Source organism: Rudaea sp. (assembly GCF_057139185.1).
On record NZ_DBNHDN010000038.1, the window covers coordinates 1 to 57,671 of the forward strand.

The 57,671-nt window shown below is 63.8% G+C and carries 49 protein-coding genes and 2 tRNA genes; 36 read left to right on the top strand and 15 right to left on the bottom strand.

The features are described from left to right. Positions 1–589 precede the first annotated feature (589 nt). From AC16HO_RS12640 to alr, 3 genes are all read left to right on the top strand, one after another. Positions 590–2,446: a serine hydrolase gene (locus AC16HO_RS12640; protein WP_395643662.1), complete on the top strand. Its 1,857-nt coding sequence runs from the start codon at positions 590–592 to the stop codon at positions 2,444–2,446. A 79-nt stretch (positions 2,447–2,525) separates the two neighbouring features. Then, a complete protein-coding gene (locus AC16HO_RS12645) occupies positions 2,526–5,399 on the top strand; it encodes a TonB-dependent receptor plug domain-containing protein (protein WP_395643663.1) in 2,874 nt (957 codons plus the stop codon). Positions 5,400–5,473: 74 nt separating this feature from the next. Further along, on the top strand, positions 5,474–6,757 hold the full coding sequence (gene alr / locus AC16HO_RS12650; protein ID WP_395643664.1) for an alanine racemase: 1,284 nt from the start codon (positions 5,474–5,476) through the stop codon (positions 6,755–6,757). 54 nt (positions 6,758–6,811) lie between these two features. Here alr and AC16HO_RS12655 read toward each other — a convergent pair whose 3' ends face one another. Continuing rightward, positions 6,812–7,714 carry a LysR family transcriptional regulator gene (locus AC16HO_RS12655; RefSeq protein WP_395643665.1) on the bottom strand — a complete coding sequence of 301 codons (903 nt, stop codon included), beginning with the start codon at positions 7,712–7,714 and terminating at the stop codon, positions 6,812–6,814. 219 nt (positions 7,715–7,933) lie between these two features. On the opposite strand from AC16HO_RS12655, the gene dgcN reads away from it, so the two are divergent. Genes dgcN through bhcC form a run of 6 tightly spaced genes read left to right on the top strand, consistent with a single transcriptional unit; the run spans position 7,934 to position 15,079 of the window. Further along, positions 7,934–8,977 carry an N-acetyltransferase DgcN gene (gene dgcN / locus AC16HO_RS12660; RefSeq protein ID WP_395643666.1) on the top strand — a complete coding sequence of 348 codons (1,044 nt, stop codon included), beginning with the start codon at positions 7,934–7,936 and terminating at the stop codon, positions 8,975–8,977. Then, a complete protein-coding gene (dgcA, locus tag AC16HO_RS12665; RefSeq protein WP_395643667.1) occupies positions 8,962–10,008 on the top strand; it encodes an N-acetyl-D-Glu racemase DgcA in 1,047 nt (348 codons plus the stop codon). The genes dgcN and dgcA overlap by 16 nt, the downstream gene beginning before the upstream one ends. After that, positions 10,005–11,288, top strand: a complete 1,284-nt coding sequence (gene lysA, locus AC16HO_RS12670; RefSeq protein WP_395643668.1) for a diaminopimelate decarboxylase — start codon at positions 10,005–10,007, stop codon at positions 11,286–11,288. The genes dgcA and lysA overlap by 4 nt, the downstream gene beginning before the upstream one ends. Continuing rightward, positions 11,285–12,838: a serine hydrolase domain-containing protein gene (locus AC16HO_RS12675; protein WP_395643669.1), complete on the top strand. Its 1,554-nt coding sequence runs from the start codon at positions 11,285–11,287 to the stop codon at positions 12,836–12,838. The genes lysA and AC16HO_RS12675 overlap by 4 nt, the downstream gene beginning before the upstream one ends. A gap of 13 nt (positions 12,839–12,851) precedes the next feature. After that, entirely contained in the window at positions 12,852–13,919 is a 1,068-nt protein-coding gene (locus AC16HO_RS12680; protein ID WP_395643670.1) for a serine hydrolase domain-containing protein, read from the top strand. Then, entirely contained in the window at positions 13,916–15,079 is a 1,164-nt protein-coding gene (gene bhcC, locus AC16HO_RS12685) for a 3-hydroxy-D-aspartate aldolase BhcC (RefSeq protein ID WP_395643671.1), read from the top strand. The genes AC16HO_RS12680 and bhcC overlap by 4 nt, the downstream gene beginning before the upstream one ends. A 96-nt stretch (positions 15,080–15,175) precedes the next feature. Here bhcC and AC16HO_RS12690 read toward each other — a convergent pair whose 3' ends face one another. The 4 genes from AC16HO_RS12690 to ppsA all read right to left on the bottom strand — a co-directional run bounded on the left by AC16HO_RS12690 (position 15,176) and on the right by ppsA (position 18,880). After that, on the bottom strand, positions 15,176–16,060 hold the full coding sequence (locus AC16HO_RS12690; RefSeq protein WP_395643672.1) for an alpha/beta hydrolase family protein: 885 nt from the start codon (positions 16,058–16,060) through the stop codon (positions 15,176–15,178). Positions 16,061–16,162: 102 nt separating this feature from the next. Then, positions 16,163–16,238 (bottom strand) — tRNA-Glu (locus AC16HO_RS12695). A gap of 43 nt (positions 16,239–16,281) precedes the next feature. Then, positions 16,282–16,357: transfer RNA gene (locus AC16HO_RS12700), tRNA-Ala, on the bottom strand. 150 nt (positions 16,358–16,507) lie between these two features. Next, entirely contained in the window at positions 16,508–18,880 is a 2,373-nt protein-coding gene (gene ppsA, locus AC16HO_RS12705) for a phosphoenolpyruvate synthase (RefSeq protein ID WP_395643673.1), read from the bottom strand. A gap of 132 nt (positions 18,881–19,012) precedes the next feature. Here ppsA and ppsR point away from each other — a divergent pair, with 132 nt between their 5' ends. From ppsR to AC16HO_RS12725, 4 genes are all read left to right on the top strand, one after another. Next, positions 19,013–19,828: a posphoenolpyruvate synthetase regulatory kinase/phosphorylase PpsR gene (ppsR, locus tag AC16HO_RS12710; RefSeq protein ID WP_395643674.1), complete on the top strand. Its 816-nt coding sequence runs from the start codon at positions 19,013–19,015 to the stop codon at positions 19,826–19,828. A 121-nt stretch (positions 19,829–19,949) separates the two neighbouring features. Next, positions 19,950–20,429: a DUF1249 domain-containing protein gene (locus AC16HO_RS12715; RefSeq protein ID WP_395643675.1), complete on the top strand. Its 480-nt coding sequence runs from the start codon at positions 19,950–19,952 to the stop codon at positions 20,427–20,429. Between the two features lie 52 nt (positions 20,430–20,481). Continuing rightward, positions 20,482–22,113, top strand: coding sequence for a glucose-6-phosphate isomerase (gene pgi / locus AC16HO_RS12720; RefSeq protein WP_395643676.1), 1,632 nt, complete (start codon positions 20,482–20,484; stop codon positions 22,111–22,113). A 97-nt stretch (positions 22,114–22,210) separates the two neighbouring features. Further along, complete coding sequence (locus AC16HO_RS12725; RefSeq protein ID WP_395643677.1) at positions 22,211–22,930, top strand: CsgG/HfaB family protein; 720 nt, start codon at positions 22,211–22,213, stop codon at positions 22,928–22,930. A gap of 89 nt (positions 22,931–23,019) precedes the next feature. On the opposite strand, the gene rluB is transcribed toward AC16HO_RS12725, so the two are convergent. The 3 genes from rluB to AC16HO_RS12740 form a co-directional block, all read right to left on the bottom strand. Then, on the bottom strand, positions 23,020–24,513 hold the full coding sequence (rluB, locus tag AC16HO_RS12730) for a 23S rRNA pseudouridine(2605) synthase RluB (RefSeq protein WP_395643678.1): 1,494 nt from the start codon (positions 24,511–24,513) through the stop codon (positions 23,020–23,022). Next, on the bottom strand, positions 24,510–25,289 hold the full coding sequence (gene scpB, locus AC16HO_RS12735; protein WP_395643679.1) for an SMC-Scp complex subunit ScpB: 780 nt from the start codon (positions 25,287–25,289) through the stop codon (positions 24,510–24,512). Before scpB ends, rluB begins: the two co-directional genes overlap by 4 nt. A 91-nt stretch (positions 25,290–25,380) precedes the next feature. Beyond that, positions 25,381–26,235, bottom strand: a complete 855-nt coding sequence (locus AC16HO_RS12740) for a segregation and condensation protein A (RefSeq protein WP_395643680.1) — start codon at positions 26,233–26,235, stop codon at positions 25,381–25,383. A 384-nt stretch (positions 26,236–26,619) separates the two neighbouring features. On the opposite strand from AC16HO_RS12740, the gene AC16HO_RS12745 reads away from it, so the two are divergent. The 3 genes from AC16HO_RS12745 to AC16HO_RS12755 all read left to right on the top strand — a co-directional run bounded on the left by AC16HO_RS12745 (position 26,620) and on the right by AC16HO_RS12755 (position 28,189). Then, a complete protein-coding gene (locus AC16HO_RS12745; protein ID WP_395643681.1) occupies positions 26,620–26,919 on the top strand; it encodes a YciI family protein in 300 nt (99 codons plus the stop codon). A 38-nt stretch (positions 26,920–26,957) separates the two neighbouring features. After that, positions 26,958–27,206: a BolA family protein gene (locus AC16HO_RS12750; RefSeq protein ID WP_395643709.1), complete on the top strand. Its 249-nt coding sequence runs from the start codon at positions 26,958–26,960 to the stop codon at positions 27,204–27,206. A 92-nt stretch (positions 27,207–27,298) separates the two neighbouring features. Next, positions 27,299–28,189 carry a foldase protein PrsA gene (locus tag AC16HO_RS12755; RefSeq protein ID WP_395643682.1) on the top strand — a complete coding sequence of 297 codons (891 nt, stop codon included), beginning with the start codon at positions 27,299–27,301 and terminating at the stop codon, positions 28,187–28,189. Between the two features lie 58 nt (positions 28,190–28,247). Here the strand turns inward: AC16HO_RS12755 and queF are convergent, their stop codons facing one another. Beyond that, positions 28,248–28,637, bottom strand: coding sequence for a preQ(1) synthase (queF, locus tag AC16HO_RS12760; protein ID WP_395643683.1), 390 nt, complete (start codon positions 28,635–28,637; stop codon positions 28,248–28,250). Positions 28,638–28,778: 141 nt separating this feature from the next. On the opposite strand from queF, the gene smc reads away from it, so the two are divergent. The 4 genes from smc to AC16HO_RS12780 all read left to right on the top strand — a co-directional run bounded on the left by smc (position 28,779) and on the right by AC16HO_RS12780 (position 34,191). Next, positions 28,779–32,279: a chromosome segregation protein SMC gene (gene smc / locus AC16HO_RS12765; protein ID WP_395643684.1), complete on the top strand. Its 3,501-nt coding sequence runs from the start codon at positions 28,779–28,781 to the stop codon at positions 32,277–32,279. A 78-nt stretch (positions 32,280–32,357) separates the two neighbouring features. Next, on the top strand, positions 32,358–33,122 hold the full coding sequence (gene zipA / locus AC16HO_RS12770) for a cell division protein ZipA (RefSeq protein ID WP_395643685.1): 765 nt from the start codon (positions 32,358–32,360) through the stop codon (positions 33,120–33,122). Between the two features lie 10 nt (positions 33,123–33,132). Next, entirely contained in the window at positions 33,133–33,561 is a 429-nt protein-coding gene (locus AC16HO_RS12775) for a hypothetical protein (protein ID WP_395643686.1), read from the top strand. A 234-nt stretch (positions 33,562–33,795) separates the two neighbouring features. Continuing rightward, entirely contained in the window at positions 33,796–34,191 is a 396-nt protein-coding gene (locus AC16HO_RS12780) for a phasin family protein (protein WP_395643687.1), read from the top strand. Positions 34,192–34,779: 588 nt separating this feature from the next. Here the strand turns inward: AC16HO_RS12780 and AC16HO_RS12785 are convergent. Next, positions 34,780–35,424 (bottom strand): TetR/AcrR family transcriptional regulator, encoded by a 645-nt coding sequence (locus AC16HO_RS12785; protein WP_395643688.1) that lies wholly within the window; start codon positions 35,422–35,424, stop codon positions 34,780–34,782. Between the two features lie 18 nt (positions 35,425–35,442). Beyond that, positions 35,443–35,700 (bottom strand): acyl-CoA-binding protein, encoded by a 258-nt coding sequence (locus AC16HO_RS12790; protein WP_395643689.1) that lies wholly within the window; start codon positions 35,698–35,700, stop codon positions 35,443–35,445. Positions 35,701–35,850: 150 nt separating this feature from the next. Here AC16HO_RS12790 and AC16HO_RS12795 point away from each other — a divergent pair, with 150 nt between their 5' ends. From AC16HO_RS12795 to pheA, 13 genes are all read left to right on the top strand, one after another. Beyond that, on the top strand, positions 35,851–37,845 hold the full coding sequence (locus tag AC16HO_RS12795) for an SDR family oxidoreductase (protein ID WP_395643690.1): 1,995 nt from the start codon (positions 35,851–35,853) through the stop codon (positions 37,843–37,845). A 157-nt stretch (positions 37,846–38,002) separates the two neighbouring features. Beyond that, positions 38,003–39,370: an aminodeoxychorismate synthase component I gene (locus AC16HO_RS12800; protein WP_395643691.1), complete on the top strand. Its 1,368-nt coding sequence runs from the start codon at positions 38,003–38,005 to the stop codon at positions 39,368–39,370. Between the two features lie 14 nt (positions 39,371–39,384). Further along, complete coding sequence (gene mltG, locus AC16HO_RS12805) at positions 39,385–40,425, top strand: endolytic transglycosylase MltG (RefSeq protein ID WP_395643692.1); 1,041 nt, start codon at positions 39,385–39,387, stop codon at positions 40,423–40,425. Positions 40,426–40,427: 2 nt separating this feature from the next. Continuing rightward, positions 40,428–41,069, top strand: a complete 642-nt coding sequence (gene tmk, locus AC16HO_RS12810; RefSeq protein ID WP_395643693.1) for a dTMP kinase — start codon at positions 40,428–40,430, stop codon at positions 41,067–41,069. Next, positions 41,066–42,136 (top strand): DNA polymerase III subunit delta', encoded by a 1,071-nt coding sequence (locus AC16HO_RS12815; protein WP_395643694.1) that lies wholly within the window; start codon positions 41,066–41,068, stop codon positions 42,134–42,136. The genes tmk and AC16HO_RS12815 overlap by 4 nt, the downstream gene beginning before the upstream one ends. Next, positions 42,136–42,501 (top strand): PilZ domain-containing protein, encoded by a 366-nt coding sequence (locus tag AC16HO_RS12820; protein ID WP_395643695.1) that lies wholly within the window; start codon positions 42,136–42,138, stop codon positions 42,499–42,501. Before AC16HO_RS12815 ends, AC16HO_RS12820 begins: the two co-directional genes overlap by 1 nt. A gap of 13 nt (positions 42,502–42,514) precedes the next feature. Beyond that, a complete protein-coding gene (gene glmM, locus AC16HO_RS12825; RefSeq protein WP_395643696.1) occupies positions 42,515–43,873 on the top strand; it encodes a phosphoglucosamine mutase in 1,359 nt (452 codons plus the stop codon). Between the two features lie 63 nt (positions 43,874–43,936). Continuing rightward, entirely contained in the window at positions 43,937–44,878 is a 942-nt protein-coding gene (locus AC16HO_RS12830) for an isopenicillin N synthase family dioxygenase (protein WP_395643697.1), read from the top strand. Between the two features lie 104 nt (positions 44,879–44,982). After that, positions 44,983–46,128, top strand: coding sequence for a pyridoxal phosphate-dependent aminotransferase (locus tag AC16HO_RS12835; protein WP_395643698.1), 1,146 nt, complete (start codon positions 44,983–44,985; stop codon positions 46,126–46,128). Then, positions 46,116–46,925 carry an amidohydrolase gene (locus tag AC16HO_RS12840; RefSeq protein WP_395643699.1) on the top strand — a complete coding sequence of 270 codons (810 nt, stop codon included), beginning with the start codon at positions 46,116–46,118 and terminating at the stop codon, positions 46,923–46,925. Before AC16HO_RS12835 ends, AC16HO_RS12840 begins: the two co-directional genes overlap by 13 nt. A gap of 34 nt (positions 46,926–46,959) precedes the next feature. Then, the gene (locus tag AC16HO_RS12845; protein ID WP_395643710.1) at positions 46,960–47,610 is read left to right on the top strand and encodes an SGNH/GDSL hydrolase family protein; all 651 of its coding nucleotides are present in this window, start codon (positions 46,960–46,962) and stop codon (positions 47,608–47,610) included. Between the two features lie 83 nt (positions 47,611–47,693). Then, positions 47,694–48,779 carry a 3-phosphoserine/phosphohydroxythreonine transaminase gene (serC, locus tag AC16HO_RS12850; RefSeq protein ID WP_395643700.1) on the top strand — a complete coding sequence of 362 codons (1,086 nt, stop codon included), beginning with the start codon at positions 47,694–47,696 and terminating at the stop codon, positions 48,777–48,779. A gap of 41 nt (positions 48,780–48,820) precedes the next feature. Beyond that, positions 48,821–49,951 (top strand): prephenate dehydratase, encoded by a 1,131-nt coding sequence (gene pheA / locus AC16HO_RS12855; RefSeq protein WP_395643701.1) that lies wholly within the window; start codon positions 48,821–48,823, stop codon positions 49,949–49,951. A gap of 6 nt (positions 49,952–49,957) precedes the next feature. On the opposite strand, the gene AC16HO_RS12860 is transcribed toward pheA, so the two are convergent. After that, entirely contained in the window at positions 49,958–52,309 is a 2,352-nt protein-coding gene (locus AC16HO_RS12860) for an SPASM domain-containing protein (protein WP_395643702.1), read from the bottom strand. 307 nt (positions 52,310–52,616) lie between these two features. Between AC16HO_RS12860 and aroA the strand changes: the two genes are divergently transcribed. Further along, complete coding sequence (gene aroA, locus AC16HO_RS12865; protein WP_484335482.1) at positions 52,617–53,918, top strand: 3-phosphoshikimate 1-carboxyvinyltransferase; 1,302 nt, start codon at positions 52,617–52,619, stop codon at positions 53,916–53,918. A 179-nt stretch (positions 53,919–54,097) separates the two neighbouring features. Here the strand turns inward: aroA and AC16HO_RS12870 are convergent, their stop codons facing one another. Both AC16HO_RS12870 and AC16HO_RS12875 read right to left on the bottom strand, forming a co-directional pair. Further along, positions 54,098–54,919, bottom strand: coding sequence for an SseB family protein (locus tag AC16HO_RS12870; RefSeq protein ID WP_484335483.1), 822 nt, complete (start codon positions 54,917–54,919; stop codon positions 54,098–54,100). Between the two features lie 14 nt (positions 54,920–54,933). Further along, on the bottom strand, positions 54,934–55,728 hold the full coding sequence (locus tag AC16HO_RS12875; RefSeq protein ID WP_484335484.1) for a hypothetical protein: 795 nt from the start codon (positions 55,726–55,728) through the stop codon (positions 54,934–54,936). Positions 55,729–55,845: 117 nt separating this feature from the next. Between AC16HO_RS12875 and AC16HO_RS12880 the strand changes: the two genes are divergently transcribed. Then, entirely contained in the window at positions 55,846–56,124 is a 279-nt protein-coding gene (locus AC16HO_RS12880) for a helix-turn-helix domain-containing protein (RefSeq protein ID WP_484335485.1), read from the top strand. Between the two features lie 152 nt (positions 56,125–56,276). After that, on the top strand, positions 56,277–56,528 hold the full coding sequence (locus AC16HO_RS12885; RefSeq protein WP_484335486.1) for a hypothetical protein: 252 nt from the start codon (positions 56,277–56,279) through the stop codon (positions 56,526–56,528). 6 nt (positions 56,529–56,534) lie between these two features. On the opposite strand, the gene AC16HO_RS12890 is transcribed toward AC16HO_RS12885, so the two are convergent. Then, positions 56,535–57,563 carry a DNA-binding protein gene (locus AC16HO_RS12890; RefSeq protein WP_484335487.1) on the bottom strand — a complete coding sequence of 343 codons (1,029 nt, stop codon included), beginning with the start codon at positions 57,561–57,563 and terminating at the stop codon, positions 56,535–56,537. Between the last annotated feature and the right edge of the window lie 108 nt (positions 57,564–57,671).

A 57,671-nucleotide genomic window follows, 5' to 3' on the forward strand; every position in this document is an offset into this window, starting at 1 on the left:
CTCCTCGATCGGACACCGACCGCCGGCGGAAGCAGAAGCGATATATCATCAGCAACAGCAACAACGTGTGATGCCGATGGCGGCTTGACTCACACCAACCAGCCTCCGACGTTCCCGGGGCGGTTCAAGTTCGACTTCATGTTGCGAAGTTTGGGTAGTCGTTGCTGGGGGGCGGGAAAACGCTATTGCGCATGTGTGGTTTTCCATGAAATTGCATTCATCTGCTCCAACCTAAGGTTATGGATCTCGTGTCGCCAGGCGAGTGAATTCTCCGACGCCGCATGCTTTGCGCGGGCATCATGATCTCAGTCAGCGATGGAGCTAAGTGGTGAGATAAAAAAGAGATTTTTTACAGACGCGAAGAGTGAGGCAGTGCGTGTGCACGAGCAGTTCTTTTGTTTCAACCAAGCAACTTGTCCGTGCAAAAGGGGGTTGCGTCGGCTCTTTGACGCTATCGTAGACTGCATGTTACAAAAAATCACTTGTGCAGTGGCAATTCGGTTCGGGGCCAAGGGACGGTGGGCAGTTGCCGACTCGCGCATGACGCGAAAAGTGCGCGGGAGGCAAGCCACCCACTTCGGAATCGTTGATGGCAACCCGTCAACATCATTGCTGGCGATTTGGGGAAAACATGCGAGTCCTGCAACACGCCCTGTCGGATTCTGTTTACGTGTCGATCGTCGCGCACCGACGGGCGTGGTGGAAAATCGGCACCATCGTGCGGCCCGCACTGGCTGTCATGTTGTGTATGGTATCGGCTCTGGCGCGAGCTGGCGACGTGCCGAAGGTTTCGTCAGCGACGACGATGAAACAGGCAGGCATGATAAACATCCGCAGCCGGGTGCCGGACGTATCGCAGTCAATTGCTTATGCAAGCAGCGACAATTTCGTCGGTGTAGCGATCGATGGATATGATGCGCCGTACTGCTGGTTGAAGCGCGATGTCGCGGTGGCGCTAGCTCGCGTAGAAACGGTATTGCGCAAGCATCACATGCGCCTGCGTCTGTTTGACTGCTATCGACCCGCACGCGCCGTTGCCCAGTTCGTGCGCTGGGCCAATGATTCCGGCGACCAGCACACCAAGGCTGCGCATTATCCGAACCTGGACAAGTCGCAGTTGCTCGGCGAATACGTCGCGCCAGTGTCCGTCCATAGCCGCGGCAGTGCCGTCGATCTCACCTTGCTGAAATGTGACGAGCTTGCCGCCGGTTGCGAACCGCTGGATATGGGTACTGGTTTCGATTTTTTTGGGACGCGCGCAAATACCGATTCGTCGGAGGTCAGCGCTGAACAGCGCGCCAACCGTCACTTGCTACGCGCTGCGATGGCCGCACAGGGCTTCGTCAACTACCCGATGGAATGGTGGCATTTCTCTCTGCGCTCCGGGTCGTCACTCAAAGCATCGTATGACATTCCGGTGGCGGCCCATGGCGAATCGATGCGGCGGTATGAAGTCGATCGCCTAATGCGCGTCTATGAAGGGAATGTTCCCGGTGCATCTTTGCTGGTCGTGCGCAGTGGCAAAGTCCTGATAAAAAGCGGCTACGGACGATCCGATCTTGAGCGCGAAACCGATGCCGGTCCGGCAACCAACTATCGGCTCGCATCGGTGACCAAGCAATTCACAGCCGCCGCGATCTTGCTGCTGGCACAGGATGCGATACTTTCCATAGAGGATCCGGTACGCAGGTGGCTGCCCGAGTTACCGAAGTCGGCGGACAGCATCACGCTGCACCATCTACTCGACCATACCTCGGGCCTGCTTGACTACGAAGACTTGATGGCCAAGCCCTACAAGGGTCAGATCAGTGACGCCGGAGTGCTCGCGCTTCTGGCCGGGCAGGACCGGTTGTATTTCCCACCCGGCAGCACCTACCGCTACAGTAATTCCGGTTATGCAATGCTGGCTTTGGTGATCGAACGCGCTTCCGGATTGAGCTATGCCGAATTCCTGCACAGTCACATCTTCGCACGACTAGGCATGCACGACACGTTAGCTTGGGTGGCCGGCGGTCCGGATGTGCCACATCGTGCGTGGGGCTACAGCAAAAAGGGTGCAGGCTGGGAACGCACCGATCAGAACGAATACAGCGCGGTGCTTGGCGACGGTGGCATTTACTCCAACATCGATGATCTCGCCCGCTGGGACGCCGCGCTGTGCGGCGACCGGCTGTTCAGCGAAAAGACGCGGATGCTGGCTTTCGGCAAGCAGGTGCAGGTCTCCAGCGAGCCGGAGGCAACCTACTATGGCTTCGGCTGGCGCGTCACCGATGATCGGCAGTGGCATTCCGGCGAGAGCATCGGCTTTCGCAATACGTTCGTGCGTTGGCCCAAGCAGCATCTGTCGGTGATCTTGCTGAGCAACCGCAATGACCCGACGCCTTACAGCACCGCCATAGAGATCGGCAAATTATTCCTGGCCGACGGGGCGGCCGAATCCCGCTGAACCGCGCATGCACAGTTCCGGAGACTGAAGTGTGACCTCGGTTCATCCATCCATAATCCATTGCACTCGAGGGGTCGATATGCAAATCCAAGCGAATTTCCGACGAAACTTTCTCTGTGCCGCCGTTCTGGCTGCGTTGGCGTGTCCGGCCATCGCCCAAGAAACCGGGCAATCCCCGCTTACGACCTTGGGCGAAGTCAGCGTCACGGGGTCGCGCATCAAGCGCGCTGATGTGGAGGCGGCTTTGCCGATCACCATTGTGAAGAAGGCCGAAATCGAGGCGCAGGGTATCACCTCGGCCGAACAGCTGATGCAGTTCCTCAATATCGCCGGCAACGGTTCCGATGGACTCACGTCGGCTGCGGTCGACATGGACCTCGGCGAGCTGCGCGGCACATCGGGCGTGTCCGGCGCCAACCTTCGCGGTCAGGGTTCTGACGCCACGCTTGTGTTGCTCAATGGCCGCCGCGTCGCCACGCAGGGTCTGCGTGGTCAAGCGGTGGATCTGAATTCCATCCCATTTGCCGCGATTGATCGCGTCGAAATACTGCGCGACGGCGCGTCGGCGGTATACGGCACCGACGCCGTCGGGGGCGTAATCAATTTCATCACTCGCTCCGACTATCGGGGCGTCACGGTCAACGCCGATGCCGACGTGACCCAAGAGGGCGGCGGCAACATCTATAACTTCAGCGTCCTTGGTGGCATCGGTAACCTCGATACCGACCGTTGGAATGCGTGGGGCACGGTCAACTACCGGCGTAGCGAGTTCCTGCGCAGCTACCAGCGCGACTTCGCCAACAGCTTCCAGCCGGACCGCGGCGTATCGCCGGACACGCGCGGCACGCCTTTTGCTACTGTAACTAACGCTGCTGGCGGCATCATCAGTGCTCCTCTGCCCGATCCCGCGGGAGGCGGAGGTCAACGTTACATCAATATTCTCAATCTGCCTGGTGGCGGTGGTTGTGCAAATGGCGGACCAAACATGGGTCCGTACGACTACCGATTGTGGGACGGCAGTAGTTCGAAGTACGCCTGCGCCTGGGACTACCCAGCCGCACAGGCTCTGCAGCAGCCGCTGGAGAGCATGCAAGCGTTGGGCCGCGCAACTTTCAAGTTTGGCGAAAATTCTCAGTTCTATGCCGAAGCGATGGGCTCGCGTGTGGTGTCGCGACGTGAATACGAACCGCTTCAGCTTAGCTCCAGCGCATCGGCGACCGCCGTGCTCGACCCGAGCACCTGGTATCCGCTGAATGCGGATACGCAGGCAACCTACGACAAAATATTCAATGCGCTGGCGGGCTATTTCGGCACCGACAATCTGGTCTATGGCAACAAGATTCCTTATCGCTGGCGCTGCATGGTCTGCGGTCCGAAACAAATCGAGACGACCACCAAATCCTATCGCGTACTGGCGGGATTGAAGGGCAATATCGCCGCGTGGGACTACGACATAGGTCTGTCTCGAGCATCCAGTGAGGCAGATTCGACGCTTGCCGGAGGCTATTATTTTTCGAGTGGGCTCAAACAAATTCTTGGTGGTGGGCTGCTCAATCCGTTCCTGATGCCGGGTCAGCAGCAGAACCCAACTGCCATCACCGCCCTGAAGGATGCATCGGCCACCGGCGTACATTTGTATGGTGGCGAATCCACGGTTACTTCGTTGGACGCCAGTTTCAGCGGTGGTCTCGGCTTCGACCTGAAGGGCGGCGAAGTGCAAATGGCGACCGGCGGAGAGGTGCGTCGCGAGGAGTTCAAGTTCGGCGGAACCCAGGTGCTGAATGGGCTACCGCTCAACTACAACACCATCTATCAGGCGCCATTCGACGATACATTCGATCTGCCCAAGGTCCATCGTGACGTGAAGGCGGTTTACGCTGAGATCAATCTTCCCATCTTGAAGACTTTGGAAGCAAACATCGCTGCACGCTACGATGATTACGACACTTTCGGTGGCACCACCAATCCAAAGTACTCATTCAAGTGGCAACCGATCGAGGACCTGGCATTTCGCGGCGCCTACAGCACCAACTTCAAGGTGCCGGAGTTCAGCATGTTGTTTGCCGGCGTGAACAAGGTGGACTATTTCGGCCTTGATCTGGCCGACCCGGCCACATGTCCCAGCGGCATCGCCAACTCATCGGTGTCGGGCTGCGCGATGATCCAGCCGACCATCATTACCGGGGGTAAGGCCGATCTGCAGCCGGAGAAGGCAAAGCAGAAGAGCTTGGGCATGATCTATGCGCCCAGCGGCAGCTTCAACTTTACCCTTGACTGGTGGCAGATCGAGCGCACCAACACCATTCGCGTGCCCGATCAGCAAACCCTGATCACCGACTACAACCTGTTTTCTGCCAACTGGATCCGCGATTCCAGCGGCAAAGTGATCGCGATTGATCGCCGTTACATCAACTCTGGCGGCACACTGATGAGCGGCATCGAGATTGACGCCAATCTGATGGGCGATTTGGCTGGCGGCCGCTGGCATATCAATCTCAACGGCAGCTACATAGACACTTTCAAGGAGAAGCCGCTGGCCAACGAGCCGTACGGTCCCAATAAAGTGGGCCAATACGTCCGCTTCTACAATCTGCCCCTGAAGTGGAAGCACACCCTGAATTTCACCTGGGGCAAGGGCGACTGGGCGCACACTCTGACCCAGATCTATCGCGCCGGCTATAAGGACGAGCTGCCGGTCAGTGTCGACAACGGTACCTACATTCCAAAGAATTGGAACCCGGATGTGGACGACTACGTTACCTACAACTACAGCGTGACGTGGACGGGATTGAAGAACGCGAAGTTGACCTTCGTTGTGCGCAACATTCTGAATACCGATCCACCATTCACTGCGCATCAGGTCGATTTCGCGGCTGGCGCCGCTTGGGAGCCACGCGTCGCCGACCCGCGTGGCCGATCGTTCAATCTGCTAGGCGAGTACAAGTTCGATTGATGGCTAGAATCGATCGGAGTTGCAGAACCAGCTACCACCCGCTGGTTGGCGGCCACGTTTTCCAGAGAGTAGTCATGTCCAACAGTCAACCCGGATCCAACAGTCGGCGCCAGTTTATTGCCGCCATTATGGGCACGGCGCTGGCCGTGTCCATCGACGCGAAGTCTGCGCCTCCGCTCGTCCGGCGGAAGACGTGGTTCGGGCAAATGCCGAATTCGTGGATCGAAGTCGATACCGGCATTTTTGAGAGCAACCTGCGACTCGTTCAGTCAGCGTTGACCAAAGGCACCCGCCTGTGTGCCATCATGAAAGCAGACGCCTACGGGATCGGCATCGACAAGCTGATACCCAGCATCACCAAAGCGCGCATATCGCATGTCGGCATCGCCAGCACTGAAGAAGCACGTATGGTGCGGGCCTGCGGTTTTAAGGGACGTATGCTGCGCGTGCGCGCCGCCACTGTCGATGAGATCGAAGCCGCATTTCCGTACAAGGTCGAGGAATTGGTGGGCAATCTGCAAGTGGCGCGAGTCATGGGCGAACTGGCTCGCAAGCACGGCAGCGCTATGCATGTGCATCTCGCTTTGAACGCGGGGGGGATGAGCCGAAACGGCCTGGACATGGCCACGGAAAAGGGGCGGCGAGATGCGCGCGAAATCGCGGGAATCCCGAGCCTGCGCATCGTCGGCCTCATGACCCATTTTCCAACGGAGGAACGCGCGGATGTCCTGAAAGTCCTCGCCGCCTTTACCGAGCAGACGACTTGGCTGTTCGCCAACAGCGGATTGCGGCGGGAAAATGTCATTTTGCATACTGCGAACTCGTTCGCAACGCTTCACGTTCCGGAAGCACATCTCGACATGACGCGGACGGGTGGTGCGTTGTACGGCTACGGCGGTACGCAAAAGCCGCCGTTTGCCCATGTGGCGTCCTTCAAGACGCGGGTGGCCTCGGTAAATGCCTATCCTGCGGGCAATACGGTGAGCTACGACCGAACCTTCACCCTGAAACGGGATTCGCTGCTGGCCAATCTACCGGTCGGCTACTCCGATGGCTACCGACGCGCTTACTCGAACAAAGGGGCCGTTTTGATCCACGGGCAGCGCGCACCCGTCGTCGGCAACGTCACCATGAACACTACGATGGTGGATGTAACTGACATCCCGGGCGTCACGGCGGGCGATGAAGTCGTGCTGTTCGGACGGCAGGGCTGCGCACAGATTACCCAAGCGGAAATCGAAGAACTCACCGGCGTGATATTGGCCGACCAGTACACGATCTGGGGCAACGCTAATCCGAAAATCCTACGCCCGCGCAAGAGTGTTGACTCGACCGCGTGCCCTGCCCGCGTCGTGTAAAATCGAAAGTCACGCCGGTTCGGCACCCCGCTGGACGATTCGTGGAACTCCGTATCAATACTGGGCAAGCACGCGCTGGGCGAGTTGTCGCACCAGGTCGAGAAATCGCTTTTGTACCGGATCGAGCGGATTGTCCGGTCGATGCATCGCATACAGGACGACATCGAGATGGGGTTTCAGTGGACGCACCTGCACGCTGTGCGGGCTGCCGCAGCGTGCGGTGAACGGGTCGACCAACGCCAGACCTTCACCTTTTGCGACAAGGGAATGCGCCAGTTGGTAGGTCTGTACCGAAACCGCGATCCTCGGTGCCGGTTGCAGTTGAGCAAGGTGGATTTGCAGCGCGCGCCCCAACGCGTCGCGTACGGTGATGCCGACCATCGGCTGGTTGGCCAGCGCCTCGATCGGCAGAGGCGACATCAGCTCTTTCTCCGGCCACCAGCCCGGCGGCGCGATCACCATGACCTGCCCGCGGCAGAGCACGCGCTGGCGCAGGTTCTGGTGGCCGGTGTCCTGCAGGGTCAGGCCGATGTCGGTGTCGCGCAGCATCAGCGATTCGCACATCGCCGCCGAATGCTGGGTGGACAGTTCGGCGATCACGTCGGGAACGGCCTTGCGCAGCAGCGTCGTCGCACCGGCGAGCAGGGTCAGCGCCAGCGTCGGCGTGCAGGTGACCCGCAAAGGACAATTCCCCGGCTGACTCATGTTTTTCGTCAGCCGTTCCAGGTCGTGCACGTCCTGGATGATCTTCTCGATCCGGTCGCGCAGCAGCAACGCCTGCGGGGTTGCCTGCAGGCGACCGTGCACGCGGCTGAACAGGGCGAAGCCGAGTCGGTCCTCGGCATGTTGCAACGCCTTGCTCGCGGCCGGCTGCGAGATGTTCAACATCTTCGCCGCGGCGGTGATGCTGCCGGTGGTCAACACGGCGTGGAAAAGTTCAATGTAGCGCAAGTGCATGTCGATTCCCCGAAATTTTCTTCGACGGTACCATGCTCGAGTGCAGCACAAACGGTTGGTGCAAGGCAAACGCGGGGGCTCGATCGCCGGCTTGCGCGAAAATGGCCACAACCGTGAGTTATGCCATGTACCGGTCTTTTCATTGGTGGCCGGCATGCGCCGATGGTTATGCTCCGACAGCCTTCCGATGCAGAACAGATTCAGATGGAGCCTGATTCCATGACCAGCCACGGCGACGCAGCCAGCCAAACCCGTTGGGGGCCACCGTACCTGCTGTATCTGGGCGGTCCGGCCGACGATCTGGCGATCAAGACCGCGCGTGGATTGGCGTACTGGCGGCCCGGTTGGTGCATCGGGCAGAACCGGCGCGCCAACTGCAACCAGACGCTCGACCTGCCCGACATGACGCCGGCGCAGGCCAGGGCGGCGGGTGCGAACACGATGGTGATCGGCACGGCCAATGCCGGCGGGGTGATGGCGAAGGAGACCGTCGCCGACATCATCGCCGCGCTCGATGCCGGCCTCAACGTTATCGCCGGCCTGCATCAGAAACTGCGCGACAACGCAGACATTGTTGCCGCTGCGGAACGCAATGGCCGCGAGCTGTTCGATGCGCGTGAGCCCAAGGGCCGCATCCCCGTCGGCAACGGCAGGAAGCGCGCGGGCCGGCGTGTGCTGACGGTCGGTACCGATTGCTCGGTCGGCAAGATGTACACCACGCTCGCACTCGAGCGCAGCCTGCGCAAGCGCGGCCTTGCCGCGGATTTCCGCGCGACCGGGCAGACCGGCATCTTCATCGCCGGTGACGGTGTGCCGGTCGATGCAGTGATCGCCGATTTCATCTCGGGCTCGGTCGAATCGATCTCGCCGCCGCGCACCGACGGCGGCTGGGACCTCATCGAAGGCCAGGGCTCGCTGTTCCATCCCTCGTACGCGGGCGTGTCCCTGGGTTTGCTGCACGGTGCGCAGGCCGATGCGCTCGTGCTCTGCCACGAGCCCACGCGCAGGCACATGCGCGGGCTGCCGCATTATCCGATTCCCGAACTCAAGCTTTGCCTGGAAGCCAACCTCGCTGCCGCGCGTCTAACCAATCCCGCGGTCAAGGCGGTCGGCATCGCGCTCAACACGTCCAATCTACCGGCCGCGGAAGCAGCCGCGATGTGTCGCGAAATCGGCGACCGGCTCGGCCTGCCGTGCCAGGACCCGGTCAGCATGGGCGTCGAAGCGATCGTCGACCAGTTGCTTTCATGCTGCGCGAGCTGAGCGTCCGGCCGCGCAGCTTTCCGCTGCACTCGCCGTTCCGCATCGCGCGCGGCGTGAAGCATGCGGCCGAGGTGGTCACGGTCGAACTCGCGCAGGCCGGCTGCGTCGGCCGCGGCGAATCGGTTCCCTATGCACGCTATGGCGAATCGGTCGCTGCGGTGATTGCGGAAATCGAATCGCTGCGCGACGACCTTTGCGCCGGCGTGGGTCGCGACGAATTGCAGGCACGGCTCGCACCCGGCGCCGCGCGCAATGCACTTGACGCGGCGCTGTGGGATCTCGAAGCGAGGCTCACGCGCGTGCCCGTTTGGAGTCAACTGGCGCGGCCGCCGCACCAGCCGCTGGTAACCGCGTTGACGGTCAGCCTCGATACGCCGCAGGCGATGGGGCAGGCGGCATCGAACATCGCCGATGCCGGACTGATCAAGATCAAGGTCGATGCCGACGATCCGCTCGCACGCATCGAAGCCGTGCGCCGCGCTGCGCCCGCCGCGCGGCTGATCGTCGATCCGAATGAAAGCTGGACGATCGATATCCTGCGCGAGACGCAGGATGCCCTCGTGCGCCTGAAAGTCGACCTGCTCGAACAGCCGTTGCCGGCCGATGCGGACGGCGCACTGCGCGAATTTTCAAGCCGCGTTCCGATCTGCGCCGACGAGGCTTGCCACACAGTGGCAGACTTGCCCGCGCTGGTCGGCCGCTATCAGGCCATCAACATCAAGCTCGACAAGACTGGTGGCCTGACCGAAGCCTGGCGCCTGCTGCGTGCGGCGAAGGCCGAAGGTTTCATCATCATGGTCGGCTGCATGGTGTGCTCGTCGCTGGGCATCGCTCCGGCGCTGGAAATCGCGCGCGATGCGGAGTTCGTCGATCTGGACGGACCGTTTTGGCTGGTGGACGACTACCCCGACGGCGCCGGCCTGCGCGGAGGCAGGCTGATGCCGCCGCCGGCGGGTTTCTGGGGCGGATGTACGCGAGCCGCGGCATCGCGGCCCGGGTCCTCAACAGGGCTTTTCCGAACAACTCCATGACCAACTTGGCGACCATTACCGAATCCCCGTGCAGCGCCGACGTATCTTGGGACGGCGTCGATCTGCCAACTCTGGCGCAGCGAGTCGGAACGCCGTGCCATGTGTATTCCGCGGCATCGATCCGGCAGCGTATCGGCGCGTTGCAGGCGGCCCTGCGCGGGCTCGACGCGCTGGTGTGCTACGCGGCCAAGGCCAACAGCAATATCGCGATCCTGCAACTGATGGCACAGGCCGGGTTCGGCGCGGACATTGTTTCGGCCGGCGAGATGCGGCGCAGCCTGCGCGCCGGCATTCCGGCGCAGCGCATCGTTTTTTCCGGCGTCGGCAAGAGCGCCGAGGAGATCGTCGAAGCATTGACCGCCGGCATCGCGCGCTTCAACGTGGAGTCCGAGGACGAACTGCATCTGCTGCAGCGGCTCGCGGCAGAGCAGGGTGTGATTGCGCATGCCGCGGTACGCGTCAATCCCGATGTCGATGCCCTCACTCACGCCAAGATTTCCACCGGCAAATCGGAGAACAAGTTTGGCGTCGGCATCGACGAGGCGCGCCGCTGGTTCGCCGATAGCGCGCAATTCACGCATGTGCGACTCGATGGTCTGCACGTGCATATCGGTTCGCAGATGCTCGATCTCGCACCGATCCGCGTGGCGCTGCAGCGTGTCGCCGACTTCTGGCGCGAACTCGCCGCGGCCGGCCGCGCAATCAACAGCATCGATGTCGGCGGCGGTCTGGGCGTGTGCTATCGCGCCGGCCGCGATCAGCCGATGGTCATCGAGGACTACGTCGCCGTCGTTCGTGGTGCGCTGGCCGGCTTCGGCGGCCGCATCCTGTTCGAACCCGGGCGCTGGCTGGTGGCCGAGGCCGGCGCATTGCTGACGCGCGTGATCCGCGTCAAACAGGGCCGCCAGCGCCGCTTCCTCGTGGTGGACGCGGCAATGACCGAGCTGCTGCGACCCAGCCTGTACGATGCCTGGCACGAGATCGTGCCGGTGACGCGCGAACGACGTCCATCGCAGGTCTACGATGTGGTCGGGCCGGTATGCGAAACCGGCGACACATTTGCTGTCGAGCGCGAACTGCCGCGCTGCGAAGCCGGTGATCTGCTGATGATCCGGACCACCGGCGCCTATGGCGCGTCGATGGCATCGACCTACAATTCGCGGCCGCTGGTGGCCGAAGTGCTGCTCGACCACGGCCGGTATGCGATCGTACGGCGCCGCCAGACTGTCGAGGACATGCTCGCCGGCGAGCAGCCGGCACGGGAGTGGGAGGTTACGTGAATCGTTTCATCGCCTCGATCTGCCTCGCATCCGCATTGGCGCTTTGCACAGCCTTCACGCCCGCAGCGAGCACGAACCCGAAATCGGGCATCGACGACATCGTCGACGCCGTGGCCGCGCGTTACCACCTGCCGGGTATTGCCGTCGGCGTCATCGACGACGGCAAGGTCGTCTACACGCGTACGCTCGGCAATCTCGCCTCGGGCAAGCCGATGGATGCGGACACGCTGTTCCAGATTGCCTCCAACAGCAAGGCGATGACCTCCACGCTGCTCGCGCGGCTCGTGCAGCAGGGCGCGCTGCGCTGGGACGATCCGGTCACGAAATACCTGCCGTCGTTCCGCATGCACGATGCGTGGGTCACGGCGAACATGCAGGTCGGCGATCTGCTCGTGCATCGCAGCGGCTTGCCCGAAGGCGCGGGCGACCTGATGTTGTGGCCGACGCCGAACCAGTTCACTCCCGACGACGTCGTTACGGGTCTGCAATACCTCAAACCGGCCTACAGCTTCCGCGCGGGTTACGCCTACGACAACACCCTGTACATCGTCGCCGGCCAGCTCGCGGCCGCGGCCGGCGGCGCACCATATCCGGAGTTGATGCGTCGCGAGGTTTTCGCGCCGATGGGCATGACGCGTTGCCAGATCGGCACCTGGAATCGCGTCGATGTCGGCAATGTCGCCGATCCGAATGTCTGGCGCGACGGCAAATACGTGCTCGACGCGAGCACCGATCCGGTCGTGCACGCGCAGACGATGGACTCGGCCGGCGGCGTGCGTTGCAGTTTGAACGACATGCTGACCTGGGCGAAGAACTGGCTGGTGCCGACGCCACCGCAGCTCCGCTGGCTGTCGCCCGAGCAGCGCCAAAAGGAATGGACGAGCTACACGCCGATGCCGATTTCCGCGCGCCGTCGCGCCTGGGACGGCACACTGTTCTACGGTTATGGCTACGGTTGGCGCATCGCCGATGTCGACGGACAGATGACAGTGTCGCACACCGGCACGTTGTCGGGCATGTATTCCGCAATGATGCTGCTGCCGTTGCGCAGGAGCGGTTTCGTCGTTCTGATCAACGCCGATGCCGACAACGCGCGCAGCGTGCTGATCGAGACGCTGACCAAGCATTTCACCGCACCGGACAAAGCACGCAGCGTGGCCAGTTATGCCGACGAGCTCGATCAGGCAGACAAGCAGCGGCGCAGCTCGCGCATCCCCGATACGTCGTCGCGCAAACCCGCTGCGGTCGCGGACCTGAAAGCGCAACTGGGTGTGTGGCGCGATCCGTGGTTCGGCGAAGTGCGCATTTGTGCGCAGGGCAATGCGGTGCGTTTTGCCGCGGCGAAATCGCCACGCATGGCCGGGCAGGTCATGCGTGTCGGCGACAGATATCTCGTGCACTGGGACAGCGACGCGGTGGATGTCGAGGCGTGGCTGCGCTTGCCGGGAAAATCCGGTGATACGCTGCATCTGGCCAAGGTCGATCCCGACGCCGACTTCAGTACGGATTTCGAGGACCTGGCCTTCACCCGCGAACGCGGCTGCGAATAGGGAGCCGACAGACATGCTGCGCAAACGTTTCTTCCTCTCCGCGATCGCGCCGTTGGCACTGGCCGTCTGCGCGCACGCACAATCCGCGGCGCCGGCGAACGACGCGCGCATCGACACGTTGATGCGCCGCTACACCGGCAACGTGGCCGGCGCTTCGCTGATCGTCGTCAAGGACGGCAAGGCTGTCGTGCGTCGCGGCTTCGGCTATGCGAATCTCGAACAACACGTCAAGGCCGGCCCCGAAACCAACTACCGCCTCGCTTCGGTCTCCAAGCAGTTCACCGCGGCCTGCATCCTGCTGTTGAAACAGGACGGCAAGCTGCAGCTCGACGATCCGATACGCAAGTGGCTGCCCGAATTGCCTGCGAGCGACGGCAAGATCACGATCCGCAACCTGCTGACCCACACCGGCGGATTGATCGACTATGAGGATTTGATTCCGGCCAATCGTACCGCGCAGCTCGACGACAACGACGTGCTGCGCATGATCGCCGCGCAGAACCGCCTGTATTTCGAGCCCGGCAGCGCGCATCGTTACAGCAACGGCGGTTTCGTGCTGCTCGGCCTGATCGTGCAGCGCATTTCGGGCATGGACCTGGCCGATTTCATGAACAAGCGCGTCTTCCATCCGCTGGGCATGGAGCACACGTTGATGTACGAACACGGCCGCGGTCCCGAAGTGGCGAACCGCGCCTACGGCTACACCGAAACCGACGGCAAGTGGACGCGCACCGACCAGAGCGTCACCAGCGCCACGCGCGGCGACGGCGGCATCTACTCGTCGGTCGACGATCTGGCCAAATGGGATGCGGCCTTGTATACCGACAAGCTGCTGGATGCGGACTCGCGCAAGCTCGCGTTCACGCCCACCGAACCGATCGCCGACCCCGACGTGGATTACGGATTCGGCTGGCGCCTCAGCGGCGATACCGTGTGGCACTCCGGTGAAAGCATCGGCTTCAACAACGTCATCATCCGTTGGCCGAAACAGCATGTCACCGTCGTCATCCTGACCAATCGCAACGAATTCCAGCCGTACCCGCTGGCATTGACGATCGGCCAGTTGTTCCTGGATCGATGAACGCGACGCCGGATTTCGCCGGCCTCGAAGTCGGCTACGACATTCCCGCGCTGCCGGGCATGGACGCGGCGGACATCCAGACGCCTTGCCTGATCCTCGACCTCGATGCGCTGGAGCGCAACATCCGCAAGATGGGCGGCTACGCCAAGGCGCACGGCATGCGCCACCGCAGCCACGGCAAGATGCACAAGTCGGTGGACGTGCAGAAACTGCAGGAGCGATTGGGCGGGGTGGTCGGCGTCTGCTGCCAGAAGGTTTCCGAGGCCGAGGTCTTCGCGCGCGGCGGCATCAAGGACATCCTCGTCTCGAACGAAGTGCGTGATGCGATGAAGATCGACCGCCTCGCGCGCCTGCCGAGGTACGGGGCGCGCATCGGAGTCTGCATCGATGATCTGGAGAACGTGGCCGAGCTTTCGCATGCCGCGCAGAAACATGCCACGACGCTGGAATGTCTCGTCGAGATCGACTGCGGCCATGGCCGCTGCGGTATCGGCACGGCTGGTGGGGCCGTGGCGATCGCCCAAGCCATCGATGCGGCGCCCGGCCTCAAATTCGCCGGCATCCAGGCTTATCAGGGCGGTATGCAGCACCTGGAAAATTACGCCGAACGCAAGATCAAACTCGACGAAGCCGTCGCCATGACCAAAGCCGCCGTCGAGGCGTTGCGCACAGCCGGCCTGAAACCTGAAATCGTCTCGGGTGGAGGCACGGGTTCCTACTATTTCGAATCGAATTCCGGCATCTACAACGAACTGCAATGCGGCAGTTACGCGTTCATGGACGCGGACTACGGGCGCATCAATGACCAGCATGGAAACCGCATCGATCGCGGCGAATGGGAAAACGCACTGTTTATCCTGACCTCGGTGATGAGCCATGCCAAATCCGGCCAGGCGGTCTGCGATGCGGGACTCAAGGTGCAGTCGCTCGACAGCGGCCTTCCCGTCATCCATGGCCGCGACGATGTGAAATACGTCAGCGCATCGGACGAACACGGCGTGATCGAAGATACGCGCGGTGTTCTGCGCAGCAACGAAAAACTGAAGCTCGTACCCGGGCATTGCGATCCGACCTGCAATTTGCACGACTGGTACGTCGGCGTGCGCGACGGCAAGGTCGAGGTGCTCTGGCCGGTGTCGGCGCGTGGGAAAGCCTATTGATGCTTCGCACGCTCAAGCGGTCTCATGCCCGGATGAAGGCGCGTGGACTGCGTCCTTCGGAAGCCCTCGGAATCGGCCGAGGGGAAGGTTGAGATCTCAGCGATCGGGAAGCTTCTGCAACCAATCGACAATCAAAGCCGCAAGCGCGATTCGGCGATCCTGAAAACTATGATCACTTTCAAGCGTGACGGCGGTGACCTTGCCACCGGCGCTGGTCACTGCTTCCGCAAGCTTCCGGTTATCCTCACCCCGCCCGCGCGACGCGCCGATAATCAGCAGCGGCTCGTGGGTAAGTTCCGCAGCCCAGGACAGGTAGTTCCATTCGGTGCGATGGGCTATCGTCTCCGCGACCACGCTGACTGCGGTGGCCCCGTTTAGCGAATTGCCGATGTCGTTGAATCGCTTCTCTGCCGTCGCCGGCAATTCGTTGTTTGGAACTATATGCATCTGCTCGCCGGTCGAGCCGGCATTCCAGGCATCGATCAGCACGACCCCTTGGAGACGGCGATCGTGGCGGGCGTGTGCAGCGCTCGCAAACCCGCCCATGCTGTGACCGCCAATCACGATTCGCCGCGCATCGATACCAAACTTTTTTGCAACATCGGTCCGCCGCACAAACTCCATCGCCGCGTCCGCGTCCTCCAGCACATGCGCGATAGAGAACACCCCCGGGCTGCCCCAAGCACCCCGGTAATGCAGCGTCAGCACATTCCATCCTCCGCGGCGAATAGCCTGAGCCAAATCGAGATTTTGCTCATTGCCAGGGAATCCATGGAACAGCACCATCGTGGGATGCGGGCCTGAACCACCCGCCAGATAAAAGAACGCGTTCATACCCATGCCATGACTGGGTATCAGCACTTCAGCCGAGCTGGGCGGGTGTGCCAAGTCGGGTTCCGGGTCCCTTACCACGGCAGGCGGAATGGGTTGACCGGCATCGCCAGCACGAGCCAGCGAGGACAACACGAACAGCAGAGCCACGACAGTCGGAGTCTTCACGTGATGCTCCCAACGCCTGAAACGAAAAAACCCCGGATTTACCGGGGTTTTTCGGCCTTCCTCGGAATCGGAAGGAAGTATATATGGCGTCCCCAGGGGGATTCGAACCCCCGTTACCGCCGTGAAAGGGCGATGTCCTGGGCCTCTAGACGATGGGGACGCCGAGAAAACCTTGGGTTTGGGAAACCCGTGCGAGGATCAAGTGGTGGAGCTAATCGGGATCGAACCGATGACCTCCACAATGCCATTGTGGCGCTCTCCCAGCTGAGCTATAGCCCCACTTGATCCGCCCGCGGAAAGGCCAGGGATTCCGCGGTTCCGGCCGAATTCCGGGAATCCGGCCGGTTCGCTGATTCAGTCAAACCGTTTCAGCGAGCCGTAAATTGTAACTGCAAATTTCTTTCGGCGCAAAGCCCTTTCCCGGGTTGCTCAGGCGAAGCGGCTCTTCGCCAGATGCAACCAGGTATCTACGACCGTGTCCGGGTTGAGCGAGATCGACTCGATGCCTTGTTCGAGCAGCCATTGCGCCAGGTCCGGATGATCGCTCGGGCCCTGGCCGCAGATGCCGACGTATTTGCCTTTCTTCTTCGCGGTCGAGATCGCCATCGACAGCATTTTCTTCACCGCCGGGTTGCGCTCGTCGAACAGGTTGGCGACGATCGAGGAGTCGCGGTCGAGGCCGAGCGTGAGCTGAGTCAGGTCGTTCGAGCCGATCGAGAAGCCGTCGAAGATGTCGAGGAACTCGTCGGCGAGCAGTGCATTCGACGGCACTTCGCACATCATGATGACCTTGAGACCGTCCTTGCCCTGTTCGAGGCCGTTTTCGCGCAGTACTTCGATCACCTTGCGGCCTTCTTCGAGCGTGCGCACGAACGGGATCATCACCCAGGCATTGGCGAGTCCCATCTCCTCGCGCACTTTTTTCATCGCGCGGCATTCGAGCGCGAACGACGGCTTGAAGCTCGGATCGACGTAACGGCTCGCGCCGCGGAAGCCGATCATCGGGTTTTCCTCGTGCGGTTCGTAACGCTTGCCGCCGATCAGATTGGCGTATTCATTCGATTTGAAGTCGGACAGACGCACGATGACCGGATTCGGTGCGAACGCGGCGGTGATCGTCGCGATGCCTTCGGCGAGACGATCGACGTAGAACTGCACCGGGTCGCCGTAGCCGGCGGTGCGCTCGTCGATCTTGCGCTTGGTTTCCGCGTCCTGCACGGCATATTCGAGCAGCACCTTCGGATGGATGCCGATATGGCTGGCGATGATCATTTCCAGGCGCGCGAGGCCGACTCCGGCATTCGGCAGCATGGCGAAATCGAACGCGCGCTCGGGGTTGGCCACGTTCATCATGATCTTGAGCGGGGCAGGCGGCATCTGCGCAAGATCGGCCGTGACTTTCTCGAACTTGAGCAGGCCCTGGTAGATCGTGCCGGTGTCGCCTTCGGCGCAGGACACCGTGACTTCGGCGCCATCGGGAATCTTGTCGAGCCCGTCGCCCGTGCCGACGACGGCCGGCACGCCGAGTTCGCGCGCGATGATCGCGGCGTGGCAGGTGCGGCCACCGCGATTGGTCACGATAGCCGCGGCGCGCTTCATCACCGGCTCCCAGTCGGGATCGGTCATGTCGGCGACGAGCACGTCGCCGGCCTCGACGCGAGCCATGTCTTTGAGGGAGCGGATCACGCGCGCCTTGCCCGCACCGATCTTCTGGCCGATCGCGCGGCCTTCGGCGAGCACGGGGCCGCGCTCGTGGAGTTGATAGCGCTCGATCTGGGTGGCGCGCGCGCGCGACTTCACCGTCTCCGGACGCGCCTGCACAATGTATACCTTGCCGGTGTTGCCGTCCTTCGCCCATTCGACGTCCATCGGGCGACCGTAGTGCTGCTCGATGATCAAGGACTGGCGTGCAAGTTCATGCACATCCTCGTCGCTGATCGAGAATGCAACGCGGTCGTTGTGCGGCACTTCCTCGATGCGCACGCGCTCGCCGGGCTTGGACGAATACACCATGCGCTGCTGCTTGGCACCGATCTGTCGGCGCAGGATCGCGGGTTTGCCCTGGCACAGCGTGGGCTTGTAGACGTAGAACTCGTCCGGATTGACCGCGCCCTGCACGACCATTTCGCCGAGGCCGTAGCTCGCGGTGACGAACACCGCGTCGCGGAAACCCGATTCGGTGTCGAGCGTGAACAGCACGCCCGAGGCACCAATATCGGAGCGCACCATCAATTGCACGCCGGCGGAAAGGAACACGTCCTCGTGTGCGTAGCCGTGATGCACGCGGTAGGCGATGGCGCGATCGTTGTAGAGCGAGGCGAACACTTCCTTGATCTTGTGCACGACATCGTCGGCGCCGGAGACGTTGAGGAAGGTTTCCTGCTGGCCAGCGAACGAAGCGTCGGGCAGGTCTTCGGCGGTGGCCGACGAACGCACGGCGACGGCGACGTTCTCAGCGCCCGCGTTCTTGCACAATCTGGCGTAAGCGGCGCGCACGGCCGCGTCGAATTCGGGGATCAGCGGCGTGTCGATCACCCATTGGCGGATCTCGCCGCCGGCACGGGCCAGCGCTTCGACATCATCGACGTCGAGCGTGGCGAGGCGATCCTGGATGCGCTTGGCGAGGCCGCTCTGCGCGATGAACTGCTTGAACGCATCGGCCGTCGTCGCGAACCCGCCCGGCACCGATACACCGAGCTTGGCAAGGTTGCCGATCATTTCGCCGAGCGAGGCATTCTTGCCGCCTACCTTGCCGAGGTCGGACAGACGCAGTTGATCGAGCCACAGAACCAGATCGCTCAAGGATTTCTCCGGTGGATGCGCGGGGGCCGCAGGGACCTGTCATTTTCGCCGGTTTGTGCGCTGCAAAACAAGTTGACGGCGCGCTGCGCGGCATCGCGTACACTGCGCGCTCCCGCGATTGCGAGTCTTGCGATGACCCGAAGCGTCTTCTATGTATCCGATGGTACCGGTATCACCGCAGAGACGATCGGACACTCGGTGCTGACCCAGTTCGACGGCGTCGAATTCAACACGTTCCGCATCCCGTTCGTCGATACCGAAGAAAAAGCCCGCGCCGCGGCGGCGCGCATCCGCAACGCCTATACCTCGAACGGGATCAAGCCGATCCTGATCAATTCGGTCGTCGACCCGGCCATCGGGGAAGTGCTGGCCGCGTCCGGCGCGCTGATGCTCGACATCTTCGCGCCGTTCATCGCGCCGCTAGAGAGCGAGCTCGGCATGAAGCGCTCGCGCAGCGTCGGCAAGGCGCACGGCATGACCAACTTCGCCGAATACGAGGCGCGCATCAATGCGACCAACTACGCGCTGACCCACGACGACGGGCTCGACGTGAACTATGCGGATGCCGACCTGATCCTCGTCGGCGTGTCGCGCGTCGGCAAGACGCCGACCTGTTTGTACATGGCGCTGCACTACGGAGTGAAGGCGGCGAACTATCCGCTGACGCCGGATGATCTGGAGCGACTGGAAATTCCGCCGCGGCTCAAGCCGTACAAGCAGCGCCTGTTCGGTCTCGACATCGATCCGATCCGCCTGTCGCAGGTGCGCGAGGCGCGCAAGCCCGGCAGCAAGTACGCCAAGATCGAGCAGTGCCGCCACGAACTCGCGCTCGCCGACAAGTTGTTCCGGCGCGAGAACATTCCGGTGCAGAACACGACGCACACATCCATCGAGGAGATCGCGAGCAAGATCCTCGCCTGGCTGGGCATCGAGAAACACTTGTTCTGACGGATGAACCGCGATGACGCCGTGCGCGTCAGCGAATAGCGGCTGCGGATTTCCAACTTACCCCCGGACAACCGAATGCGCAAGTCTGGCGGGGCAGGGGGACGACGCCTATGATTCGGCCATGTCCGCCGTACTCGAAAAACCTTCCGCCGTGTTGCCGAGCAGGTTCGCCTACCTGATGGGGCTGTACGCGGAAAACTATCATCGCCTCGCCCGCGTGTTCGCGCCGCAATCACTCGACGTCGGCAGCTATGTGTCTTCGGTCGACGATGGCCTCGACGTGCAACTCGATCTGCTCGAGCGCCACGCCTACACGCTCGAACTGAAACTGTCCTATCACATGCGCAACGCGGGCGAGGAAACTCCGGCATCCGCCTGGCTGCGCATGTACAGCGATGCGCACGTCGCCGAGGTTTCGCACTATCACGCCGGCAAGCATCTCTGGCACGCGCTCGGCGCGTTCCCGGCGACCAAGACCCTGTTCGCGCACCGCATGCGCATGGCGAGCTTCCTCAACCGCTGGCTCGAGTATCTGGCCGAGCAGGGCCATTCGCGTGGTACGCTCGTGGCTTTCGCCGAGGGCGCGGAAACGCGACAATAGCCGCGGCTCGTCGCGAAGCGGGCCGTGATTGCCACGCTACACGGAACCCGCCATGCCCAAGCTGACCGAACGTCCCATCTGGCGCGCGCTTGCCGCGCACTGGCGCGCACGCGATGCGCACCTGCGCAACCTGTTCAGCACGAATCCGCGGCGCGGGGAAAAATACACGCTCGATGCTGCAGGCTGGTATCTCGATTATTCCAAGCAGCGCGTCGATGATGAAACCCTGCGCTTGCTGCTGCAGCTCGCCGAGGACGCCGGGGTCGCCGCCAGGCGCGATGCGATGTGGCGCGGCGAGAAGATCAACACGACCGAGCAGCGCGCGGTGTTGCACGTCGCGCTGCGCGCGGCCAGCGATCAGGTCATCGAGGTCGACGGCGGCAACGTCGTGCCCGGCGTGCACGAGGTGCTCGCGCGCATGGCCGCGTTCGCTACGCGCGTGCGCGAAGGCGAGTGGAAAGGGCATACCGGCAAGCGCATCCGGCATGTCGTCAACATAGGCATCGGCGGTTCCGATCTTGGCCCGGTGATGGCCTACGAGGCGTTGCGCGCGTACACGCAACGCGACCTCGACTGCCGCTTCGTCTCCAATGTCGACGGTGCCGATTTCTTCGAGGCGACGCGCGATCTGAAACCCGAGGAAACGCTGTTCATCGTCGCCTCGAAGACGTTCACCACGCAGGAAACGATGGCCAACGCGCGCGCCGCGCGCGCGTGGACGCTGGCCAAGCTCAAGGATGAGGCCGCGGTGGAGAAGCACTTCGTCGCGGTATCAACGAACGCCGCGAAAGTCGCAGAATTCGGCATCGATACGGTAAACATGTTCGGCTTCTGGGATTGGGTCGGCGGGCGTTACTCGATGGATTCGGCGATTGGCCTTTCGACCATGCTCGCGATCGGCCCGGACCAGTTCCGCGCGCTGCTCGATGGCTTCCACGCAATGGACGAGCATTTCCGCAGCGCACCGTTCGCGCAGAACATGCCGGTGCTGATGGCGCTGATCGGCCTGTGGAACACGAACTTCCTCGGCGCGGCGACGCAGGCGGTACTGCCGTACGCAAACTACCTCAAGCGCTTTCCCGCCTATCTGCAGCAGCTGACGATGGAAAGCAACGGCAAGTCGGTGACCCTGGACGGCGCGCGCGTCGATCACGACACCGCGGCCGTGTGGTGGGGCGAACCCGGCACCAACGGACAGCACTCGTTTTACCAGCTCGTGCACCAGGGCACGCGCCTGATTCCCTGTGACTTCATCGGCTTCGTCGAACCGCTGAGCACCTTGCACGAACAACACGATCTGCTGATGGCCAACCTGTTCGCGCAAAGCGAGGCGCTGGCGTTCGGCAAGACTGCCGAGCAGGTGCGCGCCGAGGGCACGCCGGAGTGGCTGGTCGCGCATCGCGTGTTCGACGGCAACCGGCCGAGCAATACCCTGCTCGCGCAGCAGTTGACTCCGCACAGCCTCGGCGCGCTGATCGCGCTCTACGAGCACATCACCTTCGTCCAGGGCGCGATCTGGGATATCGACTCGTTCGACCAATGGGGGGTCGAGCTCGGCAAGCAGTTGGCGCAGAAGATCGCCGGCGAGATCGCGGCGCCGGGCGATGCGAGCCTGGCGCACGACTCGTCGACCAACGCGTTGATCCGGCGATATCGGATGAACCGCGGCGGGGAAAAAGCGTGATACGGTTGGCAGTCCGTGCGTGAATCGTGCGCTGGTAAGCGCAATGGGCCGTCACTAGAATGCATCGTCATCAATCAACCACTGCAGGGAGAGTGCAATGAAGAAGTACGTCATGACCGCCGCAATGGCGCTCACCGGCCTCGCCGCCGCAGGCAGCGCATTCGCCGCGGGCGATGGCCGCCCGGCGATCGGCGTGGCCGAGTTCAAGAACGAGTCCGGCGCCGGCTGGTGGCGCGGCGGTGTGGGCTGGGAGCTGTCGGGCATGCTCTCGAACGAACTCTCCTCGAGCGGCGATTTCCGCGTCGTCGAGCGCAACAAGCTGCAGAACGTGCTTGAAGAACAGAATCTCGCCGCGTCCGGCCGCATCGCTCCGGGCACGGGCGCGAAGATCGGCAAGGTGACGGGCGCGCAGTATCTGGTCATGGGCACGGTGACCTCGTACGAGGAAAACACCTCCGATACCGGCGGCGGCCTGAGCTTCCGCGGCATCGGTCTGGGTGGCAAGTCGAGCGAAGCCTATCTCGCCGTCGACGTGCGCGTGGTCGACACAACCACCGGCGACATCGCCTATTCGCGCACGATCGAAGGCCGCAGCAAGGGCGGTGGCCTGTCGGTCGGCATCTTCCGCGGCGGTTTCGGTGGCTCGCTCGCGCACGAGGAAAAAACCCCGGCCGGCAAGGCGATCCGGGCCGCACTGGTCGAGATCACCGACTACCTCGATTGCGTGATGGTGAAGAAAGACAGCTGCGTAGCCGAATACCGCGGCAAGGAGCAGCATCGTCGCGACAGCAACAAGAAAGCCCTGAAGCTGGATTAAAACGAGGCCACGGACGGCCGAACCGGCTTCGCGATCGAGTCGATCACCCAAAAAAAGCGGCCCGAGGGCCGCTTTTCTTGTTGTGGAGTTCAGCGCCGTCGCCCGCCGCCGCCGCGGCGCCCCTCGGAAGGGTGCAGGCGATTGCCGATGTCGTCGCGCGGCAGCGGTTCGTCCTGGCGGAACGGGCGTTGACCTTGTCCGCCGAAATTGCCCTGATTGCCGCCGCCGCGCGGGCGGTTGTTGTCGCGCTTCGGCTTGAAGCGGTTGCCGGGTTGCGCGCCGCCTTCGTTCTGCGCGAACGGATTGCGGTTCTGGTGGATCGCTCCGCTGTCGCGCTGGCCACGACCCACATTCTGGTCTTGTCCGCCCGGACGCTGGCGATTGCCGCGCTGTGGTCGCTCGTCGCCGGCGAACCAGCTGCGCACGGGCGGCTGGTAGACGCCGATCTGGGTCTGGCCGGCACCGGCACCGCGGCCTTTGCCGCGACGTGGCTGATTCTGGCGCGCACCGGGCTGGCCGGTGCCCTGTCCGCCGCCGCGCGCTCCCTTGCCCGTGCCTTTGCCCTTGTCCTTGCGCTTGTTGTTGCGCTTCGTGCCGGGGCGGAACGGGCCATCGTCGCGGATGCGGTCGAACGCGCGCAGTTCGCGCGCCTCATCGGCGTGCGCGCCGCTCCAGGCCTGCTGCGACTGCGGCGACGGACGGTATTCGTTCGACGCCTTCGCGCGGCGCTGGTTGATCACCGGCTGCAGGGTCAGGCTCGGCTCGGGATCGCCCGCGTTGACCAGCGTACGCAACGCCTTCACCGTGTCCGCGTCGAGCGTCTCGCTCTGTCCGCGCAGCAAGCCGCGCGGCAGTTCGACGTTGCCGTAGCGGATACGCTTCAGGCGGCTGACCATGAGGCCTTGCGATTCCCACATGCGCCGCACCTCACGGTTGCGGCCTTCCTTGAGCATGACGCGAAACCAGGAATGGCTGTCGCCGCGGCTGATCACGGCGATCTCGTCGAAACGCGCAGGGCCGTCGTCGAGATCGATGCCGGCCTGGAGCTTCTCCAGCACTTCATCCGGCACTTCGCCGTGTACGCGGCAGACGTACTCGCGCTCGACCTCGGTCGACGGATGCATCAGCGCATGCGCGAGCGCACCGTCGGTGGTCAGCAGGAGCAGGCCGGTGGTGTTGATGTCGAGGCGGCCGACCGAGATCCAGCGCGCACCCTTGATTTGCGGCAGTTGCTCGAAGATCGTCGGCCGGCCTTCCGGATCCTCGCGCGTAGCGACGACGCCCTCGGGCTTGTTGTAGATCAGCACCCTGGCCTGTTCGGCCGTGTCGTTGACGACGACGAAGACCTTGTTGTCGATCTCGACGCGGTCGCCGGCGCGCACGCTGGAACCGATTTCGGCAACCTTGGTATTGACCCGGATCTCGCCGTTCTGGATGCGCTGCTCGAGCATGCGCCGCGAGCCGAGGCCGGCGTTGGCGAGTACCTTGTGCAGGCGGTCCTCGAAAATGGGGGCACCATCGGGCGCGTCGCCCGGCTGGGGGCGTTTCAGGCTGAGCAGGCTGCGCGATGCAGGCGCGTTCATGGGATGTGCTCCGTGGGGGCAGGCGCCGCATCGGCGCTCGTCATGGTGGTGTCGCCTTCGTCGGCGAGATCGTGTGCTTCGTCGGGCGCGTCCGTTCCGGCCGTATCGGCGGCGGCAGCGGCAGGCGATTCGACGTCGTATTGCGTGCCGTGCGCGGACGTCGCCGCGCCATCGCCATCTATGCTCGCGTCATCCGCCGTGGCACCGATCGCGACCGGCGCCAGACCGAGCTGCGGTTCGAAATCCGAAAGGTCGCGAATCTCGGCCAGCGGCGGCAGTTCGTCCAGCGACTTCAGGTTGAAATAGTCGAGGAAGGCGCGCGTAGTGCCGAACAATTCCGGCTTGCCGGGCACGTCGCGGTGGCCAACCGTGCGAATCCATTCGCGCTCTTCCAGCGTCTTGATGATGTTGCTCGACACGGCCACGCCGCGGATGTTTTCGATCTCGCCGCGCGTGATCGGCTGGCGGTAGGCGATCAGCGCGAGCGTTTCGAGCTGCGCGCGCGAGTAGCGCGTCTGCCGCTCGGTCCACAGTCGCGACACCCACAGGTTCACCTCGGCGCGAACCTGGTAGCGGAAGCCCGAGGCGACTTCTTTCAGCTCGATGCCGCGGCCTTCGCAGTCGCGCGCCAATTCGTCGAGCGCGCGTGCAAGGTCGTCGTGGCTCGGCTGCTCGTCCTCGCCGAACAGCGTGAACAGCTGCGGCAGCGACAGCGGCGCCGACGAAGCGAGCAGGGCGGCCTCGAGGATGCGTTTGAGTTGTTCGAATTCGATCATGGAAAGTACTTTTCTTTTCGCTCGTCGTGCTGGTGGCTTTCATCGGCCGCAGCACGGGTCAAGCCGGAATCCAGTGTCTTTGCTCTGTTGCTCAATTCGCTGTCGCGAGCGACTTCAGATAAATCGGCGCAAGCGGCTCGCTCTGCATGATCTCGATCAGGTGTTCCTTGGCCAGTTCGAGCATGGCGAGAAAGGTGACGACAATGCCGATGCGGCCTTCCTCGGCCTTGAACAGTGTCGCGAATCCGTGGAATGCGCCGTCGCCGAGTGCGCTGAGCACGTCGCTCATGCGGTTGCGCACCGACAGCGCCTCGCGGCGGATCTCGTGATGGCCCTTCAGTTCCGCGCGGGTCAGCACGTCTTTCAACGCGAGCAGCAGTTCGCGCATATCCACCGGCGGCGGCACACGCACCACGGCCTTGTCGGGCACGTGCGCGTGCACGACGGCAAAGTCGCGGTCCGCGCGCGGCATCGTTTCGATGTCCTCGGCGGCTTTCTTGAAGCGCTCGTACTCCTGCAACCGGCGCACGAGGTCGGCGCGTGGATCGTCCTCGACGCCTTCCTCTGCCGGCGGCCGCGGCAGCAGCAGGCGCGACTTGATCTCGGCGAGGATCGCGGCCATGACCAGGTACTCGGCGGCGAGTTCCAGGCGCAGGTCTTTCATCAACTCGATGTAGTCGATGTATTGGCGCGTGATCTCGGCGATCGGGATGTCGAGGATGTCGAGATTCTGCCGGCGGATCAGGTACAGCAGCAGGTCCAGCGGCCCTTCGAACGCTTCGAGGATGACTTCGAGCGCGTCGGGAGGGATGTACAGGTCCTGCGGCATCTGCAGCACCGGCTCGCCGCGCACGATCGCCAGCGGCATTTCCTGCTGCTGCGGAACCTGCGGGAACGGACTGGCCTGTTCGCCGTCGCCGGTCGCGGCGGCGTTTTGCGTGTTCATGTGCGCGATTCGGTCATGCGTGGTTGCCGCGTCCGGCGCGGCCCCCCAAGGACAAAGCGTTGTGCATACGCCAAAGTATAGAAATACAAAAGTACATACCTGCGCACCGCTGCGGCAACGTGTGGAACTGCGGCATGGCGGATACGCGGATGATGTCCCGGTCGCAACGGCCGATTCGCATCGGGCGTGCGCGAGAGGCGATTCCCAAGAGAACTGCGCGGGCGGGTCCTGGCTGCATCGCGGATCGCGACGCCTGCGGGCTGGCCTGCGCTTTGGATGACAGATTACGGGGATTGGCGGCGTCTGTCCAGAGCCGGGGGCCGCGCGGTCCACGGCGGCGGCATAAGGTATCATTTCGAATTCATACCGATGAGACCCCGACCGATGTGGTATGCCATCATCGCAACCGATCATTCCGACACCCTGCAGAAACGGCTCGCCGCGCGGCCGGCCCATGTGGCGCGGCTGCAGGATTTGCAGAGTGCGGGCCGTCTGCTGCTGGCCGGGCCGTTTCCGGCCATCGACAGCGAGGACCCGGGCCCGGCCGGATTCAGCGGCAGCCTGATCATCGCCGAGTTTGCCGACCTGGCCGCGGCCCGGGCCTGGGCTGGCGCCGATCCGTACGTCACCGCCGGCGTCTACCGCGACGTGGACGTGCGGCCGTTCCGCAAGACGCTGCCGTGACCACCGCCGTCGAGCTCGGCCCCGCGCGCATCGCGCGCATGCGCGCGCTGCTCGTTGCCGGACTGGCGCCGGTGCAAGTCGACATCGTCGACGAGAGCCACAAGCACGCGGGCCATGCCGGCGCGCGCGACGGGCGCGGACACTTCCGCGTGCGCATCGTCGCCGCGGCGTTCGCCGGCCTTGCGCAGGTGCGGCGGCACCAGCGCGTCTACGCCGCGCTCGGCACGATGATGCAGACCGACATCCACGCACTGGCGCTGGAGACGCGCGCGCCGGACGAGCTTTGAGCGTGGAATCCGGTCATTCCGGCCGCCCGCAACCGGCGAACGACCGCGGGCCGGAATGACGACAGACAACATTTCCTTGCGAGGGACCCTTCATGCGTAAAATCCTTTCCATCTCCGTTTGTCTCGCACTGGCCGCGTGTTCCGGCGGCAGTACCGGTGACCAGCGCATCGTGCAATTGCCGGCGAACCTGCCGGTGGCGGAAACGGTCAACGGTACGCCGGTACCGCAGGAGCTCGTCGATGCGTTCGTCCGTGTCAAGGCGGCCAAGGCCGACATGAGCAATCCCGAGCAACGCGCCGAGATCCTGCGCGTGCTCGGCGACTACGTATTGCTCGCCGAGCAGGCGCAACGCGACAAGATGCTGGCCGATCCGAAGTTCGCCGCCGAGGTCGAGGTGGCGCGCCTTTCCGCGCTGGCCAACGGCGCGATGATCCGCCTGCAGCAGCAGACGCCGATTTCCGACGATGCGCTCAAGGCCGAGTACGAGGCGAAGGTAGCGCGCATGGGCAAGTCTGAATACGACTTCGGCAACCTGCTGTTCGCGAGCGAGGACGAGGCGCTCAAGGCGGCCGGGGAATTGACTACCGGCAAGCCGTTCGCCCAGGTTTACGACGAGTGGAAAGGCAAGGCGGCGCAGTCCAAGGTGTTTTCGCATATTCCCGCCGGCCAGTTGCCGGAGCCGCTCGCGCAGGCGCTGGCGCAGATGAAGGTCGGCGATTTCTCGCGCACGCCGGTAAAGACCCAGTTCGGCTGGCACGTGTTCCACCTGGATGCGATCAACCCGGTCACGCCGCCGGAGTTCGACAAGGTCAAGGACGAGATCCGGGGCGCCCTGCAGAAGAAGATCGGCGAGGAGCGTCTGGCCAAGCTCAAGCAGCAGGCGAAGATCGAATATCCGGCGGGCAGTGCGCCGACGGTGGTGAAGCCAGCACCTGCGCCCGCTCAACCGGCGCCCGCTGTGGCACCGGAAAAGAAGGGTTAGGCTGGGGTCGGTCATTCCCGCCCCGGGGTGCGCGGGAATGACGAACGAGGAGCAGGCGTTACGCCAGCTCGACCTTCGCTGGCGACTTCCAGCCCTTCTTGCGGTGCTCGGCGATGACCGTGGTGTAGATGCCGCCGCGCACGCCGAATTCCGCGGTCAGGCGCATGAAGCGCGGCTTGGTCGCGCGCACCAGATCGTCGAGGATGCGGTTGGTCACGTCCTCGTGGAAATGGCCTTCGTCGCGGAAGCTCCAGATGTAGAGCTTGAGCGACTTCAGCTCGACGCAGGTCTTGTCGGCCACGTATTCCAGGCGCATCTCGGCGAAGTCCGGCTGGCCGGTTTTCGGGCACAGGCAGGTGAACTCGGGGACGCGCATGCGGATGGTATAATCGCGGCCCGGTTGCGGGTTCGCGAAGGTCTCCAGTTTCTTGCTGGGCTGCGTGGACATGGGCCGTGACTCCTGAATTTCTTGCTGTCGTTCCGGCTTTTGCGGGAACGACGGCCTCGTACGTGGGGCGCGCACCTTAGCGCATGCCCTTGCGCCAGACAACGTGGGCAGCTTCTGCGGCCCCGAATGGAACGGAAACTAGTGCGCCTTACCACGATCAAGCTCTCCGGATTCAAGTCCTTCGTCGATCCGACCATCCTGCACCTGCCCACGAACATGACCGGCATCGTCGGTCCGAACGGCTGCGGCAAGTCCAACATCATCGACGCGATCCGCTGGGTCATGGGCGAAAGCGCGGCCAGCCGCCTGCGTGGCGACGCGCTGAGCGACGTGATCTTCTCCGGGTCCACCGGGCGCAAGCCGGTCGGCGCGGCGCAGGTCGAACTGATCTTCGACAACTCCGATGGCCTCGTCGTCGGCGAGTATGCCAAGTACAACGAGATCTCGGTCAAGCGCGTAGCCAGCCGCGACGGCCAGTCGCAGTATTTCCTCAACGGCGCGCGTTGCCGCCGCCGCGATATCACCGACCTGTTCCTCGGCACGGGCCTGGGCGCGCGCAGCTACTCGATCATCGAGCAGGGCATGATCTCCGAGATCATCTCCGCGCATCCCGATGAGTTGCGTGGCCATCTCGAGGAGGCTGCCGGCATCTCGAAGTACAAGGAGCGGCGCAAGGAAACCGAGAGCCGCATCAAGTCGACGCGCGAGAACCTCGAACGTCTCAACGACGTGCGCGAGGAAGTCGACAAGCAGCTCGAGCACCTGAACCGCCAGGCCAAGGCTGCGGCGCGCTGGCAGGAATTGAAAGCCGAGCAGGCGAAGAAGGAAGCCGAACTGCGCGGCCTGCACTACCGCGCGATCGCGACCGAGCTCGAAGGCCACGGCGACGCGCTGCGCGAGGCCGAGACCGGCATCGAGAAGCTGGTCGCCGATCAGCGCGGGGTGGAAGCGCAACTGGAAACACTGCGCGAAACGCATCAAGGCGCGACCGATCACCTGAATGGCGTGCAGGCCGAGGTGTACCGCGTTGGTGGCGACATCGCGCGCGTCGAGCAGCAGATCCAGCACAACAGGGAACTCGGCGAGCGCCTCGAACGCGCCCGCGTCGAAACCGAAAGCGCCTACGCCGAACTCGGCGAGCACATCGCCGCCGACCGCGAGCAGATCGAGACGCTGCGTACTTCGCTGCTCGATGGCGAACCGAAACTCGAAGCGCTGCGCGAAGCGGCCGAACAGACTGCCGAGGCCCAGCAGTCTTCCGAGGCCGCGCTTGCGCAGTGGCAGTCGCAGTGGGACGAACATTCCAAGGCCAGCGCCGACTCCGGCCAGGCGGCCGAGGTCGAACGCACGCGCCTGGACTACCTCGACCGCCAATCGATGGAAGCCGGTCGCCGCCTCGAAGCGCTGCGCGCGGAGAAACAGGCCGCCGATTTCGCCACCCTGAGCGAAGCCGCCGAGAAGCTTGGCCGGGACCACGACGAACACAAGGAAAAAGTCGAAACCTTTACCGCGATGCTCGACGAGCGCAAGGCGAAGCACGAAGAACTCGCCGGTGAGGAGCATCAGGCCAGCGCCTGGCTCAGCGAAGGCCGCACCTCGCTGCAGACCATGCGTGGGCGTCTCGCCTCGCTCGAGGCCTTGCAGCATGCGGCGCTCGGCCAGGAGAAGTCGCCGGCGCACGAGTGGCTCGAACGCCTCGGCCTCGACAAGGCACCGCGCCTCGGCGAAGCGCTCGATGTCGAAGCAGGTTGGGAAAACGCGGTCGAGACCGTGTTGTCCGGCCTGTTCGACGGCGTGCTCGTCGATGCGCCGTTCGATTTCCTCGGCGAACTCGCGCAGGCGAGCAAGGCCGACATCGCGCTGGTCTCGGCGGAGCGGGGCGGTGCTGCGCGCGCCGGCACGCTGGCCGCGCATGTGACGGGGCCGGTTGCCGCGCTGCATATTCTCGACAGCATCTACACCGCCGACTCGCTCGATGCGGCGCGCACGCGTGCCGCCGGGCTCGCCGCGCACGAGTCCGTCATCACGCCGGCAGGCGAATGGCTGGGCGCGGGCTTTGCGCGCGTGCGCCGGCGCGGCGATGCGCAGGCGGGCGTGATCGCGCGCGAGAAGGAAATCCATGCGCTCAAGGATGAGATCGCCGCGTCCGAGCAACGCATCGCCACGCTCGGCTCGCGTTTCGAGGAACTCAAGTCGCAGCGCGCCGATGCCGAGCGCGCGCGCGACGATGCGCAGCGCGAGCTCTACGTCGCGCACCGCCGCGTCGCCGAACTCGCCGGTGCCTTGCAAAGCCATCGCGGCAAGCTCGAAACCGCGCAGGCGCGCATCGCGCGTGTCGACGGCGAAATCGGCGAGCTCGAAGCCAGGCTTGCGGCCGACGACACGGCTACGCGCGAAGCGCGCGCCCGCCTCGAGGAAGCCGTATCGCGCATGGGCGACCAGGAGCAGCGTCGCCAGCATCTCGACGGCGAGCGTCGGCGCCTGCTCGAGGCACGCGAGGAAGCGCGCATGAACGCGCGCGAGGCTTCCGAACAAACGCACCGCCTCGCGCTCGATATCGAATCCAAGCGCACCAATGTGGCCGCGCTGGAACAGGCGCTGCTGCGCATGAGCAGCCAGCTCGCCCAGCTCGAATCGCGCAAAACGGAAATCGCGCAACAACTCGCCTCGGGGCAGACGCCGCTGGCCGACCTCGAATCCGAACGCCGGATCTATCTCGACCAGCGCCTGTTGATCGACAAGCAACTCGTCGAAGCGCGCCGCGCGCTGGAAACGCACGACCACGAATTCCGCGGTCACGAACAGGAGCGCCACCGCATCGAGCACCTGCTGCAGCAGGCGCGCGAGGCGCTGTCGGAAAAACGCCTCGCCGAGCACGGCCTGAAGATGCGTGCGCAGCAATTGCAGGAGGCGATCGTCGCCGCCGGCCACGAGTTCAGCGCGCTGATCGAATCGTTGCCGCCTGGCGCCGACCACGAGGAATGGCAGCGCGATATCGGCGAGCTCGACGCGAAGATCAAGCGCCTCGAACCGGTCAACCTCGCCGCGATCTCCGAGTACGAGGAACAGTCGCAGCGCAAGACCTACCTCGATTCGCAACTGACCGACCTGAATACCGCGCTGGAAACACTGGAAACCGCGATCCGCAAGATCGATACGGAAACCCGGGCGCGCTTCAAGGAAACCTTCGATCGCGTCAATGCCGGCCTGCAGGAACTGTTCCCGCGCCTGTTCGGCGGCGGTCAGGCCTACCTCGAGCTGACTGGCGACAACGTGCTCGATGCCGGCGTTGCGATCATGGCGCGCCCGCCCGGCAAGCGCGTGACCAGCATCTCGCTGCTTTCCGGCGGCGAGAAGGCGATGAGCGCGGTGGCGCTCGTGTTCTCGATCTTCCGTTTGAATCCCGCCCCGTTCTGCCTGCTCGACGAGGTCGACGCGCCGCTGGACGAAGCCAACGTCGGCCGCTTCTCCAATCTCGTGCGTGAGATGAGCGAGAACGTGCAGTTCCTGTTCGTCACCCACAACAAGGCGACGATGGAAGTCGCGCAGCAGCTCTGCGGCGTCACCATGCGTGAACCGGGCGTGTCGCGCCTGGTTCAAGTAGACTTGGCCGAGGCGGCAAAACTGGCGGGCGCGGCGTGATTTGCAGCTGTGCTCTTGATCGTTATTCCGGCTTTCGCCGGAATGATGGCGTAAGACAAAAGACCCGGAGTTGCCGGAATGGACCCAACCCAACTACGCATCATCCTCGTCCTCGCCGGCATCGCCGTGCTCGCGCTGATCTATTTCTTCGGCCGCCCGCGCAAGCCGGGGCAGGGCCGGCGCAAACCCGGGCAGAGCGTCGATGGCGAGCGCCTCGAACCGTCGCTGGGTGAGATACCCGATCCCGATGCCGTGCCGGCCCAGGGCGAACTCGAAGTCGGCATCCAGAGCGAACTCGACAAGCTCGGCGCCGCGATCTCGGGTGGCCGCGTCGGCGCGCCCACGCCCGTACCGCCCGCACGCAAGGGCCCGCTGCCGGGCGTGCGCCCGGAAGGCCAGCCGGTCGAACGCATCGTCACCCTGCACGTCGCCGCGCGACCGGGCGAGACGATCCACGGCGCCAGCCTGATCGTCGCCGCCGAAAAGGCCGGCCTCCTGTTCGGCGACAAGAACATCTTTCACCGCCTCGTCGCCGGCCGCCCCGAAGCCGGTCCGATCTTCAGCATGGCCAACATGGTCAAGCCCGGCTTCTTCGACATGCGCGGGATCGACAGCCTGCAGACGCCGGGCGTCACCTTCTTCATGGCGCTGCCGGGCCCCGTGCCTGCGCTCGACGGCTGGGACGCGCTGCTGCCGACCGCGCAACGCATGGCCGAATTGCTCGGCGCCAACGTCCTCGACGAGGAACGCAGCGTCCTCGGCCGCCAGCGCATCGCGCATATCCGCGACGAATTGCGCGCCTACGATCGCAAGTACGAGAGTAATCAGATCAAGTTGCGGTAGGACTCACATCATGCTCTCGCTACTTGGAAAGGAACTTAAAGACGACAGCATCATTGAGTTGCTGGAAGACTACGACGTTGATGTCATCTACGCGTTCGATCGTTTTCACGAGAACACACCTGACGTCTATTGGGCAGCAATCCGTTCTATCGGCGTCCAGTTTCGCTTCAACGAGCGTCAAGCTCTCTCGACAATCTTCTGCTATATCGCTGCACGCGACGGCTTCAAAGCTGTGGCGGAGGACGTGGTCGGCGTTCCGATTTACAAGTCATTTCAGCTCGCTGAGCAGGCTTGTCTGGCCAACGCAGCCGCGTATGAAGCCTCACCAACCAAGTCATGGCTTAAAGTGCTGGGCAAAAGTCATCATGTGCACTACGAATTTGGTGATGGAGTTCTTTCCTTGGTTACGCTTATGTTGCCCAAAGAGATGAACTCGTAGCGCGTAGGCTGAACTGACAAGCCCAGCATTTCCCGATACGCAAACAAGCTGGGCTTCGCAGCTCAGGTCCGAGTCACGCAAATGATCCACGTGACGCGGCGTTGAGCGGCCCGCAGGGCCGACTCCAACGCCGCGAGTTATTCCGGCGCGCAGCGTCCGGAATAACCCCAGTTAGTGTGAATGTTCTAGCCCCGCCCGCTAGCTTCCATTGCATTCCATCAATGAGGCAACACCATGGCTGGCAAGAAGACCAAGAACGTCAAGATCGAGATAGCGAATACGCCGGCGGAGCAACTGCGCCGCGTCTGGCTCGCCAGCCTCGGCGCGTTTTCGCTGACGCGCAAGCACGGCGGCCAATGGTTCGGCCGTTTCGTCGAGGACGGACAGGGTTTTGCCTCGCGCGGCACGCAGTTCGCGCGCGAAACCGTCGCAGACGCGCAGGCGCAGGCGACCGGTGTCTTCAGTCCGATCCTGCTGCGCGTCGAGAAGCAGTTCGGCGCCTATGCGCAGGTCGTCGAAAACGGCGTCGGCCGCGTGCTCAACCGTTTCGGCATTCCGACCAAGCGCGAGATTGAAGACCTCAGCCGCCAGGTCGCCACGCTGACGCGCAAGCTGAAGGCCGCGAAATAATCTTCAAATGTTCCCTTCTCTCGCTGGCGGGAGAAGGTGGCCTGAAGGGCCGGATGAGGGTGGCGTAGCCGAAGACAGTGACGTTCTCCCAAATGCCATCCTCACTCGAAGCGCTTTGCGCTTCGACCTCTCCGGCTAGCGGGAGAGGTGCACAATCGAGGTTCGACGCTTTTTGATCCTGCTTTTGTTCAGCTCTTGATTTTCGGGTCCCCGTTTGCCGCGGCGAGGGCATGACGGAATAGTCCGCAAGGATCGCGCGCAGGAAGCGCGCGAGTTCGCGAATGGACACGGATGTCCATCGAGCGAACCCCGGCATGACCTCGCGCACCCGGAGCGCGAAGCGCGGAGGGCGCGGCATCCGGGGTGCATTTCTTTTGGTTACTTTTCTTTGTGCAAGCAAAGAAAAGTGACCCGCGCGCGGGATGCGCGCGGAAAGGCGAATGGACGCGGTTGCAAGAGCAGAACAAGATCAAAATGGATTCCGGCTTGCGCCGGAATGACGAGCAAGAGCAAAGTCGCTGGATTCCCGCCAAAAGCATGCGGGAATGACCAGCAAGAAGCAGGCAAGATGAATCGCGAGCGAGCGCGTCAGCGCCGATACGCCTGCGCCAGCGTATTGAGATGCACGCGTTCCGCATCGCGCAGGAACGGGGCAATCAGCAGCATCACTTGGTAGATGCCGTGGGTCAGGTCTTCCTGGCTCGGTGCGATCTTGTGCAAATCGCCGCTGCCGCGCACCGCGTTGAAGTTGAGCCAGAACGTCGTCACCAGCAGCACGTTCTCCGCGGTTGCGCGGATCTCGTCGGCAGTCGCGCGCACGATCCCGGCCTGGGCGAGGCCGGTGAGCACGTCGCGCGTGCTCGCGCCCGCGCGGGTGAGAATGCGCGCGAAGTGCGAACGCAACTTGCGGTTGCGCGAGAGGATGTCGACGAGATCGCGGTAAAGAAAGCGGTAGTCCCACATGCACTCGAACACCATGTGCAGCTGCAGCCACACGTCCTCGAGCGTGGGTAGGCGATCGTCGGGCACGAGCAGGGCCTGATCCATGCGCGTTTCATAACGCGCGAAGATGTGTTCGACGATGTTTTCCTTGTTGCGGTAGTGGTAGTAGAGGTTGCCGGGGCTGATCTCTAGCTCGTCGGCGATATGGTTCGTGGTGACGTTGGGCTCGCCCTGCGCATTGAACATCGCGAGGCTGACCTCGAGGATGCGATCCTTCGTCTGCCGCGCCATGTGCGCCGCTCGCGGCGGTCAGCCGCCGAGCTTCTTGACGAGGTCCACGTATTTCTGCTGCGCGTCTTCTGCCTTGGTGCCCTTGAGCTTGGCCCAGGCTTCGTACTTGGCGGTGCCGACGAAATCGAAGAACCCGGGCTTGGGGCCGGAGACGTCGCCTTCCGAGCCCTGCTTGTAGAGCGCGTAGAGTTTGAGCAGGGTGTCGTTGTCCGGGCGTTCCTTGAGCTGCTTGACGTCTTCGCTCGCTTTCTCGAACTTCGCTTTCAGGTCGGCCATAAATTTCCCCGGAGGACTGCGCGGAATTTTACGCACGCGGCGTTCGCCCGGTCAACGCAGATGCCGATTCAAACGCCAATGCGATGCAACGCAGCACGCATTCCATTCGCGACGTGCAATACTCGCCGCAGGACAACAATGGGGTGAACCATGGCTTATTTCGTCACCGGCGCGACGGGTTTCATCGGCCGCAACCTCGTGCAAAAGCTCCTCGCGCGCAAGGGCACGATCCATTGCCTCGTGCGCAAGGGATCGATGGACAAGTTCGAGGCGCTGCGCGACCGCCTCGGCGACGACGGCAAGCGCCTCGTCGCGGTGCAGGGCGACATCGGCAAGCCGCACCTCGGCATATCGCCGGCACAGCGCAAGGCGCTCGCGGGCAAGGTCAGGCACTTCTTCCATCTCGCCGCGATCTACGATCTCGCCGCCGATGCCGACAGCCAGTACAAGGCCAACGTCGAGGGCACGCGCCACGCGGTACAGCTGGCCGACGAAATCAGGGTCGGCTGCTTCCACCATGCGAGTTCGATCGCGGTCGCCGGCATGTATGCGGGCGTGTTCCGCGAAGACATGTTCGACGAAGCCGAGGACGTCGAGGCGAATCCGTACTTCCAGACCAAGCACGAGTCCGAGGCGATCGTACGCCGCGATTGCACGCGCCCGTATCGTATCTATCGTCCCGCGATCGTGCTCGGCCACTCGCAGACCGGCGAGATCGACAAGATCGACGGGCCGTACTATTTCTTCCGCACGCTGAAAAAGCTGCGCCAGATGCTGCCGGCGTGGATGCCGGTGCTCGGCATCGAAGGCGGGCGCGTCAACATGGTGCCGGTCGACTACGTGGTCGATGCGATGGACCACATCGCGCACAAGCCCGGCCTCGACGGCGGCGTGTTCCATCTGACCGACCCGGCACCGCTGCGCATCGGCCAGGTGCTCAACATCTTCGCCCATGCAGGGCATGCGCCGCAGATGTCGATGCGCCTCGACGCGCGCATGTTCGCGTTCGTGCCCGCAGTGGTGAAGCAGGGTCTCGCGAGCCTGCCGCCGGTCAAGCGCTTCGTCAACGCCGTGCTGCGCGACCTCGGCATTCCGGCAGAGGCGCTCAAGCTGATCAACTACCCGACGCGCTTCGACTCACGCGAAACCGAACGCGCGCTGCGCGGCTCGAAAATCCGGCTGCCCAGGCTCGACAGCTACGCCTGGCGCCTGTGGGACTACTGGGAGCGCCATCTCGATCCCGACCTGTTCGTCGATCGTTCGTTGAGCGGCAAGGTCAAAGGCCGGCGCGTGCTGATCACCGGCGGTTCGTCCGGCATCGGCAAGGCCGCGGCGCTGAAGATCGCCGGCGCCGGCGGCAAGGTGCTGATCTGCGCGCGCGGCGCCGACGAACTCGCCGCGGCGAAGAAGGAAATCGAAGCGGCGGGCGGCGTCTGCCATACCTACGTCGCCGACCTGGCCGAAATGAAATCGGCCGACGATCTCGTCGCCGCGATCGTCAAGGAGCACGGCGGCGTCGACATCCTCGTCAACAACGCTGGCCGCTCGATCCGCCGCGCGATTGCTTCGAGCTACGATCGCTTCCACGATTTCGAGCGCACGATGCAACTCAACTACTTCGGCTCGCTGCGCCTGATCATGGGCTTCCTGCCGGGCATGACCGAGCGCCATCGCGGCCACGTCATCAACATCTCCTCGATCGGCGTGCTGACCAACGCCCCGCGCTTCTCGGCTTACGTCGCCTCGAAGGCCGCGCTCGACGCGTTCTCGCGCTGTGCGCAGGCCGAGTTCTCCGACAACGGCATCAATTTCACCACGATAAACATGCCGCTGGTGAAGACGCCGATGATCGCACCGACCAAGATGTACGACTCGGTGCCGACGCTGACGCCCGAAGAAGCCGCCGACCTGATCGCCGAGGCCATCATCGAACGCCCCGTGCGCATCGCCACGCGTACCGGCATCTTCGCCCAATTGCTCTACGCTGCCGCGCCGCGCCTGTACGAAGTGATCATGAACACCGCGTTCCGCATGTTTCCCGACTCGGCCGCGGCGAAAGGCATGAAGGGCAGGACGGAGCTGGAACAGCAGCCCACGAGCGAGCAGGTCGCGTTCGCGGCAATCATGCGCGGGGTTCACTGGTAGACTCGTTGCGGAGCCGGAGCGGTGCCGCCGGCGCGCCTCGTTGCATTGCCGCCTGCAATCGGGCGGGGCATGCCCGTTGCGGGCGCGGCCGCGCCTCGGCGGATCGACCGCCCACGGCACAAGCCCGAAGCCAGGTCTCCGCACACATTGGGATTCGATGAATTTCGTTACTCGGGAATTGCCCGGCAGCCCTGATTTGCTGGCACTGGCCGCGTGTTGGCCGCGGCGCTACCCGGGCTTGCTCGAGAGCGCGGCGCAGGGCGGCGGGTCGGCGCGGTTCGATGTGCTGTTTGCGGCAGACGAGACCGGGCTGACGCTCGATTCGGATGGCCGCGTGCGCGACCTGTGCGGCGCGGATCGCGGGGATTCATTCCTCGCCGCCCTTGACGCGAACTGGGCAGGCCGGTCGAGCGAGAAACGCGGTGTTGCCCCGGCGGACGGGCTGCCGCCCTTTCGCGGCGGCTGGCTGCTGTACCTCGGCTACGAACTGGTTGCGGAAATCGAGCCGCAGCGCCCGGTTTTCACGGCACGCGGTTGCGCGCCAGTGGCGCTGGCCTTGCGCTGCCCCGCCGCGGTGATCGTCGATCGGCACGCGCGCAAGACCGTCCTCGTCGCGGAAGCGGAACAGACGCATTGGCTGGATTCGATTGCGCACGATCTCGCTCAGGCGCCTGGCTACTTTGCGTCGGTACTACCCGAGGCGCGGATCGAGGAGGACGATGCGCAGGAATTCCTCGACGGCGTCGAACGCATCCATGCCTACCTGCGCGCCGGCGACACGTTCCAGGCGAATCTTTCGCGTGAATGGCGCGCGCACTTCGCCGCGCGGCCCGCGGCGGCAGACGTCTACGCGCAGCTGCGCCTCGCCAATCCGGCGCCGTTCGCCGGGCTGCTGCAATGGGGCGATTGGGCAGTCGCAAGCTCGTCACCGGAGCGGCTGATCGAAATTCGCGGCGATCGCGCGCAAACGCGTCCGATCGCGGGCACGCGGCCACGTCGCGCGGGCGAGGACGAGGCCGCGCGCATCGCCGAACTCGTAGGCCATGCCAAGGAGCGCGCCGAGCACGTGATGCTGATCGATCTCGAGCGCAACGACCTCGGCCGCATCTGCGTGCCGGGTTCGGTCGTCGTCGACGAGCTGATGGCGGTCGAGAGCTACGCGCACGTGCACCATATCGTTTCCAATGTGCGCGGGCGGTTGCGGCACGGCATCACGCCGGCGCAGGCGATCCGCGCGGTGTTCCCCGGCGGCACGATCACCGGCGCGCCCAAGGTGCGCACGATGGAGATCATCGCCGAACTCGAACAGCGCGCGCGCGGCGCCTACACCGGCGCGCTGGGTTATCTCAATCGCGACGGCGACATGGATCTGAACATCCTGATCCGCACGATGGAGTTGCGCGGCAAGGACGCACGTTTCCGTGCCGGAGCCGGCATTGTCATCGACTCGGTCGCCGAACGCGAACTCGAAGAAACGCGACACAAGGCGCGGGGACTGTTGCGCGCGCTTGGCGTGGCCGACTGAGGCACAATACGCACATGAGTCGCCCGTCCCCGCGTTTCAGTTTCAGACGTGTCCTGTTCCATGTCGTCGCCATCCTCGTGATCGGCGCTGTCGTGTTGGGCGGATATTTGTTCACGCGCTACCGGCACTTCGCCGATGCGCCGGTCGCCGGCCTCGCCCAGGCCACGCAGATCGACGTGCCGATCGGTGCGCACCTGCCCGCGATCGTGAACCTGCTCGACGAGCGCGGCGTGCGGCCAGGCAATCCGTATTTCTGGCGCCTGCTCGCGCGCGAACTTGGCGTGGCCGGCAAGCTGCACGCGGGCGAATATGCGCTCGAGGTTGGACTGACACCACGCGCCTTGCTGAAAAAGATGGCGGCCGGCGAGGTGATCCAGCACAAGTTCACGATCGTCGAAGGCTGGACGTTCGCCCAGCTGCGCGGCGCGCTGGCACAGGACGCGGCGTTGCAGCAGACCCTGTCCGGCGTCGACGACACCGAATTGATGCGCCGCCTGGGCGACGCCGACCTGCCGCCCGAGGGTGTTTTCCTGCCGGAGACGTATAGCTACGTCAAGGGCATGAGCGATTTCGACGTGCTGCGCCGCGCACGCGAGGCGATGCGCAAGGTGCTGGACAAACTCTGGACCGAGCGCGTGGCGGATATGCCGCTCAAGTCGCCATACGAGGCGCTGATCCTCGCCTCGATCGTCGAAAAGGAAACCGGGCGGGCCGAGGAGCGACCGCAGATCGCACGCGTGTTCCTCTCGCGGCTCAAGCTCGGCATGAAACTGCAAACTGACCCGACCGTGATCTACGGCATGGGCGCGAACTACGCAGGCAACATCCACCGTCACGACCTCGATACCGACACACCCTACAACACCTACACGCGCACCGGCCTGCCGCCGACGCCGATCGCATTGCCGGGCAAGGCCGCTCTGGACGCGGTGATCCATCCGGCCGACACCGAGGCGCTTTACTTCGTCGCGCGCGGCAACGGCAGCCACGAATTCTCGGCCACGCTCGAGGCGCACAATCGCGCCGTGGCCAAATACCAGTTGCACAGGCAGTGAACGTGACGATACGAGGCAGATTCATTACTCTCGAAGGCGGCGAGGGCGCGGGCAAAAGCACGGTGCTCGACGCCTTGCGTACGCTGCTTGCCGCGACCGGTGTCGACGTCGTCGTCACGCGTGAACCGGGTGGCACGCCGGTGGGGGAAGCGATCCGCAGCGTGCTGCTCGACCCACGGCTGCACGGTGGTATCGCGGCGGAAACCGAGCTTCTATTGATGTTCGCCGCGCGCGCGCAACATGTACGCGAGACGATCGCGCCGGCGCTGGCCGTGGGACGCTGGGTGCTCAGCGATCGCTTCACCGACGCAAGCTACGCCTACCAGGGCGGCGGGCGCGGACAGCCGAACCAGCGCATCGCCGAACTCGAGCGTTGGGCCGCCGACGGCCTGCAACCGGATCTGACCCTGTTGCTGGATCTGCCCGTAGGTGTCGGCCTCGCGCGCGCGCGAGGGCGCGGGCCGGCCGATCGCATCGAACTGGAGACACAGGACTTTTTCGAACGCGTACGTGCCGCGTATCGTGCGCGTGCCGCCGCGCAGCCGGCGCGCTTTCGCATCATCGACGCGGGCCAGCCGCTGGATGCGGTGCTCGATCAGGTGCGCGACGCCGTGGCCGGCTTCGTTGCGGCGGGCGGGGCATGATGCTCGCGCCGTGGCAGGAGGAAGCCTGGCGCCTGCTCGTTGCGCGGCGCGCGCGCGGGACGATGCCGCACGCGATCCTGCTGTGCGGGGCCGCGGGTCTGGGCCAGCGCGAATTCGCAGAACGTTGCGCGGCATGGCTGTTATGCGAGCAACCGGACGAGGCTGCCTGCGGAACTTGCCGTTCCTGCCGCCTCTACGCGGTGCGCACGCAGCGCGATCCGGAGGAAACCCGGCCCGATGGTTCGCCGGCGCAGCCATCCGGCCATCCGAATCACCCCGATGCGCGCTTCGTCGGCTACGTCTGGAACCCCAAGGCAAGCCCGAAGAAGATGTACGCCGAGTTGGTCATCGAGCAGATTCGCGAATTGTCCGAGTGGCTGGCACTGCCGCCGCAGTTCGGGCGCGCCCAGGTGGCGCTGATCGAGCCGGCGGATGCACTCAATGTCGCCGCCGCCAATGCTTTGCTCAAGACGCTCGAGGAACCCGGTGCGGGCAGGCACCTGATCCTCGTCGCCACGCAACCGGCGCGGCTGCCGGCGACGATCCGCAGCCGTTGCCAGCGCGTGGAGTTGCATACGCCGGAGCGCGCGGTCGCCGAAGCCTGGCTGCGCCAGCGCGGCGTCACGGATGCTGCGGCACGCCAGGCGCTGGACGCCAGTGACGGCAATCCGGGGCAAGTATTGGCGTGGATCGAGACCGACCGGTTGAAGCTGTGCCAGGATGTTGCCCGGGACTTACGTGAACTCAATGCCGGAATCTCTTTGCCTTTCGAGGTCGCCCAGCGCTGGAGCCGCGACGAGTCCGATCTGCGCCTGCACTTTGCCGCCGCGCTGACCCGGCAGCAGGCGCGCGCGCAAGCACGGGTCGCATCCGCGCATGCGGGCGGGCCGCTCGCCTTGACCCGGCCGGTCGATTTGGCCAAGCTTGCAATCTGGTTCGACCGGGCCAATCGCGCGCGCGATCTGTTGCGCGGTCCGATTCGCCCGGATCTGGCGATGCTCGAACTGCTGACCGCCTGGTCGGCAGCGAGCGGGCAAACCGCAACGTTCAATGAGGGAGTGGAGTGATGGTTGCTGGTCCCGTCGGCGGCGCACCGCTGCAAGGCATCCTGTCGCTGTCGATCAAGGACAAGAACGCGCTGTACAACGCCTACATGCCTTTCGCCCGCGGTGGCGGTATCTTCGTGCCGACGGCAAAGCGCTACGGGCTCGGCGACGATGTGTTCATCCTGCTTTCACTGATGAGCGAGGCGGAGCGCATGCCGATCGCGGGCAAGGTTGTGTGGATCACGCCGCCGGGAGCGCAAGGCAATCGCGTCGCCGGCATCGGCGTGCAGTTCAACGATTCGCCGGAGAGCGAATCGGCGCGGGTCAAGATCGAAGCCATGCTCGCCGAACTGCAGGGGTCGGAGAAATCCACCAACACGATGTGATCGCGGGAGTCGCATGAAGAAAACCTACTTTGGCACGGACGGCATCCGTGGTCGGGTCGGCGCCGACCCGATCACCGCGGAATTCATGCTGCGCGTAGGCCACGCGCTCGGGCGCGTTCTGCGCGAGCGCAACGACGGGCATGCCGACGTGTTGATCGGCAAGGACACCCGTATTTCCGGCTACATGTTCGAATCCGCGCTCGAAGCGGGCCTGGTTTCGGCGGGCGCGAGTGCGCATCTGCTCGGACCGATGCCAACACCGGCGGTCGCGTGGCTGACGCGGCGCCTGCGTGCCACGGCGAGCCTCGTGATCAGCGCTTCGCACAATCCGTACTACGACAACGGCGTCAAGTTCTTCAACGCCGAGGGAGAAAAGCTTTCCGACGAGATCGAGCTGGCGATCGAACGCAGTTTGGCCGAACCGATGCAGACGGTCGCCTCCGAGCAGATCGGCAAGGCGACGCGCGTGCGCGATGGCGCGCCACGATACGAGGCGTTCTGTAGCGCAAGCGTCAATGCGCTCGACCTGCGCGGGCGGCGCATCGTGCTCGACTGCGCGCATGGCGCCACCTACCAGATCGCGCCCCGCCTGTTCGCCGACCTTGGCGCCGACATCATCGTCATCGGTGCCGCACCGGACGGATTCAACATCAACGCGGATTGCGGTGCGACGCATCCGCAGGCGTTGCAGCGGGCCGTGCTCGCCGAACGCGCCGATCTCGGCATCGCTTTCGACGGCGACGGAGACCGCGTGCAACTGATCGATCAGGACGGCACCCTCGTCGACGGCGACGACATCATCTACATTCTGGCCAGGGACCTGCACGGGCAGGGGAAACTGAAAGGCCCGGTGGTCGGCACGATCATGACGAACTTCGGTATCGAGCGCGCGATCGGGCAACTTGGTGTGCCATTCCTGCGGGCCAAGGTCGGTGACCGTTACGTGCTGCAGATGTTGAAGGAAAAGGGCGGCGTGCTCGGTGGTGAAGCCTCGGGGCACGTGCTCTGCCTGGACCGTACGACGACCGGAGACGGCATCCTGACCGCATTGCTCGTTCTCGAGGTGTTGCAACGGACCCGATCGACGCTCGCGCAGGCGTGTGCGGGCGTGTCGCGCGTGCCCCAGGTTACCTTGAATGTGCCCGTCGCCGGTACGGCCGCGCCGGTACTCGATGATGGAAACGTGCAACGGGTTTTTGCCGAGTTGCAACGGCGTTTGCATGGGCGCGGGCGCGTGGTGCTGCGGGCATCCGGTACGGAACCGCTAATCCGCATCACCGTCGAAGGCGAGGACGACGCCGAAGTGCGTACGCTGGCCGCTGAACTCGGCGACGCCGTAAAATCGGCAAGCGCACCCGGCAATCGCTCCTGATTGCCCAGGTTCCAGCATCGCCGTTCACCGGCGCAAGTCCCTTTCGCTGATCAGGTACGAAGCATGGCCCACCAGGTTCCCACCCTCGACATCCGCCGCTACGACAGCGACCGCAACGCCTTCGTCGCCGAGCTCGGTGCGGCCTATCGCGAATACGGTTTCTGCGGCATTTCCGGTCACGGCATTGTGCCGGAATTGATCGACCGGTCCTACGCGGCGTTCCAGCAGTTCTTCGCGCTGCCGCGCGAGGCGAAGATGAAGTACCACATGCCTGGCACGGGCGGCGCGCGCGGCTACACACCGTTCGGCATCGAGACGGCGAAGGACTCGAAGTATTTCGATCTCAAGGAATTCTGGCACATAGGCCGCGAGCTGCCCGCCGGCTCGAAGTACGCCGAGCACATGGCGCCGAACCTGTGGCCGAGCGAAGTGCCGGGCTTCAGGGAATACGGTTACGGACTCTACGAAGCGCTCGATGCGCTCGGCTCGCGCGTGCTGCGCGCGCTCGCGCTGCATATCGACCTTCCCGAAAACTATTTCGACGACAAGACCAACTTCGGCAATTCCATCCTGCGCCCGATTCACTATCCGCCGATCACGCAGGTGGAGGTCCCGAACGTTCGCGCCGGCGCGCATGAGGACATCAATTTCATCACCCTGCTGGTCGGTGCCAGTGCCGAAGGCCTGCAGCTTCTGCAGCGCAACGGCGAGTGGTTGCCGATCACGACCCAGGGCGACACGATCGTGGTCAACATCGGCGACATGTTGCAGCGTCTGACCAACCATGTGTATCCGTCGACGACGCATCGGGTGGTCAATCCGCCGGGCGAGAAGGCGCGCCAGCCGCGCTACTCGGTGCCGTTTTTCCTGCATCCGAACCCTGATGTCGTGCTCGACCCGTTGCCGCAGACGATCACTGCCGACAACCCGCGCCGCTACGATACCTCGATCACCTCGCACGAGTACCTGCAGCAGCGGCTGCGCGAAATCAAGCTGATCAAGTGAGCGGTCAAATGGCGGGCGGCAGGCGACAAAGGGCAGGTGCGCCCACACTAGCTTTGGCCACAAGCCTTCATCGCTCATCACGTATCTCCGAATCGACGTAAAGAATGCAAATAGAAAGCAAGCTTCCCAAGGTTGGCACGACCATCTTCACGGTGATGTCGCAGTTGGCCGCGCAGCACAAGGCGGTGAACCTGGGGCAAGGGTTTCCCGATTTCGAGGGTCCGCAGTCATTGCGCAATGCGTTGGCGCGCGCAATGAACGAGCACAAGAACCAGTACGCGCCGATGACTGGCATTCCAGCACTGCGCCAGCAGATCGCGCTGAAGACCGAAAGGCTCTACGGCGCCAATGTCAACGCCGACACCGAGGTGACGGTGACCAGTGGTGCGACCGAGGCCTTGTTCGCCGCGATCGCCGCGGTCGTGCATCCGGGCGACGAAGTCATCGTGCTCGATCCGTGCTACGACAGCTACGAGCCGGCGATCGAGTTGTCCGGCGGCCGCGCCGTGCATGTGCCGTTGCGCCTGCCGGATTTTTCGGTCGACTGGCAGCGGGTCAAGGACGCGATCACGCCGAAGACGCGCCTGATCGTGATCAACTCGCCGCACAATCCGACCGGCGCCGTGCTGTCGACGGCCGATCTCGACGCCCTCGCGACGATTGTGCGCGACACGAATATTTTCGTCCTTTCCGACGAAGTCTATGAACACATCGTGTTTGACGGCGCGCCGCACCAGAGCGTGTTGCGCCATGCCGAACTGGCCGCGCGCTGCTTCGTCGTCTCCTCGTTCGGCAAGACCTACCATTGCACCGGCTGGAAGGTCGGCTACTGCATCGCGCCGCCGGCGCTCAGCGCCGAGTTCCGCAAAGTGCACCAGTACCTCACGTTCTGCACGTTCAATCCGGCCCAGTGGGCATTCGCCGAGGTGCTCGAAACCGATCCGCAGCATTACCTCGACCTGCCCGCGTTCTACCAAGCCAAGCGCGACCGCTTTCGCGAACTGATCGCCGATTCGAAATTCAAACCTCTGCCGGTGCGCGGTGCGTATTTCCAGGTCGCCGACTATTCGGCGATCAGCGACATGGATGATCTGAACTTCTGCGAGTGGCTGATCCACAACGCCGGCGTCGCGGCGATTCCGGTGTCTGCGTTCTACGAGACGCCGCCCGCAACACGCCTTGTACGATTCTGCTTCGCCAAAAACGACGACACGCTCGCGAAAGCGGCGGAGCGATTGTGCAGGCTGTGATCAAATCGCTGCGCGTGTCGCTCGTCCAGGGCGCGACGCGCTGGCATGACGCCGCAGCCAATCGCGGCTACTACGGAGCATTCGCGCGCGCGCTGAAAGGGCGCAGCGACCTGATCGTGCTGCCGGAAACGTTCACCAGCGGCTTCACCAACGAGACCTTGCACCAGGCCGAGACGATGCAGGGCGAGAGTTTTGCCTGGCTGACGGCGCTCGCGCAGGAAGTCGGCAGCGTGATCACCGGCAGCATGGTGGTCCGCGAGGGCGAACGTTGCGTCAACCGCCTCGTCTGGATGCGCCCTGACGGTTCGTTCGATCTGTACGACAAGCGCCATCTGTTCCGTATGGCCAGGGAGCACGAGCGCTACGCGGGCGGCGACAAGCGCCTGATCGTCGAATTGAACGGCTGGCGCATCCTGCCCCAGGTTTGCTACGACCTGCGCTTTCCGGTCTGGCTGCGCAACCGCTACGACCAGGCCGCGCAACGCTTCGACTACGATCTCGCGATTTTCGTCGCCAACTGGCCGTCGCCGCGGCGCGAACCGTGGCGCACGCTGCTGCGCGCGCGCGCGATCGAGAATCTGGCCTACGTCGTCGGCGTCAACCGCGTCGGCGTTGACGGCAACCAGCTGCATTATTCGGGCGACAGCGCGGCGCTCGATTTCGTCGGTGCGCCGCTGGTCGAGCTCGGCGCCCACGAGCAGGTCGTTACCGTGACCCTCGACCCGGCGGCGCTCGCCGCGCATCGCGAGCGCTTCCCGGCATGGATGGATGCGGACGATTTCGAATTGAGGACATGACGTGACGAGAAATTTTCCGCTGCGGCTCGCCGCAATGTTCACCTTGCTATGCCTGGCGCTTGCCAGCCCGTTCGCCGCCGCGCAATTGCAGGCCGGTTCCGCGATCTGGGAAAAGGACATCCAGAAATTTGAAGCAGCGGACAAGGCGAATCCGCCGAAGCCCGGCGCGATCCTGTTCATCGGCTCCTCGTCGATCGAGCATTGGAAGGACGTCGCCGATGACTTCCCCGGCAAGCGCGTGCTCAACCGCGGCTTTGGCGGTTCGCGTATCGCCGACTCGACGTACTACGCGGGCCGCATCATCGTGCCGTACAAGCCGGGCATGATCGTGTTCTACGCGGGCGACAACGATGTCGCCGACGGGCACACGGCGCAACAGGTGTTCGACGACTACGTGGCTTTCGTTGCGCGCGTGCGCAAGGATTTGCCGACGACTCCGATCGCGTTCATTTCGATCAAGCCAAGCCCGTCGCGCGCGGCACTGCTGCCGGTCATGCGCGAGGCGAACGCGAAGATTCACACATACACGGCGGCGCATCCGCATCTCGTCTACATCGACGTCGCGAGCAGGATGCTCGACTCGTCCGGCCAGCCGCGTGAGGACTTGTTCGTTGCCGACCGCCTGCACATGAACCGCACCGGCTACGACCTCTGGCGCAGCATCATTGCGCCGCTTCTACCCTGATCGGCCGCCCGGAACCGCCGCGTTGGACCGATTGCCAATTTGCGGCGCTGCGGCATAATGCAGGGCTCCAGTCGGGAGCCCCTATGAGTCGTGGATACAATTTCGCCGCCGGCCCGGCCGCGGTGCCCGAGGCGGTGTTGCGCCAGGCGCAGGCCGAACTGCTCGATTGGGGGCAGGCGCGTGCTTCGGTGATGGAGATCAGCCATCGCGGCAAATTGTTCGCCGAACTGGCGGCCGAGTCGGAGTGCGACCTGCGCTCCCTGCTCGACATTCCCGGCAACTACAAGGTGCTGTTCCTGCAGGGCGGGGCGACCCAGCACTTCGCCCAGATTCCGATGAATTTCGCCCGCCGCGACCGGATCGCCGACTACGTCGTCACCGGCCACTGGGGCGAGAAGGCGGTGCGCGAGGCGTGGACGCTGGCCGACGTGCGTATCGCGGCGAACAGCGATGCGAGCCGACACACCGCGATTCCCGCGCGCGACACCTGGACGCTGCACGCGGACGCCGCCTATGTCCACTACACGCCGAACGAGACCATCCACGGCGTCGAGTTCCAGCATGTGCCGGACGTCGGCAACGTGCCGCTGGTCGCCGACATGTCCTCGGACATCCTTTCGCGCCCGCTCGATGTGCGCAAGTTCGGCCTGATCTACGCCGGCGCGCAGAAGAACATCGGTGCCTCCGGCCTCGTCGTCATGATCGTGCGCGAGGATCTGCTCGAGCGCTGTCCAAAAGATCTGCCGAAGATCTTCAACTACGCTGAACACGCAGCCAACGATTCGATGCTCAACACGCCGAACACGTTCGGCTGGTATCTGGCCAGCCTCGTGTTCAAGTGGCTGCTGGGCGAGGGCGGCCTCGTCGCGATCGGCGAGCGCAATCGCGCCAAGGCCGAGCATCTCTACGCCGGCATCGACGGCTCCGGTGGCTTCTATCGCAACCCGGTGGAGCCAGCGTCGCGCTCGTGGATGAACGTCCCGTTCACCCTGTTCGACGAGGAGTTGAACGCGCTGTTCCTCAAGGAATCCGAAGCCGCCGGTCTGCTCGCACTCAAGGGCCACAAGGCGGTCGGCGGCATGCGCGCCTCGCTTTACAATGCGGTGACGCTCGAAGCGGTGCATGCCCTGGCCGACTTCATGCGCGATTTCGCCAAGCGTTACGGTTGACCCGATCCGCACCATGCCCCCGATTCCGTACAAGTAGTCCCATGCCAGCCAAAAAGACTCCGAAGAACAAATCCGCCATCGTCAAAGCAGCGCCACTCGACCTCGCTCAAGCGCGCGCGCGCATCGATGGCATCGATCGGCAGATCCAGGAACTGATCGCCGAGCGCGCTGGCTGGGCGCAGCAGGTCGGCAAGGCCAAGGGCCCGCTCAAGGCGGCGGTCGACTATTATCGGCCTGAGCGCGAGGCCCAGGTGCTGCGCATGGCGATCGACCGCAATCATGGTCCGCTCGCCGACGAAGTGCTCGTGCATGTGTTCCGCGAAATCATGTCGGCCTGCCTTGCCCAGCAGGAGCCGCTCAAGATCGGCTACCTCGGCCCCGAAGGCACGTTCAGCGAGCAGGCGATGCGCAAGCATTTCGGCGGTTCGGCGCACGGCCTGCCGCTGGCGAGCATCGAGGAAGTGTTCCAGGAGGTCGAGGCCGGTCATGCCGATTTCGGCGTCGTTCCGGTCGAGAACTCGGGGCAGGGCACGATCCAGGTCACGCTCGACATGTTCCTCACATCGAACCTGAAGATCTGCGGCGAAGTCGAGTTGCGCGTGCGCCAGTTCCTGCTCTCGCGTTCGGGGCATATCGAAGACATCGAACGCATCTACTCGCATCCGCAGTCGTTTGCGCAGACCAAGGCCTGGCTGCGCGCGAACCTGCCGAAGGCCGAGAAGATTCCGGTGTCGAGCAACGCCGAAGCGGCGCGCCGCGCGCGCAATGCCGATGACGCGGCGGCGATCGCCGGCGAGGCAGCGGGGCATGTCTACGGCTTGAAGAAGGTCGTCGTCAGCCCGATCCAGGATCGCGACGACAACACCACGCGCTTTCTCGTCCTTGGCCGCCAGTTCTTCCCGAGCAGCGGCCACGACCGCACCTCGGTGCTGGTCTCGATCAAGGACCAGCCCGGTGCGCTGTTCAACGTGCTCAGCCCGTTCGCGCGTCATGGCGTGTCGATGAGCCGCATCGAGTCGCGGCCCTCGCATCACGCGAAGTGGGAATACGCCTTCTTCATCGACCTCGCCGGCCACATCGACGATACGCCGATGAAGGCCGCGCTCGCCGAGCTGAAAGCGCACGCGGCGCAGATCAAGATTCTCGGCTCGTATCCGGTGGCGGTACTGTAATTTCCGTCAGCCAGCCGGATCGAAACGAGCCTCGGCGAGAGCGAAACCGAGCCGGCGCGAGTCGCGGCTCTCGCCGCGCTCCATCGGGCAGTAGTCGTCCGAGGTGGCGAACTCGAGCATGATCCGGCCTTGTGCGCGCAACGCGGCGTCGATGCGGAACTCCTGCAGCGCGGTGCCGCGGTTGACGAAGGCGGCGATCTGCCGTCCGTTTACGCGCATTTCGATGCGGTTCCTGCCGTCGATGCCAGCTGGCAGATAGCCGAGCACCTTGATGCGTCCGTCACCGTCCGCGCGCAACTGCAATTGCGCAGCGGGGCGACTCCAGACGATCTTCTCGGCATCGTCCGCGTACCAGCCGTCGAGCAGGCTGGCGCGTCCCGTATCCGGCGCGAGGAAATGCCGTGGAATTTCGGCGGGCAGACGCACCTTTTTGTACGGACAGGCGTTGCAGTGCGCGTCACGCGCGGAAGCGTAGGTTGCGCGGAAGCGCCGATAGGCTTCGCCGTGCCAGAGTTCTGCAAGGCTCGCCGTGTGCAGGTTGCCGAGCATGATGCGATCGCGCTGCTCGCAGCTGACGACGCTGCCATCGGCGAGGACGTGGATGGTTTCCCACGGATCCTGATCGCAGGAATGGATCATCGCACCGGCCGGGATGCTGCCGGGGAAATAACGCGGCTCCTCTGACAGCGGCTCGGCATGTTCGAGCTCGGGCGTCGACGATTCGATCGCGAGTTGCGGGTAGCGCGCACGCACTGTACCGATCCGCGCGTTGAGTTCGGCGATGAAGGTTGGCCGCAAATGGCCATGGTCGAGTTCCGCGATGAAGGTTTCCTCGATCGGGTCGCGCCGGATCACTGGATGCACGGCCAGGCGCGCGATGCCGAGGCGCACGGCGTATTCTGCAATCTCGTCGATCTGCGCCAGATTGCGCTTCATGGCGACGAAGGCGAAATCGACATCGAGCTCGCGTGGCGCGGTCTTCGCGAGCACGATCGCGCCTTCGATGCGTTCGCGCATCGTCGCCAGCGAACTGAATCGGTAGATGTCCTCGAATTGTTCCGCATCGAGGGTATGCAGCGAAATCGTCAGGCGCGTCAGCCCCGAATGCACGAGACCGGCGAGCTTGTGCTCGGGCAGGGCAGCCAGCGTGGTGACGAGCTCGACGCGCGCACCGGTCGAGGCCGCAAGTGTTGCGGCTTCGACGAGGTGCGGATAATGGGCCGACTCTCCGGAATAGTTCAGGCGGATGATGTCGGGCGACTTCAGTTCGGCGATCAGCCTGCGGTACAACTCGAAGTCGAGATGCTGGCCGGCGCCGCGCAGCAGCTTGCGCGAGCAGAACACGCAATCGAACGGGCAGCGCGAGGTCAGCTCGATCCACAGGATGCGCGGTAGCGGCGCGGTGCGCAGCGCGATGGTGTCGGCTTGCACTGCAACCGCTGCACGGTTCGCCGTAGTGCCGGCGTGCGGCAACGCCGTGCGCGGGTCAAAGCCCGCCGCCTGTGCGCGCAACGCATCCATGCGCGCATGCCAGATGCGATGCAACGCAGGCAGATTCAACAATTCGGCCTGCGTCTGCGTGTCTTCACGGCTAATGCGCCGGACGAGTTGCAATGGCGACAGGCGGGTCCAGGCGTTGCGCAGGTCGAACAGCAGGCGGTTGCGTCGCAGAATTCGTTCCACTTCGTCCGCTGCGTAGAACTTGCCTATCGTGGCGCGATGGCGATGTCGCGCCAGCGAACGCGGGCAGAACAGCGTCGCCCAGCCCTCGCGCCAGGCACGCAACCCCCATTCAGCGTCTTCGTAGTAGAACGGCGCATAGTCCGCACTTTCGCTGACATAGCGACACAGCGGGGCGGTGCGGAACAGGGAGGAACCTCCACCCGCGTAGAGGCCATTGCGCACGCCGCCGTCGACTTCCGGCGCCCGGTCGAAAATATCCACAGCGTGTGCATCGTCGGTGAAGTCGGTCCAGCCAGTTTCCTCGCGCCGACGGTCGGGTTCGGCGAAGACGATCTGCGAAGCGACGGCGAACACGTCCACACGGCGGTGGATCAGCGCCTCCTGCAGCGCGTGCGGATCCAGGCACATGTCGCTGTTGAGCAGATAGGTCCATGTGTGGCGGACGCGCTTCAGACCAAATTCGATCGCGGCATTGAAACCCAGCGGTTCGGCAACGAAATGCCACTCGGCAGAACCGAACCGCGAAACCAGGCCGGCGTAGTCAGATTCGCCCACACCGTTGACCACGATGACGATTTGGCTCGGCTCGTGCACCTGGAACAAGGCCGCGTCCAGCGCCGTCAAGGTCTGCTCGAGAAGGTCGGGCGTGCCGCGCTCGGGAATCAGGATGGACAACCCTGGCGCTGTCGCCTGCACAGCGTCATCTACGTTGTGCTTTCGGCCCGGCCAATGAGCCGCCAGTCTGGCAATCGCCAAAGTCAGATACAGATATCCGTAGCGCCAGGCTCTATCGAGTGCGTGCATGTGCATGCCGTCCATTTGCATATGAGGCGAGCTTGTCCGAATGTCGCGAAGGCCTTGAAGTTCCTTGCGCGTCGGTGGAATAGGGCGATATCCCGGCCGCTGTGCTAGTGTTCGCGGTTCGCCGCGCGGGCGTGGGTGCTCGCGGCGGCATGGATGTTTCCCCTGCCAAGACGTACCGATGAGCAATCTGGTTTGGACGAGTTCCTTCGCGCGCGGCCTGAATGGCAGCATGCGCGTTCCTGGCGACAAGTCGATTTCGCACCGCGCTGTGATGTTCGCCTCGCTCGCCGATGGCGTTTCGCGTGTCAGCGGATTCCTCGAAGGCGAGGACACGCGCGCGACCGCACGCGCGTTCGCGCAGATGGGCGTGCGCATCGAGACGCCGAGCGCGAGCGAGCGCATCGTGCATGGCGTCGGCATCGACGGGCTCAAGGCGCCGTCGATGCCGATCGACTGCGGCAATGCCGGTACGGGCATGCGCCTGCTCGCGGGCCTGCTTGCGGGCCAGAAGTTCGACACAACGCTGATCGGCGACGAATCGCTGTCGAAGCGGCCGATGCGGCGCGTGATCGAGCCGCTCGCGCGGATGGGCGCGAAGATCGATTCGAACGAAGGCGGCTTGCCGCCGCTGCGCATCCACGGCGCCGCGTCATTGCGCGGCATCGACTACACCTTGCCCGTGGCCAGCGCGCAGGTGAAGTCGGCACTGCTGCTGGCCGGTCTGTATGCGCAGGGCGAAACGCAGGCGCATGAGCCGCACCCGACGCGCGACTACACCGAGCGCATGCTGCGCGCGTTCGGCTATCCGATCGAATTTTCCGCAGGCCACGCTCGATTGAGCGGCGGCCAGCGCCTGCGGGCGACCGACATCGTCGTGCCGGCGGACTTTTCCTCGGCGGCGTTTTTCCTCGTCGCCGCGAGCATCGTACCGGAATCGGAATTGACGCTGCTCGACGTCGGCATGAATCCGCGTCGCACCGGTTTGCTGCAGGCGTTGCGCCTGATGGGCGCCGATATCCGCGAAACGAATGCGCGCGAAGCCGGCGGCGAGGCGATTGCGGATCTGGTCGTGCGTTACGCCCCGCTGCACGGTATCGACGTGCCGGTGACTCTGGTGCCGGACATGATCGACGAGTTTCCCGCGTTGTTCGTCGCTGCCGCCGTGGCCCGGGGCACGACGCGCGTGAGCGGCGCGGCCGAGTTGCGGGTCAAGGAGTCCGACCGCATCGCGGTGATGGCCCGGGGCCTGCGCGCACTCGGCGCACGCATCCAGGAGACGCCGGACGGCGCCGTCATCGAAGGTGGCGCGCTGCACGCGGGCGAGGCCGACAGCACGGGCGACCACCGCTGCGCGATGAGCTTCTGCGTCGCCGGTCTGGTCGCCGGTGGTGCGGTGCGCGTGCTCGACTGCGCCAACGTCGCGACCTCGTTCCCAGGATTCTTCGAACTGGCCGGAACCTGTGGGTTCGTGCTGGCCTGAGCGATTCATGGGGTGATCTCGGATTTCGTGCAATTTGTGACGAGCCAAATCAATAACACCCTTACAGGTCAATAACTTACCGTTTGAGCGTTTCGCCGAGGGTACCTCGGATTTCGTGCAATTTGTGACGAGCCAAAATTCCGCCTGTACCCCTTCAGTGTGCTCTTGGCTAGCGCCAGTTAGTCATCCCTGCTTCGCTCATAGATTGGACGAACATCGAGAGAATGAACCCACTCCGGCGGCCCCACGGCCGGATCGAACGTGACCAAATCCACCGAGATTTGAAGTCCCGCACAGCAGGTGTAAATCCTGGTCGATACCGCCCGGCCGGCGCGCTCAGCATTCTCCGGAGCGACGCCCGCAGCAAGGATCAGGACAAAGTTCTCGGGATCGTCCAGCCGGATCATTTCGGCCAGATACGCGATTTCGACGTAGGGCAACTGGACGAACATGTCCTGCAGCCGGGCTTCCAGCCAGTCAGGGGCATGGATCGGCAGCCGAAACCCCCTCGTCGTCTCCTCCTGGAGTTGCTCCACATCGATTGGCGCCACGGTGCCGGACTCGAGCAGCCCCTGAGCTTCCTCGGGATACAGGATGACGTGGTCCTCGTTCGGATTGAGGATCAGGGTTGCCCCCAAGGTCACCTCAAAAAAATCCCGCCCGGTCATCGCGATGACCTTGCGCTGTCCTCCTGAGGCTTGGTGCGCCTGTTGCGAATCGCTGAAGAACGGCAAGAGCAAGGCCTGGGTGTCTGGATGGGCAAATTGAATAAATCGCACGCGGCCCGAGTCGTCCGATAGCGGTGCATGCGCATACACCGCGGCATCCAACAAGGCACGAAAGAACGGCACTTCATCCTTCTGTTCTTTGGCACGCCGGCGCAATTTCTCGAGTTCCTGGAGCGAGACTTTGGGCGCCGGCATCGCGGAGCCGGTGAATGGCGAGTCCAGGTACGCCTGGGGTCCGCTCGCCGCCTCGGGATTGATGGAATATCGGGTCACGGGGACGGTTCTCGTTAATTTACGGATCGAGCACGGGTCATGGCATCGAGCACGGCTGCGACCGACGGCGTGCGCGTCGCGTACTCGTCGTGCAAACGAGTGACCTGTTGGGTGAACAGTGTGACGATCGCGCTGATCGGCAGTTCCGCGGGTCGAGCCACCTCTCGGACCGTCCATTTTTCGAGCTTGGCACGGCGAGCAAAGTAGCTGACGGAGTCCGCGAAGACGGTGCCCAGCCGGCTCGACGCGATCCCGCCCCGCTGATGCGTGCTGGCCAGCGAGCGCATCGCCAACTGGGTAAGGTGCATCACCTGGGCGATGCTAAAGATGTGGAGGGCCTCTCTGAGGTTGGACGTCGCGGCCTCCGCCCACTTCGGGTTGTACCCGGATTTCGCCAACTCCCAACCCGCATATTGCACCACCTCGGCCAGCGCTAAGTCCCGCCAGACGTCCAACAGCGCATTGAGAACGTCGTTCGACGGCTCGATGCCGCTCAGCAGCGCGTTCGCCATCGCGTTGCGTTCACGGCAATCTCCGGGAGACCAGCAGATGCGCCAGGCCAGAGTCTGCGGCCCCATCTCGAACCAATCCTTCGCGGTCAGCCAGTCTTCCGCATTCGATAGCGAGAGCTCCGGTTGGATCACACCGAGCGCCTGCAACGCGAACAACATGCGCTGGGAGAAGCTTTCGTGGGGCGAGAGAGGCTCCTTGAGGCGCTGGAGTGGCAACAGCCGAGTGAGAGAACTGTCCGCTCCAGCACGGACCGCGGCGGCGAAATACAGAGTAGCCGTCAGATCGTTCGAATCCACCGTTCACCTTCGAGAAAATGGACGTCGCTGAGCGCAAGTCCATGAAAATGAACACTATAGATTGTAGTCCTATAGGGTTCAATGCGTTGTCATCCGCGAATTCCCGAGAGTTCACGGATGCCGAGCAAACGATCCCTCCCCGCAGCGCTCAAGATGGCTCGCAAAGCGCGCGGCCTGAGCCAGGAGGCGTTTTCCGACGTGTCCAGCCGCACGTACATGAGTTCGCTCGAGCGCGGCATGAAGAGCCCCACGCTCAACAAACTCGCGGCGATCAGCCAGGTTCTGGCCATTCATCCGCTGACGTTGCTGATGCTATCCCACACCGGCGGAAACAACGCCGAAACGGATGCTCTGATCGCCCGCATTCGGCGCGAAATTGCGACCCTCAAATCGTAGGTTCCGAACCGACGAATTCACACCTGCAATTTTTTCATCGTCGGAGACGATGAGGTCGATCGAATCAATCGCCGCTTGCCTCGATATGTAGGTTGCGTCTACCTTGCATGCGGTAATCCCGCCGAGATGTGTGAACAATCGACCCATCCGCGATGAGCGACCTCGTTCAAGAATTCGAATCGCGCCTGACCGACCGATACGGGGAGTTCGTCCCGCCTACCGCTCTGTGGAAAGAGTTGGGCTTCGCGACGCCGGCATCGTTCCGCAAAGCCCTCTCTCAAGAACGCGTCGAGGTTGAGGTATTCGATATTGCGGGGCGTCGCGGTTCCTTCGCGCGGTCAAGGGATATCGCGCAGTGGCAGGCGACGGTTTATGAGAACCGTCGACGCCACGGCAAACAATAACGCCCTCTAGCCGGTAGCCGGCGCCGCTGTCGCGCCTGCAGGCGGTTGCAGTTTGGCGAGCACGTCCTCCAGCGCCTGCAAGCGTGCCTGGGCTTTCAGTGCGTCGCCTTCGGCACTCTGACGCGCGGTGCGCTCCTGGTCCAACGACCGTGTCGTCGTGGCGAGCTCGGCGCGCAGGCGCTCAAGCGTCTGGAGGTCTTGGGTCCAGGTGGCGCGCAAGGTCGCCAGTTCCGCGACGGCCGTCTTGAGCGAGGCGACTTCGTCGTGAGCGGCACGCACCTCGCCGCGTACCTGATGCAGTTCCTTATCCAGCCGCGCCCCATGCTCCGTCAGGCGGCCGTTATCGCGGTTGAGCTGCAGCAACTCGTGATTCTTCTCAGCGATCGTTTCATTCGCCTGGCGCAGCGCGACCTGCAGTTCCTGGATCTGGTGTTCATGCCGCCGCTGGTCTTGATCGCGTTGCTCCTTGACCGAAGTGCGGTAGTGCTCCAGGGCCTCGCGGGCGTGGCGGTGCTTTTCTTCCAGCGACTGGGCATGCGCCTCGTGTTCGGCCAGGCGTGTGTTCAGGCCGGCAATGCGCTCTTCGAGCCCGCGGATCTGAGTTGTCGCCTCCTGAAGCGATTGTTGGGTGGTCTTGTGGGCGATCTTCTCTTCGTGGCAGGCGGTTTCGGTACGTTCGAGTTGGGCTTGCACCGCGGTGTTTTCTTGCCGAGCTTTCTCGAGCTGCTCACCGCGATCCTGAAGTTGTGCGTCGAAACGGCTCTTGGCTTCGGCAATCTTGGTGTCGGCTTCCTCGTTCAGTCGCCCGGCCAACCGGCTCACCAAATCGGCCAGGGTGTCGCTGATCGGGTATTGGCCGCCCAAGCCGCCGGCATCTTCGGCTTCCAACTCCTTCAGATGGCGGTGGATGGTGGTTTTGGATCCCGTGTTACCCAACGCCACGCGTACTGCGTCGACAGACGGATGTTTTCCTTCCGCCAACAAAGCGTTGCGAGCTTTTTCCACTTCGTTTCTGTAGACGCCGCCACGTGCCATGGATGTCTCTCCGATGTATTTCGTACTGTATTACATACCATGTAATTACATACAAAATTTCAGTAGAAAATCAAGATAAATCTGTAAAATTTCATACGGGATAATGTT

Bases quoted from the DNA above. Each gene is read 5' to 3' on its own strand.
- glmM (WP_395643696.1), top strand. From the start codon at position 42,515: ATGAAGAAAACCTACTTTGGCACGGACGGCATCCGTGGTCGGGTCGGC.
- AC16HO_RS12800 (WP_395643691.1), top strand. From the start codon at position 38,003: ATGAATTTCGTTACTCGGGAATTGCCCGGCAGCCCTGATTTGCTGGCA.
- AC16HO_RS12890 (WP_484335487.1), bottom strand. From the start codon at position 57,563: ATGGCACGTGGCGGCGTCTACAGAAACGAAGTGGAAAAAGCTCGCAAC.
- AC16HO_RS12880 (WP_484335485.1), top strand. From the start codon at position 55,846: ATGCCGAGCAAACGATCCCTCCCCGCAGCGCTCAAGATGGCTCGCAAA.
- AC16HO_RS12775 (WP_395643686.1), top strand. From the start codon at position 33,133: ATGCTCTCGCTACTTGGAAAGGAACTTAAAGACGACAGCATCATTGAG.
- AC16HO_RS12885 (WP_484335486.1), top strand. From the start codon at position 56,277: ATGAGCGACCTCGTTCAAGAATTCGAATCGCGCCTGACCGACCGATAC.
- alr (WP_395643664.1), top strand. From the start codon at position 5,474: ATGTCCAACAGTCAACCCGGATCCAACAGTCGGCGCCAGTTTATTGCC.
- zipA (WP_395643685.1), top strand. From the start codon at position 32,358: ATGGACCCAACCCAACTACGCATCATCCTCGTCCTCGCCGGCATCGCC.
- AC16HO_RS12785 (WP_395643688.1), bottom strand. From the start codon at position 35,424: ATGGCGCGGCAGACGAAGGATCGCATCCTCGAGGTCAGCCTCGCGATG.
- AC16HO_RS12795 (WP_395643690.1), top strand. From the start codon at position 35,851: ATGGCTTATTTCGTCACCGGCGCGACGGGTTTCATCGGCCGCAACCTC.
- AC16HO_RS12755 (WP_395643682.1), top strand. From the start codon at position 27,299: ATGCGTAAAATCCTTTCCATCTCCGTTTGTCTCGCACTGGCCGCGTGT.
- AC16HO_RS12745 (WP_395643681.1), top strand. From the start codon at position 26,620: ATGTGGTATGCCATCATCGCAACCGATCATTCCGACACCCTGCAGAAA.
- AC16HO_RS12820 (WP_395643695.1), top strand. From the start codon at position 42,136: ATGGTTGCTGGTCCCGTCGGCGGCGCACCGCTGCAAGGCATCCTGTCG.
- AC16HO_RS12750 (WP_395643709.1), top strand. From the start codon at position 26,958: ATGCGCGCGCTGCTCGTTGCCGGACTGGCGCCGGTGCAAGTCGACATC.
- AC16HO_RS12640 (WP_395643662.1), top strand. From the start codon at position 590: ATGGCAACCCGTCAACATCATTGCTGGCGATTTGGGGAAAACATGCGA.
- AC16HO_RS12790 (WP_395643689.1), bottom strand. From the start codon at position 35,700: ATGGCCGACCTGAAAGCGAAGTTCGAGAAAGCGAGCGAAGACGTCAAG.
- pheA (WP_395643701.1), top strand. From the start codon at position 48,821: ATGCCAGCCAAAAAGACTCCGAAGAACAAATCCGCCATCGTCAAAGCA.
- AC16HO_RS12740 (WP_395643680.1), bottom strand. From the start codon at position 26,235: ATGAACACGCAAAACGCCGCCGCGACCGGCGACGGCGAACAGGCCAGT.
- AC16HO_RS12715 (WP_395643675.1), top strand. From the start codon at position 19,950: ATGTCCGCCGTACTCGAAAAACCTTCCGCCGTGTTGCCGAGCAGGTTC.
- pgi (WP_395643676.1), top strand. From the start codon at position 20,482: ATGCCCAAGCTGACCGAACGTCCCATCTGGCGCGCGCTTGCCGCGCAC.
- AC16HO_RS12835 (WP_395643698.1), top strand. From the start codon at position 44,983: ATGCAAATAGAAAGCAAGCTTCCCAAGGTTGGCACGACCATCTTCACG.
- bhcC (WP_395643671.1), top strand. From the start codon at position 13,916: ATGAACGCGACGCCGGATTTCGCCGGCCTCGAAGTCGGCTACGACATT.
- scpB (WP_395643679.1), bottom strand. From the start codon at position 25,289: ATGATCGAATTCGAACAACTCAAACGCATCCTCGAGGCCGCCCTGCTC.
- aroA (WP_484335482.1), top strand. From the start codon at position 52,617: ATGAGCAATCTGGTTTGGACGAGTTCCTTCGCGCGCGGCCTGAATGGC.
- lysA (WP_395643668.1), top strand. From the start codon at position 10,005: ATGACCAACTTGGCGACCATTACCGAATCCCCGTGCAGCGCCGACGTA.
- mltG (WP_395643692.1), top strand. From the start codon at position 39,385: ATGAGTCGCCCGTCCCCGCGTTTCAGTTTCAGACGTGTCCTGTTCCAT.
- AC16HO_RS12815 (WP_395643694.1), top strand. From the start codon at position 41,066: ATGATGCTCGCGCCGTGGCAGGAGGAAGCCTGGCGCCTGCTCGTTGCG.
- AC16HO_RS12830 (WP_395643697.1), top strand. From the start codon at position 43,937: ATGGCCCACCAGGTTCCCACCCTCGACATCCGCCGCTACGACAGCGAC.
- serC (WP_395643700.1), top strand. From the start codon at position 47,694: ATGAGTCGTGGATACAATTTCGCCGCCGGCCCGGCCGCGGTGCCCGAG.
- AC16HO_RS12680 (WP_395643670.1), top strand. From the start codon at position 12,852: ATGCTGCGCAAACGTTTCTTCCTCTCCGCGATCGCGCCGTTGGCACTG.
- dgcA (WP_395643667.1), top strand. From the start codon at position 8,962: ATGCTGCGCGAGCTGAGCGTCCGGCCGCGCAGCTTTCCGCTGCACTCG.
- AC16HO_RS12780 (WP_395643687.1), top strand. From the start codon at position 33,796: ATGGCTGGCAAGAAGACCAAGAACGTCAAGATCGAGATAGCGAATACG.
- rluB (WP_395643678.1), bottom strand. From the start codon at position 24,513: ATGAACGCGCCTGCATCGCGCAGCCTGCTCAGCCTGAAACGCCCCCAG.
- AC16HO_RS12645 (WP_395643663.1), top strand. From the start codon at position 2,526: ATGCAAATCCAAGCGAATTTCCGACGAAACTTTCTCTGTGCCGCCGTT.
- ppsR (WP_395643674.1), top strand. From the start codon at position 19,013: ATGACCCGAAGCGTCTTCTATGTATCCGATGGTACCGGTATCACCGCA.
- AC16HO_RS12845 (WP_395643710.1), top strand. From the start codon at position 46,960: ATGTTCACCTTGCTATGCCTGGCGCTTGCCAGCCCGTTCGCCGCCGCG.
- queF (WP_395643683.1), bottom strand. From the start codon at position 28,637: ATGTCCACGCAGCCCAGCAAGAAACTGGAGACCTTCGCGAACCCGCAA.
- AC16HO_RS12655 (WP_395643665.1), bottom strand. From the start codon at position 7,714: ATGCACTTGCGCTACATTGAACTTTTCCACGCCGTGTTGACCACCGGC.
- dgcN (WP_395643666.1), top strand. From the start codon at position 7,934: ATGACCAGCCACGGCGACGCAGCCAGCCAAACCCGTTGGGGGCCACCG.
- AC16HO_RS12725 (WP_395643677.1), top strand. From the start codon at position 22,211: ATGAAGAAGTACGTCATGACCGCCGCAATGGCGCTCACCGGCCTCGCC.